At 71.7% G+C, this 42,272-nt stretch carries 36 protein-coding genes, 1 pseudogene and 1 riboswitch; of the genes and pseudogenes, 20 read left to right on the top strand and 17 right to left on the bottom strand.

The window, feature by feature from the left end:
• Nucleotides 1-65 precede the first annotated feature (65 nt).
• The gene (locus tag ACFOYY_RS09640; RefSeq protein ID WP_386189413.1) at nt 66-2,102 is read right to left on the bottom strand and encodes a catalase; all 2,037 of its coding nucleotides are present in this window, start codon (nt 2,100-2,102) and stop codon (nt 66-68) included.
• Nucleotides 2,103-2,484: 382 nt separating this feature from the next.
• Between ACFOYY_RS09640 and ACFOYY_RS09635 the strand changes: the two genes are divergently transcribed.
• Complete coding sequence (locus ACFOYY_RS09635) at nt 2,485-4,734, top strand: PxKF domain-containing protein (RefSeq protein ID WP_386189411.1); 2,250 nt, start codon at nt 2,485-2,487, stop codon at nt 4,732-4,734.
• Nucleotides 4,735-4,905: 171 nt separating this feature from the next.
• Here ACFOYY_RS09635 and ACFOYY_RS09630 read toward each other — a convergent pair whose 3' ends face one another.
• Nucleotides 4,906-5,781 (bottom strand): TetR/AcrR family transcriptional regulator, encoded by an 876-nt coding sequence (locus tag ACFOYY_RS09630; RefSeq protein ID WP_386189410.1) that lies wholly within the window; start codon nt 5,779-5,781, stop codon nt 4,906-4,908.
• Nucleotides 5,782-5,835: 54 nt separating this feature from the next.
• On the opposite strand from ACFOYY_RS09630, the gene ACFOYY_RS09625 reads away from it, so the two are divergent.
• The 3 genes from ACFOYY_RS09625 (at nt 5,836) to ACFOYY_RS09615 (ending at nt 8,746) form a co-directional block, all read left to right on the top strand.
• A complete protein-coding gene (locus ACFOYY_RS09625; protein ID WP_386189408.1) occupies nt 5,836-7,578 on the top strand; it encodes a right-handed parallel beta-helix repeat-containing protein in 1,743 nt (580 codons plus the stop codon).
• Between the two features lie 79 nt (nt 7,579-7,657).
• Complete coding sequence (locus ACFOYY_RS09620; RefSeq protein ID WP_386189406.1) at nt 7,658-8,116, top strand: nuclear transport factor 2 family protein; 459 nt, start codon at nt 7,658-7,660, stop codon at nt 8,114-8,116.
• Nucleotides 8,117-8,167: 51 nt separating this feature from the next.
• The gene (locus ACFOYY_RS09615; protein ID WP_352012466.1) at nt 8,168-8,746 is read left to right on the top strand and encodes a TetR/AcrR family transcriptional regulator; all 579 of its coding nucleotides are present in this window, start codon (nt 8,168-8,170) and stop codon (nt 8,744-8,746) included.
• Nucleotides 8,747-8,756: 10 nt separating this feature from the next.
• On the opposite strand, the gene ACFOYY_RS09610 is transcribed toward ACFOYY_RS09615, so the two are convergent.
• Nucleotides 8,757-10,208 carry an MFS transporter gene (locus ACFOYY_RS09610; RefSeq protein ID WP_386189404.1) on the bottom strand — a complete coding sequence of 484 codons (1,452 nt, stop codon included), beginning with the start codon at nt 10,206-10,208 and terminating at the stop codon, nt 8,757-8,759.
• 24 nt (nt 10,209-10,232) lie between these two features.
• On the opposite strand from ACFOYY_RS09610, the gene ACFOYY_RS09605 reads away from it, so the two are divergent.
• Complete coding sequence (locus ACFOYY_RS09605) at nt 10,233-10,682, top strand: MerR family transcriptional regulator (RefSeq protein ID WP_352012469.1); 450 nt, start codon at nt 10,233-10,235, stop codon at nt 10,680-10,682.
• A gap of 10 nt (nt 10,683-10,692) precedes the next feature.
• On the opposite strand, the gene ACFOYY_RS09600 is transcribed toward ACFOYY_RS09605, so the two are convergent.
• On the bottom strand, nt 10,693-10,911 hold the full coding sequence (locus ACFOYY_RS09600) for a hypothetical protein (protein ID WP_386189402.1): 219 nt from the start codon (nt 10,909-10,911) through the stop codon (nt 10,693-10,695).
• A 33-nt stretch (nt 10,912-10,944) separates the two neighbouring features.
• Entirely contained in the window at nt 10,945-11,175 is a 231-nt protein-coding gene (locus ACFOYY_RS09595; protein ID WP_386189400.1) for an AAA family ATPase, read from the bottom strand.
• A 378-nt stretch (nt 11,176-11,553) separates the two neighbouring features.
• Between ACFOYY_RS09595 and ACFOYY_RS09590 the strand changes: the two genes are divergently transcribed.
• Both ACFOYY_RS09590 and ACFOYY_RS09585 read left to right on the top strand, forming a co-directional pair.
• On the top strand, nt 11,554-12,108 hold the full coding sequence (locus tag ACFOYY_RS09590; protein WP_352012471.1) for an RICIN domain-containing protein: 555 nt from the start codon (nt 11,554-11,556) through the stop codon (nt 12,106-12,108).
• A gap of 68 nt (nt 12,109-12,176) precedes the next feature.
• Nucleotides 12,177-13,007 (top strand): peptidylprolyl isomerase, encoded by an 831-nt coding sequence (locus tag ACFOYY_RS09585; protein ID WP_386189397.1) that lies wholly within the window; start codon nt 12,177-12,179, stop codon nt 13,005-13,007.
• A gap of 71 nt (nt 13,008-13,078) precedes the next feature.
• On the opposite strand, the gene ACFOYY_RS09580 is transcribed toward ACFOYY_RS09585, so the two are convergent.
• On the bottom strand, nt 13,079-13,336 hold the full coding sequence (locus ACFOYY_RS09580) for a hypothetical protein (RefSeq protein WP_386189395.1): 258 nt from the start codon (nt 13,334-13,336) through the stop codon (nt 13,079-13,081).
• 160 nt (nt 13,337-13,496) lie between these two features.
• Here ACFOYY_RS09580 and ACFOYY_RS09575 point away from each other — a divergent pair, with 160 nt between their 5' ends.
• Nucleotides 13,497-14,828 carry a serine hydrolase domain-containing protein gene (locus ACFOYY_RS09575; protein ID WP_386189394.1) on the top strand — a complete coding sequence of 444 codons (1,332 nt, stop codon included), beginning with the start codon at nt 13,497-13,499 and terminating at the stop codon, nt 14,826-14,828.
• A 46-nt stretch (nt 14,829-14,874) separates the two neighbouring features.
• On the opposite strand, the gene metH is transcribed toward ACFOYY_RS09575, so the two are convergent.
• Nucleotides 14,875-18,513, bottom strand: coding sequence for a methionine synthase (gene metH, locus ACFOYY_RS09570; RefSeq protein ID WP_386189392.1), 3,639 nt, complete (start codon nt 18,511-18,513; stop codon nt 14,875-14,877).
• Nucleotides 18,514-18,529: 16 nt separating this feature from the next.
• Nucleotides 18,530-18,606: riboswitch (S-adenosyl-L-homocysteine riboswitch) on the bottom strand.
• A 241-nt stretch (nt 18,607-18,847) separates the two neighbouring features.
• On the opposite strand from metH, the gene ACFOYY_RS09565 reads away from it, so the two are divergent.
• Nucleotides 18,848-19,552: a sigma factor gene (locus tag ACFOYY_RS09565; protein ID WP_386189390.1), complete on the top strand. Its 705-nt coding sequence runs from the start codon at nt 18,848-18,850 to the stop codon at nt 19,550-19,552.
• A gap of 6 nt (nt 19,553-19,558) precedes the next feature.
• Here ACFOYY_RS09565 and ACFOYY_RS09560 read toward each other — a convergent pair whose 3' ends face one another.
• Nucleotides 19,559-20,263 (bottom strand): hypothetical protein, encoded by a 705-nt coding sequence (locus ACFOYY_RS09560; RefSeq protein ID WP_386189388.1) that lies wholly within the window; start codon nt 20,261-20,263, stop codon nt 19,559-19,561.
• Nucleotides 20,264-20,726: 463 nt separating this feature from the next.
• Here ACFOYY_RS09560 and ACFOYY_RS09555 point away from each other — a divergent pair, with 463 nt between their 5' ends.
• The 3 genes from ACFOYY_RS09555 (at nt 20,727) to ACFOYY_RS09545 (ending at nt 22,684) form a co-directional block, all read left to right on the top strand.
• Nucleotides 20,727-21,146 carry an ArsR/SmtB family transcription factor gene (locus tag ACFOYY_RS09555; RefSeq protein WP_386189386.1) on the top strand — a complete coding sequence of 140 codons (420 nt, stop codon included), beginning with the start codon at nt 20,727-20,729 and terminating at the stop codon, nt 21,144-21,146.
• Nucleotides 21,147-21,251: 105 nt separating this feature from the next.
• Nucleotides 21,252-21,899, top strand: a complete 648-nt coding sequence (locus ACFOYY_RS09550) for an amino acid ABC transporter permease (protein ID WP_386189384.1) — start codon at nt 21,252-21,254, stop codon at nt 21,897-21,899.
• On the top strand, nt 21,896-22,684 hold the full coding sequence (locus tag ACFOYY_RS09545) for an amino acid ABC transporter ATP-binding protein (RefSeq protein ID WP_386189382.1): 789 nt from the start codon (nt 21,896-21,898) through the stop codon (nt 22,682-22,684). Before ACFOYY_RS09550 ends, ACFOYY_RS09545 begins: the two co-directional genes overlap by 4 nt.
• A gap of 336 nt (nt 22,685-23,020) precedes the next feature.
• Here ACFOYY_RS09545 and ACFOYY_RS09540 read toward each other — a convergent pair whose 3' ends face one another.
• From ACFOYY_RS09540 to abc-f, 3 genes are all read right to left on the bottom strand, one after another.
• Nucleotides 23,021-23,638, bottom strand: a complete 618-nt coding sequence (locus ACFOYY_RS09540) for a hypothetical protein (protein ID WP_362781430.1) — start codon at nt 23,636-23,638, stop codon at nt 23,021-23,023.
• A gap of 57 nt (nt 23,639-23,695) precedes the next feature.
• Entirely contained in the window at nt 23,696-24,649 is a 954-nt protein-coding gene (locus ACFOYY_RS09535) for an aminoglycoside phosphotransferase family protein (RefSeq protein WP_386189380.1), read from the bottom strand.
• Between the two features lie 64 nt (nt 24,650-24,713).
• On the bottom strand, nt 24,714-26,357 hold the full coding sequence (gene abc-f, locus ACFOYY_RS09530; RefSeq protein WP_386189378.1) for a ribosomal protection-like ABC-F family protein: 1,644 nt from the start codon (nt 26,355-26,357) through the stop codon (nt 24,714-24,716).
• Nucleotides 26,358-26,718: 361 nt separating this feature from the next.
• On the opposite strand from abc-f, the gene ACFOYY_RS09525 reads away from it, so the two are divergent.
• Entirely contained in the window at nt 26,719-28,677 is a 1,959-nt protein-coding gene (locus ACFOYY_RS09525) for a GTP-binding protein (RefSeq protein ID WP_386189376.1), read from the top strand.
• Between the two features lie 11 nt (nt 28,678-28,688).
• On the opposite strand, the gene ACFOYY_RS09520 is transcribed toward ACFOYY_RS09525, so the two are convergent.
• Entirely contained in the window at nt 28,689-29,906 is a 1,218-nt protein-coding gene (locus ACFOYY_RS09520) for an MFS transporter (RefSeq protein ID WP_386189374.1), read from the bottom strand.
• Between the two features lie 65 nt (nt 29,907-29,971).
• On the opposite strand from ACFOYY_RS09520, the gene ACFOYY_RS09515 reads away from it, so the two are divergent.
• The gene (locus ACFOYY_RS09515) at nt 29,972-30,361 is read left to right on the top strand and encodes a MerR family transcriptional regulator (RefSeq protein ID WP_386189372.1); all 390 of its coding nucleotides are present in this window, start codon (nt 29,972-29,974) and stop codon (nt 30,359-30,361) included.
• A gap of 19 nt (nt 30,362-30,380) precedes the next feature.
• On the opposite strand, the gene ACFOYY_RS09510 is transcribed toward ACFOYY_RS09515, so the two are convergent.
• Entirely contained in the window at nt 30,381-31,064 is a 684-nt protein-coding gene (locus ACFOYY_RS09510) for a MerR family transcriptional regulator (RefSeq protein WP_362781422.1), read from the bottom strand.
• A gap of 90 nt (nt 31,065-31,154) precedes the next feature.
• Between ACFOYY_RS09510 and ACFOYY_RS09505 the strand changes: the two genes are divergently transcribed.
• Entirely contained in the window at nt 31,155-32,330 is a 1,176-nt protein-coding gene (locus ACFOYY_RS09505) for an erythromycin esterase family protein (protein ID WP_386189370.1), read from the top strand.
• Nucleotides 32,331-32,342: 12 nt separating this feature from the next.
• On the opposite strand, the gene ACFOYY_RS09500 is transcribed toward ACFOYY_RS09505, so the two are convergent.
• The 3 genes from ACFOYY_RS09500 to ACFOYY_RS09490 all read right to left on the bottom strand — a co-directional run bounded on the left by ACFOYY_RS09500 (nt 32,343) and on the right by ACFOYY_RS09490 (nt 35,137).
• Nucleotides 32,343-33,104: an SRPBCC family protein gene (locus tag ACFOYY_RS09500; protein WP_386189368.1), complete on the bottom strand. Its 762-nt coding sequence runs from the start codon at nt 33,102-33,104 to the stop codon at nt 32,343-32,345.
• Nucleotides 33,104-33,718, bottom strand: coding sequence for an ArsR/SmtB family transcription factor (locus ACFOYY_RS09495; protein ID WP_386189366.1), 615 nt, complete (start codon nt 33,716-33,718; stop codon nt 33,104-33,106). Before ACFOYY_RS09495 ends, ACFOYY_RS09500 begins: the two co-directional genes overlap by 1 nt.
• A 63-nt stretch (nt 33,719-33,781) precedes the next feature.
• Nucleotides 33,782-35,137 (bottom strand): serine hydrolase domain-containing protein, encoded by a 1,356-nt coding sequence (locus ACFOYY_RS09490; RefSeq protein ID WP_362781417.1) that lies wholly within the window; start codon nt 35,135-35,137, stop codon nt 33,782-33,784.
• A gap of 255 nt (nt 35,138-35,392) precedes the next feature.
• On the opposite strand from ACFOYY_RS09490, the gene ACFOYY_RS09485 reads away from it, so the two are divergent.
• From ACFOYY_RS09485 to ACFOYY_RS09465, 5 genes are all read left to right on the top strand, one after another.
• On the top strand, nt 35,393-36,337 hold the full coding sequence (locus ACFOYY_RS09485; protein ID WP_352012492.1) for a DUF5996 family protein: 945 nt from the start codon (nt 35,393-35,395) through the stop codon (nt 36,335-36,337).
• The gene (locus ACFOYY_RS09480) at nt 36,334-37,044 is read left to right on the top strand and encodes a hypothetical protein (protein WP_386189363.1); all 711 of its coding nucleotides are present in this window, start codon (nt 36,334-36,336) and stop codon (nt 37,042-37,044) included. The genes ACFOYY_RS09485 and ACFOYY_RS09480 overlap by 4 nt, the downstream gene beginning before the upstream one ends.
• A gap of 79 nt (nt 37,045-37,123) precedes the next feature.
• The gene (gene recD2, locus ACFOYY_RS09475; protein WP_386189361.1) at nt 37,124-39,343 is read left to right on the top strand and encodes an SF1B family DNA helicase RecD2; all 2,220 of its coding nucleotides are present in this window, start codon (nt 37,124-37,126) and stop codon (nt 39,341-39,343) included.
• 154 nt (nt 39,344-39,497) lie between these two features.
• The gene (locus tag ACFOYY_RS09470) at nt 39,498-40,475 is read left to right on the top strand and encodes an alpha/beta hydrolase (RefSeq protein ID WP_386189359.1); all 978 of its coding nucleotides are present in this window, start codon (nt 39,498-39,500) and stop codon (nt 40,473-40,475) included.
• Nucleotides 40,476-40,670: 195 nt separating this feature from the next.
• Entirely contained in the window at nt 40,671-41,861 is a 1,191-nt protein-coding gene (locus ACFOYY_RS09465; RefSeq protein ID WP_352012708.1) for a L,D-transpeptidase, read from the top strand.
• 45 nt (nt 41,862-41,906) lie between these two features.
• Here the strand turns inward: ACFOYY_RS09465 and ACFOYY_RS09460 are convergent.
• Nucleotides 41,907-42,272: pseudogene (locus ACFOYY_RS09460) on the bottom strand (radical SAM protein); the annotation flags it as partial.

Raw genomic sequence — 42,272 nt, 5'->3', positions numbered from 1 at the left:
CCGTGTTCCCGCGCCGGCGAACGGCTCGGATGTCCTGGCGGCCTCCGGCCCGAAGGCCGGAGCGCTCAGGCGGGGAAGGACGCCACGTCGCGGTCGTAGTGCCGGTGCCGGACGACGGCGTCGACGAACCGCTGGACGAAGTCGTCTCCCGTTGAGGCCTCGACGACCCCCTGGCGGCCGGGCAACGCGGCGGCCCGCAACAGGGCCTCGCCGTCCGGCAGAACACCGATGGCCTTGCCGTGCTTGAAGGCCTCGCGGACGAACTGTACGGCGTAGCCGTCGTCCGCCTGCCCCTCACCGCCGGTGCACAGCACCGCGTCGTACAGTACCGACGAGGCCGCGCTGACCTGCTTGTCGACCGACAGCGGCCCGGCCATGCCCTCGTGCGGGGCGACCACGTCGCAGATCGCCTTCCCGTTCTCCAGTTCCTGGATCACGGGGTAGAGCGCCTCGGCGTCGGTGTGGTCGCTCACCAGGACCGCGATCTTGCGGGTGGCCAGGGACGAGGGCTGGTCGGCCTGGCTGAGCGCGGGGGAGGACCTGCCGTGGTTGACGCCCTTGGCCGTCGGCGCGGGCAGGCCGAGCCCCGCGGCCACGTGCGCGGCCAGCCCGGTGTCGACGTTGGTCAGCCGGTCGACCACCTGCTCCTTGATGTAGCGGCGCTCGACGTGCCCGAGTTCGAACAGGAACGCCTTGACGATGTGGTCCTTCTCCCAGGGGGCCATGCTGTTCCAGAACAGCGTGGCCTGGCTGTAGTGGTCGCCGAAGCTGGGGCTGCGCTTGCGGATCTTCTCGCCCTCGACCCGTTCGGTGTAGTGCCGGAAGACCCCGGTCATGTCACCGCTGAGCACGCCGGTCGCCGGGCAGCCCCCGCTGATGGAGTTCTTGGAGTAGCTCGTCCGGCTGGTGTGGATCATGTGCTGGTGGAAGCCGTCGCGGTTGTCGTTGTGCACCGGCGCGACCGCCCTGTTGATCGGGATCTGCTGGAAGTTCGGGCCGCCGAGGCGGAGCAGCTGGGTGTCGAGGTAGGAGAAGTTGCGGCCCTGCAGCAGCGGGTCGTTGGTGAAGTCGATGCCCGGCACCACGTTGGCGGTGCAGAAGGCGACCTGCTCGGTCTCGGCGAAGAAGTTCTCCGGGTTGCGGTTGAGGGTCAGCTTGCCGACCGTCCGCAACGGCACCTCCTCCTCCGGAATGATCTTCGTGGCGTCGAGGAGGTCGAAGTCGAACTTGTGCTCGTCCTCTTCCGGCACGAGCTGGAGGCCGAGCTCCCACTCGGGGTAGTCGCCGTTCTCGATGGCGTCCCACAGGTCACGGCGGTTGAAGTCGGGGTCGTTGCCCTGGATGCGCAGCACCTCGTCCCACACCAGCGAGTGGGTGCCGAGCTTGGGCCGCCAGTGGAACTTGCAGAAGGTGCCCCGCCCCTCGGCGTTGACCAGCCGGAAGGTGTGCACACCGAAGCCCTGCATCATCCGGTAGCTGCGCGGGATCGCCCGGTCCGACATCAGCCACATGATCGTGTGCATGGTCTCCGGCTGCAGCTGCACGAAGTCCCACAGGGTGTCGTGCGCCGACTGGGCCTGCGGGATCTCGTTGTGCGGTTCGGGCTTGACCGAGTGCACGAAGTCGGAGAACTTGATCGCGTCCTGGACGAAGAACACCGGGAAGTTGTTGCCGACCAGGTCGTAGTTGCCCTGCCGGGTGAAGAACTTGGTGGCGAACCCGCGCACGTCGCGCACCGTGTCAGCCGAACCGCGCGAGCCCGCGACGGTGGAGAAGCGCACGAAGACCGGGGTGACCAGCGAAGGGTCGCACAGGAAGTCGGCGCAGGTGTACTCGGCCAGGGACTCGTACACCTGGAAGACGCCGTGCGCGCCCGAACCGCGGGCGTGCACCACCCGCTCCGGGATGCGCTCATGGTCGAAGCGCATCACCTTCTCCCGGAAGTGGAAGTCCTCCAGGATGGTCGGGCCGCGCTCACCGATCGACAGTGAGTTGTCGGTGTCGTCGACACGGACACCCTGGTCGGTGGTGTACCGGGTGTCCGCCGAGTCCACCCGATACTGGTCGAGCTGCTGCTGTTTCCGGTTGCCGTCGTCTGCCACAGGTCCCCCACGGTCGAGATGAGATCGAAGCCGGGGGGCCAATCGCGCTTATACCCCCATCACCCACCCGGTCACCCCGGTCAGTCGTGAGCACCGTGGGATTCCCGGCGGATCCGGCGCGTCGCCGGACCCCTGGGAAGACTCATCCGCCGTTTCCGCGAGGACGGCCGGCGCTCCGGGCGTCGTCCTCGTCCCAGCCGCGTGGAACGGTCCCGTCCGCGAGGCGCGTCTCCTCCGGAGTGCGAGCGAGGCGACCCTTGACCCTTGGTTTGCCCGCCTGGTACTAATCGCCAACCTTGTCCTCACCCTCCGCACCCCGGAGGGTCCAGAGGGTGGGGACGCCATGCGGACTTTCACGTCCGCCATGACCAGGAGGTTCTCCGTGAGGAGTTCACTCAGACGACCTCGGCGACTTGAGCGACTGACCGTCATCGGTGGCCTGGCGACCGCGTTGTCCCTCGGGACCGTTCCGGCGTCCGCCGGTGGCGTACAGCTTCAGGCGCTGCCAGGCTCCAACCTGACGGCCGCGACGGCGGACGCGCCACTGCCGGACTACGACAAAGAGATCGTCGGCCGGTTCGACTCGGCCAACTCCGTCAACCACATCCGGCACCTCGCCGTGGACATCGGCCCACGCCTGAACGGCACCCCGCAGGAACGGGAGGGCGCGGAGTACATCGGCGGGATCCTGAAGTCCTACGGCTTCAAGGTGACCCTCCAGCAGTGGGGCCCGGTCTCGACCAAACGCGTCGCGAAGGTCACGTCCTCGGACGCCGACCTGCCCGGCGGGCCGAACTGGCAGATGGCCGCCTCGGCCAGCGGGAAGTTCACCGGCGACACCGGCGTGAAGGGCCAGGTGGTCGACGCCGGGACGGGCCAGTCCGCCACCGAGTTCCCGGCCGACACCGAGGGCAAGATCGTGCTGATGGACTACAGCACCAACGCCACGGTCCGCAACACCGCCGTGGCCAACGCGGTGAGCCGCGGCGCGCTCGCGGTCGTCCTGGCCTACCCGACCGGCAACTCCGCACCACCGTCGTTCACCCTCACCACTCCCCAGCCGGGGATTCCGGTGGTCGGCGGAGGCAGCGCGCACAGCGCCTGGCTCAGGGGGCTCCTGGCCAAGGGTCCGCTGACGCTGACGATCGCGACGAACGAGTACGCGAATCCGATGGGCACCAACGTCATCGGCATCCGGCCCGCGGTCGGCGACCCGGACGGCACCACCGCGCCCATCGTCATGGTCGGCGCGCACATCGACTCGGTGCTGGGCGCGCCCGGCGCCCACGACGACGCCTCGGGCAACGGCGTCTCCCTGGAGGTCGCCCGGGTCCTCAGCCAGTACCCGCTGGACAAGGAACTGCGGATCGGCGGCTTCGGCGGTGAGGAGGGCGGTCTCCTCGGTGCCCGCGCGTACGTGAACACGCTGACCGCGGCGGAGAAGGCGCGGTTCGTCGGCGAGTGGCAGATGGACATGGTCGGCACGCCGTACGAGCCTGCCCGGCTGTGGGCGCTGACCCCGAACGGTCAGTCGAACTACGTGGTCCAGGAGGCCTACGAGTCGGCCGCCCGCGTCGGGTTCGACGGGCTGCGCAACTGCAGGCTCGGGCAGAGCGACCACCAGGCGTTCTACGACGTGGGCATCCCGTCCTCGCTGTTCATCTGGCTCGACTACCGGCCGCCGGCCCCGCCGGCCGTCTGCGGTCCCACGGGCGGGACGTACGTCACCGAGCCGCAGTACCACAGGCCGACGGACACGATGGACAACATCAGCCCCGAAAGGCTGCAGACCACCCTGGACGTCGTGGGCGGCGCGGTGGCGCACAACGCGCTGAACGCGGTGACGGTGTCCGCGCTCTCGGACGCCGGTCAGCCGCTGGCCGGGGCGCAGGTACGCGCCGACTGCGGCGACGGCCCGCGTGCCCTGGGCACCACCGGAGCCGACGGCAGGCTCAAGGCTGTCTTCCCGCACATCACGTGCGACTTCTCCGTGACCGCCGAGGGCGCGACGGCCACCGAGCGCGGAGTGGCGATCTCCGGTGACCACGCGGTGAAGGTGACCGTCGACCTCACCAAGCCGACGATCTCCCTCACCAGGCCCGCCGACGGCGCGGTCTACACGCTCGGGACGGCCACGACCGCGTCGTACCGGTGCGAGGACAACCTGTCCGGGATCGCCGGCTGCACCGGCACGGTGCCCGACGGCGGCCCGCTCGACACCTCCTCCGTCGGCTTCCACGACTTCACCGTCAAGGCCGTCGACAACGCGGGCAACACCGCGAGCCGGAAGGTGACCTACCAGGTCGTCTACCCCTGGCAGGCCTACTTCCCGGAGACGATGTCGGGCAAGGCGGGCAGCGCCGTACCGATCAAGTTCAGCCTCGGCGGCGACCGCGGCACCGACGTCTTCGCCCCCGGCTACCCGGCTTCTCAGCAGGTGGCCTGTGACACCGGGAAACCGATCGGCCCGGCCGAACCGACCCGTAACCCGGGCAACTCGAAGATCAGCTACGGGGGCGGCCAGTACAACTACGTCTGGAAGACCGACAAGAGCTGGTCCGACACCTGCCGTCAGCTCCAGCTGAAGCTCGACGACGGCACCGGCCATTTCGCCGTCATCACGTTGAGGTAGCGGCGTAGCCGCGACACGACCGCCCGGCCGGGAGACGGGATCAGCCCCGTTCCCCGGCCGGGTTTTCATCGGCGACGGACCGGCCCGGTCCGTCGCCGGAAACCGGATCCGGGCCGGCGGCGCGGCTCCGCCCGCCGCGACCTCGGTGGGGATGCCGAGCACGGTCCGCCGTCACGTGGCGTCGGACTTGCGTCTGCGGTAGGCCCGCTGGCGGCAGGAGGGGGAGCAGTACGCCCTGGGGCGTCCCGAGGAGGGTTGTTCGACCGGCGTGCCGCACACGACACACACCCCTGTTTCGTCACTTGTTTCGTAACGTTTTTTGACCAGCAGTTCGATGCCGTCCAGCAGCCGGGCGAGGCCGAACTCGAAGGGGTCCTCCGGCCGGTCGTAGCCCCCCTCCTCCCACAGGCGAGCGATCACGGGGTAGCCGTTCAGCTGCTCGAACAGCGTGTCACGGCTTCCCCACCACTCCTCCTCACTGAGGCCGCTGTGCCGTTCGGCCTCGGCCGCCTCGACCAGCAGCAGCGCCTCCGAGTCGACGAACCTGCCGACGAGACCGGCCACCGCGATCACCTCGGAGGGGGGCAGGCCGGTCTCGGCGACCACGCCGAGCATCTGCTCGTAATGCGCGATGACGTTGGGGCCGGGCACGTGGCGCCCGCCCCGTATCTCCGACAGCCAGGGATGACGGCGGCGCAGCTCCCACCCCTGCCTGGCGCACGCCTCAAGCCGCGCCCGCCAGCCGTCCCTCCCCGTCGCGTCCACGTCCGCGTCCACGGTGCCCGGGCTCTCGCCCGTCACCGCGTCGCGCATGAGGTCGATGAGCTGCTCGCGGCCGGACACGTGCCGGTAGAGCGACATAGTGGTGAAGCCGAGCCGCTCGGCGACCTTGCGCATGGACAGCCCGGCCAGCCCCTCGGCGTCGGCCAGCTCGATGCCCGCGCGCACGATCCGGCCCAGGCTCAGCCCCCGCCTCGCCTCCGCGCCGTCCCGCCGCCACAGCAGTTCGACCGTGCGCTCAGGATCGTTCACCTTGTCATCCCTCATGTTTATGGTATACACCATGTGCACACCATAAACATGTTTCGAGGGGACACATCCATGATCGAACTGTTCGTCGCCCCCGACGGGGACGACTCCGCCCCGGGGACGCGGGAACGCCCGTTCGCCACCCTCGGCCGTGCCGGGCTGGCGGCCCGCGCCCTGACCGGCGAGGTCGTCGTGCGGCTCAGGGCGGGCGCGTACGCGCTGACCGAGCCGCTCGAACTCACCGCCGCCCCCGGCCGTGACGGCCGTGACGGCCACGTCACCTACCAGGCCCACGGGTACGGCACCGCCGAACAGGAGGAGGTCGTCGTCAGCGGCGGCCGTACCGTCACCGGCTGGCGGGAACTGGACGGCGTGTGGCTGGCCGACGTCGGCGACCTGGAAACCCGCCAGCTCTACGTGGACGGCCGGCGGGCCGAACGGGCGGGTGTCGAGGCCCTGCCCGGCGAGATCACCCTGACCGAGACCGGCTACACCACCGACAGCACGGCGCCGTCGGCCTGGCGCAATCCGGGCGACGTGGAGTTCGTCCACCGGGGCGTCTACCCGTGGACCGAGGCCCGCATCGGTGTCGCCTCGGTCACGACCGGCGGCGACGGCACGGTGATCACCATGGCGCAGCCCGCGTTCGGACGCGCCCTGGAGCTGTACAACTCCACCTGGCAGGGCCAGACCTCACGGGGACCCGGCCTGCCGACCAGGGTGGAGAACGACGCCTCCTTCCTCACCGAGCCCGGCACGTTCGTCCTGGACCGCTCACGCCCCGGGCGGCACGTCCTGCGTTACCTGCCCCTGCCCGGTGAGCACCCGGAACGCACCCGGGTGGTCGCGCCGGTCCTGGAGACACTGGTGCGTGTCACCGGCGGGCGCGGTGTGACCTTCCTCGGGGTGACGTTCGCCGAGGCCACCTGGCTGCGGCCGAGCGGGCCCGAGGGCTTCCTGCACTACCACGGCAGCGGCTTCCACGTCGGCGGCCCGATCGACACGGTCCCGATCGACGACGCCGGCTCCTCGGTCACGGTGCCCCGGGAGCCCGTCACGATCCCGGCCTGCGTGGTGGTCGAGAACGCCTCCGGCGTGCGGTTCGAAGGGTGCCGCTTCACCCGGCTCGGCGCCACCGGACTCGGTGTCTCCGCGTCGGAGGACGTCACGGTGCGCGGGTGCGACTTCGACACGCTCTCCGCCGGGGGGATCGTGGTCGGCGGCAGTCGTTCGGTCCTCGTCGAGGACAACCGGGTCCACCGCGTCGGCCTGGAGTTCTCCGGCTCGCCCGGCGTCGCGCTGAACGGCACGACCGGATGCACGGTCGCGCACAACCACATCGCCGACGTGCCCCACTGCGGCATCGTCGCCGGGCCCGGCACGGGCACCCGCGTCCTGAACAACCTCACGAGCGGCACGATGCAGGTGCTGGCCGACGGGGGAGGCGTCTATCTCGCCGGTCCGCAGGGCGGCTCCCACGACTCGGGGGCGGTCATCCGGGGCAACGTCATCGAGGACACGCGCACGCCGTACAACTTCGGCCTCTACACCGACTACGGCGCGGCGTGGGTGACGGTCGAGGAGAACCTGGTCGTCAGGGCCGACAGCACGGCTGTCCTGCACGTGTCGCCGCCGCTGGACAACGTCGTCTACCGGGGCAACCTGTGGGACGCCGACCCGGTCGGCGCCGACGCTCCGCCGCCGGGGGTTCTCTACGAGGACAACGTCACCTTCACCGGCGGGCCGGAGCCGGAGGCCGCCGCCGCGATCCGGGCCCGGGCCGGTCTCCTGCGGAAGGCCCCGGCGCCGTCCTGATCCGGGGTCCCGTTGACGCCCTCCCGCCCGCCGTACGGCTCTAATGGAGGGACTGCCGGACAACGCCGAGGAGACCGTCGTGACGACACGACCGCCCCTGCCGCCCTTCACCCTGGAAACCGCGCTGGAGAAGGTCCAGGCCGCCGAGGACGCCTGGAACACCCGTGATCCGGAACGGGTCGCGTCGGCCTACACCGAGGACTCCGTGTGGCGTAACCGCGACCGTTTCGTCACGGGCCGGGCGGAGATCGTGGCGTTCCTGCGGGAGAAGTGGGACCGGGAGCTTGACTACGCGCTCCGCAAGGAGCTGTGGGGGTTCCACGGTGACCGGATCGCGGTGCGCTTCCAGTACGAGTGCCGGGACTCCTCCGGTCAGTGGTGGCGCAGCTACGGAAACGAGCTGTGGGAGTTCTCCCCGGAGGGGCTCATGAGCCGGAGGGAGGCCAGCATCAACGACACGCCGATCTTCGAGGACGACCGGCGCATCCACGGTCCCCGTCCGGCCGACCAGCGTGGCGTCCCGCTTCCGATCCGCTGAACAGATCGTTTCGATCGACGCTCGGATGTCTAGCGATGCTAGACTCGGGGGATGTCGGTACGGGAACGCAAGGAGCGCGAGCGGGCGCACCGCCACCAGCTGATCGTCACGACGGCTCGGGAGCTCGCCGAGGAGCAGGGGTGGGAGGCGGTCACCACACGCCGCCTGGCCGAACGCATCGAGTACAGCCAGCCCGTGCTCTACAGCCACTTCCGCGGCAAGCGTGAGATCGTCGGGGCCGTCGCCCTGGAGGGGTTCGCCGAACTGGCGGCGGCGATGCGTCGCGCGGTCGCGGACTCCTCCGGGGGGCGGGCCGCGGTGTCCGCGCTCGCGGAGACGTACGTCGGCTTCGCCGAACGCAACCCCGCGCTGTACGACGCGATGTTCCTTCTCGACACCGGCCTGCCCTTCGCCGACGCGGCGACCCCCGCGCCGCTGCGCGAGGGGTTCGGCGCGCTGCTCGACACGCTTCGCGACGTGGCGGGGGACGCCGACCCGGGTCTGTTCGTCGAGGTCTTCTGGGCGGCCATGCACGGCCTGGTCGCGCTCACCCGCTCGGGCCGCCTGCCCGCGGAGGGGTCGGCACAGCGGCTCGACCTCCTGGTCGACAGGTTCGCCGGCAGGCCGTGACGGCACGCCGTCACGGCCTGCCGTCCAGGTCCTCGAACAGCGCGGCCGTCCGGTCCGCGCTCTCCAGGGCCCGGCGCCCGGTGGCGAGCAACCCCAAGGCCACGACGCAGACACCGAGCCCTGCCACCAGCCACCACACCCCCCGCTCGGCCGCGGTGAACGCCGTACCGCCGCGGGTGAGGGCTGGCCCCATGATCATTCCGGCGATCGCGACGCCCAGCGTGGTGCCGCTCTGCCGTCCCGCCGAGGCCAGTGAGGCGGCCACCCCGGCCATCGAACGGGGCATCCCGGAGACCGCCGTGTTGGTGATCGGCGGGTTGACGGCCCCCAGGAAGACGCCGAACAGCAGGAACGTCACGAGCACGGCCGGCAACGGGGTCGCGGGGCCGAGCCGGAGCGAGGCCAGAGCGCCCAGGGCCAGGGCGCTCCCGGCGACCACCAGCGGCAGCCGGGGGCCGCGCGCGCCGACCAGCCTTCCGGTGAGGGGGGAGAGCACCACGGTCAGCGCCCCGACCGGCAGCAGGCACAGCCCGGCCGCCAGCGCGGACATGCCGCGCACCTCCTGCAGGTACAGGGTGGTCACGAACAGGAAGGCGCCGAACCCGCACAGCGCGAAGAAGGCCATCAGGATGGCCGACCCGAACGGCACACTCCGGAAGAGCCGCAGTTCGAGCAGCGGATCGGTACGGCGTGGCTCGTGGCGCAGAACGCCCAGCACGCCGAGCGCGGCGACCACGAGCAGCCCCAGGATCACCGGTGAGGTCCAGCCGAGCCGCCGGGACTCGATCACCGCGTAGACGACGCAGCCCAGCACCACGACCACCAGGGCCTGACCGGCCGGGTCGAAGCGGCGCGGGCGAGGGGTACGGGACTCGGGGACGAACAGCGCGGCGCACCCGATCGCGGCGGCCACGACCGGCACGTTGACCCAGAAGACGGCGTGCCAGCCGAAACCGTCGACCAGGAGGCCGCCGAGAACCGGGCCGAGTGCCGGCGCCAGGCCGGTCGTCGCGCCGAACACGCCGATGGCCCTGGCCCGGTCCGCGGGCTCGGGGAAGGCGGTGGCGACGATCGCCATGGCCACCGGGTTGAGCATCGTGCCGCCGACGGCCTGGACGACCCGTGCCGCGACCAGCCAGCCGACACTCGGCGCCAGCCCGCACAGCAGCGAGCCGATCCCGAAGGCCGCCAGGCCGATCTGGAAGACGCGTCTGCGGCCCACCCGGTCGGCGGTCGAGCCCGCCGGCACCAGGAAGGCGGCGAGCACCAGGGTGTAGGCGTCCACCGTCCACTGCAGGCCTGAGACCGAGGCGTGCAGGTCACGGCGGATCGAGGGAAGCGCGACGTTGACGATGGAGATGTCCATGACCACGACGGCCGCGCTGACGCAGCAGATCGCGAGCACCAGGAGCCGGTGACCGGGCTCGTCGGCCGTGGTCCGGAATCGTGTCGGATGAATCACGACCGCGAGGCTAAGATTTAGAGCGTGCTCGAAGTCAATCCGCAGACGGCCCTCCCCGACGCCCAGGAGGGGCTGAGCATCGCCGAGGCCGCCCGCCGTACCGGGGTCAGCGTGCACACGCTGCGCTACTACGAGCGTGCCGGGCTGGTCGTCACCACCGTCGACCGCACCGTGGGCGGATGGCGGAGATACCGGAAGATCGACCTCGACTGGATCGTCGTCTGCACCAAGCTGCGGGCCACCGGCATGCCCATCAGGACCATCCGGCACTACGCCGAGCTCGTGGCGGCCGGGCCGGGCAACGAACGGGAACGGCTCGCCCTCCTGGAGGCGCACCGCGGCGAGGTGACCGCCAGGCTCGCCGAGGTACGGGAAAGTCTCGACCTCATCAGCCACAAGATCGACGTCTACCGGGGGCGGCTCGCCGCGGGAGACGCCGACCGGCTGTGGGCCCCCGACCCCGGCCACGACTGAGGCGGCCCCCTCACGACAGCGGTTCGTCGAAAAGGGCGAGCTCGTCATCGCCGGGAGCCTGGAAGAGCCTCAGACACTCCTCAAGCAGCTCACGGCCGACCGGAGCCGTCCCAGGCGCCCCCTGTCTGTTGCGGACCTCCAGACGGCGGCACAATTCATCGACCGGTGTGGCCAGATAGCGCAGCTCGACAGGAAAACCGAGCGCGCGCCCGCAAACGCTTCTCGTCACGTTCGGAACGCCCCCAGAAGCCGAACTCCAGGATCACGTTCTGCCCAGTGCCGGCAACTCCTGAGCATGCTCCCAGAACCGCCGCTCAAGCCGGTCGCGCACGTCCGCGCCGAACAGGTCGACGCCGAGATCGGCCATCCATTCGTCCGGGCACAGCCGCACCGCCGGAATCTCTCCCGCCAGCCGCTTGGCCGGCGTCGTCTTCCCAGAGCCGGGCGGTCCGCACAGCAGGATCAGCCTCGGCTCGGAGCCCGCGTCGCCCATCGGAATCCTCCATCGCTCCGGTACTCCGGCCGCCGCGCCGTCACGGCCACCCTTCCGGTGGACCGTCCGCGTGACCGTACCGGCCGCCTTCGTGCGACCACGACGGCGGCCGACGTCCTGAGCGAATCCGGCCTCGTGCCCGGCTCGCCCACTGTGGCCGGATGCGTCCACGCGCCGCGACCGGCCGGCCGGTCAAAAGGTGACGCGTCAGCACGTGTGCCGGCCACCAGGAGGACAACCCACGCCGGCCCATGACGAGTCAAACGGTGCCGCCCGTGAGGACTGTGTGACCCGGCGGGACGAAGAAGCCCCTCCCGGGAGAGCGCACGAAAAGTAGTCGAGTGGCTACTTTGTGTGGCATCACGGAGGTGATTTCCCATGCCCAGCGCCAGCCAGATCGTGTGCGTGGCGGCCATGCTCGTCGCGGCCGTGCTGATCTGCGCGCCCGCCGCGCACGCCGACCCCCCGCAGACCAACCGGGAGCTCATCAACCGGATGGACGGCGGCCGTCTCGCCGTCCTCGGCGACAGCCTCGCCGACGGCGCCGAGGCGATCGCCCTGCGTCACCCCCGGTGGAGATACCGGACGGTCAAATGGACCTACACCGTCAAGGACGACGGCTACTACGTGATAAAGAACGAGGCGGCCAACAAGTGCCTGCAACCGGTGACGGGTCTTCCCAGGGAGGCCGACAAGGTGGTCGTGCGAACGTGCAACGGCTCGCCCCTGCAGGACTGGTCGCGCCGCCCCGAGCAGGGTGACTCCGACCAGCGCACCGGCTGGGCCGCCTACCGTCCCCGGCTCAACACCACACTCGCGCTGACCCTGGACTCCTACCAGGGGCCCGGCAGCTGGGACACCCTCCACCTCGCCCGCGACCAGAACTCCACCGACCGGCTGTGGCGGTTCCTGCGTGAGGACGAGACCTGGTGACCGCCCGGCCGGCGAGCGGCGGCACCCTTGACGGCGCCGGTCAGATCGATTAGACCTCAGGGGTTCTGTTGATCACCCCCCAGGAGGGCACCATGTCCGACAGCGCGTTGTTACGATTCGCGGCCCGCGCCGCACTGGCCGCCGCGACGGCCGGTTCCCTGGTCGCGCTCAGCTCCCTGCCCGCCTCCGCGGCCACGGACCCGGCCGCGCCCTCGGCCACCGACTCGGCCACTGACTCGGCCGCGAACCAGGCCGGGGGCAGGCCGCCGAGGCCGACGAACGGGCCGTGCCACTACACCCCGACGCCGGACGACCCCGCCGTACGGCGTGTGCCGCTGCCGCCGGACCCGCGTCGCACCCCCACCAGGACGGTCACCACGACCCTCAGCACCAACCACGGCCGGATCGGCCTGACCCTCAACGCCGCCAAGGCGCCCTGCACGGTGCAGAGCTTCGTGCACCTGGCCAGGCACGGCTTCTACGACTTCACCGGCTGCCACCGGCTGACCGCCTACGACCGCCTCAAGGTTCTGCAGTGCGGCGACCCCGGCTTCACCGGTGAGGGCGGCCCGGGCTACAAGTACAAGGACGAGCTGCCCACCGACCTGCCGCCGTGGCCCGGTGACACCACCGGCACGCGCAAGACCTACGCCCGCGGGGTGCTGGCCATGGCCAACGCCGGGCCTGACACCAACGGCAGCCAGTTCTTCCTGGTCTACGGAGACTCCGGCCTGCCGCCCAACTACACGGTCTTCGGCACGGTCGACGCGGCGGGCCTGGCCGCCCTCGACCGTGTCGCCGCGGGCGGCATCCAGCCGACGCCGGACGGCCCCACCCCGCCGGTCGACGGTAAGCCCGTCCTTCCGGTGAAGATCCGCCACGCCCAGGTCTGGCGCTAGTCTCCGTTGTCCGCGTGGTCCGCGGGTGCCCCCTCCATGCGGGAGTCACCGGCGGACCCCGGCACACGGTCTCAAACCCTGATGACGTCACTCTGAGACTCCGGGAACAGTGACGAGAGGAGACCGCCGTCGTCCACGGAGACAACGACGCGAATATCCTCGCCATCCCAGAATGCCTTTGAGGCGATCGTCCAGGTCTTCCCCTGTTCGTCCACGTACCTTTCGCGGACGCTCCCGTCGAGAAGCCTCTCCCCGACCTCGGACGCGGCCTCACCGACCCAGTATCCGAGCTTTTCCACGGCTATGGCTCTGGCCTTCGATCGATTCACCTGTCTCCTCGCTTCCCAGGCCCGGGAAACCGGCCGAGCGTCTCCGGCGTGCGGACCCCGGAAGATCATGCATCCCGCTCTGGCTGCCGGACGAACCAGGCGCGGGAAATGGTGGAGGCCGACGAAGCCCTCGCGATCCGGTCGTCAGCAGGATGGGTGAATGGCTGACCTCACCCACCTGCGGGACCTGCTCGACAGTCAGGCGAAAGCCCTCCAGGTTCCCGGCGCAGCCGTCGGCGTGATCGTCGACGGCACCGAACACGTCCTCACCACCGGCGTCGCCAGCGTCGACGCCCCGGCCCCCGTGACGGGCGACACGCTGTTCCAGATCGGTTCGACCACCAAGACGGTCACCGCGACGGCGATCATGCACCTCGTCGAGCAAGGCCTGCTCGACCTGGACGGACGGGTACGGCGTTACCTGCCCGACCTGCGGCTCGCCGACGAACAGGCCGCCGAGGAACTGACCGTCAGGCACCTGCTCACCCACACCGGCGGCTTCCTCGGCGACGTCGACGACGGCGACAGCTGGGGCGCCGACGCCCTGGCGGCCTCGATCACCACCTACGACCGGCTGCCCCAGCTCTTCGCGCCGGGGCGGCTCGCCTCCTACAGCAACGCCGGGTTCAGGCTGCTCGGCAGGATCGTCGAGGTCGTGTGCGGCAAGCCGTACGAGACGGCGGTCGGCGAGATCGTGCTCACGCCCCTGGGGATGGACTCCAGTTCCTTCTTCCCCTGGGAGGTCGCGACCCGGCCGCACGCCGTCGGCCACGTCGTCCGGCCGGACGGCCCGCACGTCGCGCACACCTGGGGGCTGTTCCGCGAGGGCATGCCCGAAGGGGGACTGGTCTCCTCGGTGCGCGACCAGCTCCGCTACGCCGCCTTCCACCTGGGCACGGGCGCCGTGGACGGCCAGGGGCCGATCGGAGCCACGACCAGGGAGCTGATGCAGCGGGAGCACGTGCACCTCGGCGCGCCGTGGAGCGGCATCGGCCTGCCGTGGCTGCTTGAGGAACGGGCGGGCCTGCGGCTGGTCACCCACGGCGGCAACATCGGCAACCTGCAGCTGTCGTCGTTCGTGCTGGCCCCCGAGCACGGCTTCGCCGTCACCACGCTCACCAACTCGGCGCCGGGCAGGGTTCTGGGCACGCTGGTGACCGACTGGTGCCTGGAGCACCTGCTCGGCGTGCCGTCGCAGGCCGTACTGCTGCCGCTGGGTGAGCCCGGGCCGGAGTACGCGGGCAGCTACGACGCCGGGCAGTGGATCTTCGAGGTGGACGAGAAACTGACGGCGCGGTTCGTGCTGCGGCCCGAGCTGGTGGCCGCGGGGGTCGAGGGCATGCCCGACATGCCGCTCGCGCTGGTCGAGGGCTCCGACGACCTGACGATCGCCGCCGACCCCAAGCAGGTCATCGGCCGTTTCCTGCGGGACGACGCGGGCGAGATCGCCTTCCTGCACCTGGGCGGCAGAGCGGCCAGGCGCGTCCGCTGATCCGTGCCCCGAACGATCGGGGCACGGACCGCGCGAAGCAGGCGGATCAGGACTCGGGCTCGTAGGCGAGGTTCGGGCGCAGCCAGCGCTCGGTCTCCTCCTGGCTCATCCCCGTACGGCGCGCGTAGTCCTCGATCTGGTCGCGGCCGAGCCGTCCGACGGTGAAGTAGCGGGCGTCGGGGTGGGCGAAGAGCAGCCCGCTGACGCTCGCCGCCGGGGTCGTGGCGTACGACTCGGTCAGGACCATGCCGTGCGACTCCGCGCCGAGCAGGTCGAACAGCGTCCGCTTGCGGGTGTGGTCGGGGCAGGCCGGGTATCCCAGCGCGGGCCGGATGCCCCGGTACCGTTCGGCGTGCAGGTCCTCAAGGACGGGCTGGGAGTCCGGCTCGAACCAGGAACGACGCGCCTGCAGGTGGATCTGCTCGGCGAACGCCTCGGCCAGACGGTCGGCGAGCGCCTTGGCCATGATCGCCTGGTAGTCGTCGTGGCTCTCCTCGTAACGGGCGGCCAGCTCCTCCGCGCCGTGCACGGCCACCGCGAACCCGCCGATGTGGTCCCCGGAGGGCGCCACGTAGTCGGCGAGGCTGCGGTTGGGCCGCCCCTCGGGCTTGAGCGTCTGCTGACGCAGCATCGGGATCCTGATGCCGTTCTCCAGCACCAGGTCGTCGCCCTCGGAGTGCGCCGGCCAGAAGCCGTAGACGCCCTCCGGCCGCAGCGAGCCGTCGGCGATGATCTGGTCGAGCAGCCGCTGCCCGTCGTCGTACAGGTCACGGGCGGCGGGCTGCTCAAGGATCGCCGGGAAGGTGCCCTTGAGCTCCCACGCCAGGAAGAAGAAGCGCCAGTCGATCATCTCGCGCAGCTCGGTCAGGCTCGGCCTGACGACCTTCAGGCCGGTGAACTCGGGGACGGGCAGCTCGTCGAACACCGGGCGTTCGGCGTTCGCGCGGGCCTCCTCCAGGGTGAGCATCGGCTGGCGCCTGCGGTTCTCGTGCGCCTCGCGCAGCGCCTGCTGCTCCTCACGGTTGGCGGCGTCGAGCGCCTCCGCCCGCTCGGCGTCCAGCAGGTCGGAGACCACCCCGACGACCCGGGAGGCGTCCAGGACGTGCACGACCGTGTTGGTGTAGGCGGGGGCGATCCGTACGGCCGTGTGCTGCCTTGAGGTGGTCGCGCCCCCGATGAGCAGCGGCAGCTTCAGGCCACGCCGCTCCATCTCGGCGGCGACCGAGACCATCTCGTCCAGCGAGGGGGTGATCAGCCCGGACAGGCCCACGGCGTCGGCGCCCTCCGCCACGGCCGTGTCGAGGATCTTCGCGGCGGGCACCATGACGCCCAGGTCCACGACCTCGTAGTTGTTGCAGCCCAGGACCACCCCGACGATGTTCTTGCCGATGTCGTGGACGTCGCCCTTGACCGTGGCCAGCACGACCTTGCCCTGGCCCTTGCGGGTCTCCACCTGCCCGGCCAGCCGGGCGCGCTCCTTCTCGGCCTCCATGAACGGTTCGAGGTAGGCCACCGAGCGCTTCATCACCCGGGCGCTCTTGACGACCTGCGGCAGGAACATCTTGCCCGAGCCGAACAGGTCACCGACGATCTTCATGCCGTCCATGAGCGGGCCCTCGATGACCTCAAGGGGACTCGCGGCGATCTTGCGGGCCTCCTCGGTGTCCTCCTCGACGAAGTCGGTGATGCCGTGCACCAGCGCGTGCGCGAGGCGCTCGGCGACGGGCTGCTCCCGCCACGACAGGTCGACCTTGCGCTCGGTGCCGCTCCCGGAGACCGTCCGCGCGAACTCGATGAGCCGGTCGGTGGCGTCCTCCCGGCGGTCGAACAGGACGTCCTCGACGTGTTCGAGCAGGTCGGCGGGGATGTCGGCGTAGACGGCGAGCTGCCCGGCGTTGACGATGCCCATGTCCAGCCCGGCCCGTACGGCGTGCAGCAGGAACGCCGAGTGCATCGCCTCACGCACCACGTCGTTGCCGCGGAAGGAGAACGACAGGTTGGAGATGCCGCCGGAGGTGAGCGCGCCGGGGCAGCGCTCCTTGATGCGCGGCAGCGCCTCGATGAACTCCTTGGCGTAGCCGTTGTGCTCGCTCATGCCGGTGGCGACGGCCAGCACGTTCGGGTCGAAGATGATGTCCTCGGGGGCGAAACCGACCTGCTGCGTCAGCAGGTCGTAGGCGCGCCCGCAGATCTCGACCTTGCGGTCGGCCGTCTCGGCCTGCCCCTGCTCGTCGAAGGCCATGACGACGACGCCCGCGCCGAAGCTCTTGACCCTGCGAGCCTGTTCGAGGAAGGGCTCCTCGCCCTCCTTGAGGCTGATGGAGTTGACCACCCCGTTGCCCTGGACGCACTTGAGCCCGGCCTCCAGCACGCTCCACCGCGAACTGTCGATCATCACCGGGATCTTGGCGATCTCCGGCTCGGTCGCGATGAGGTTGAGGAAGGAGGTCATGACCTGCTCGCTTTCGAGCAGGTCGGCGTCCATGTTGACGTCCAGCAGGTTGGCCCCGCCCCGGACCTGCTCCAGCGCCACGTCGGCGGCGGCGTGGAAGTTCCCGGCCTCGATGAGGCGGCGGAACCGCGCGGAGCCGGTGACGTTGGTGCGCTCACCGATCATGACGAAGCCGGTGTCCGGGCCGATCTCGAAGGTCTCCAGGCCGGAGAAACGGCTGCGCCTGGGCGGGGTGGCGACCTGGCGCGGCGCCCGCCCGGCGACGATGCCCGCGATCTGCTTGATGTGCGCGGGGGAGGTGCCGCAGCAGCCGCCCACGAGGTTGACCAGTCCCTCGGCCGCGAACTCGCCGAGCAGGTGCGCGGTCTCCTCCGGCGTCTGGTCGTAGCCGCCGAACGCGTTGGGCAGGCCGGCGTTGGGGTGCGAGGCGGTGTAGGTGCCGGAGAGCTTGGCCAGCTCCTCCACGTGCGGGCGCATCTCCACGGCGCCCAGCGAGCAGTTCACACCGACGACCAGCGGCTTGGCGTGCTTGACCGAGTTCCAGAACGCCTCGACCGTCTGACCGGACAGGGTGCGCCCCGACAGGTCGACGATCGTCACCGAGATCCACAGCGGCAGGTCGGGCGCGACCTCCTGGGCGGCGGTGATCGCCGCCTTGGCGTTGAGCGTGTCGAAGATCGTCTCAACGAGGAGCAGGTCGACGCCGCCGTCGGCCAGCGCCGCGATCTGCTCGGCGTAGGACGCCTTGACCTGGTCGAACGTGACGGCCCTGTAGGACGGGTCGTCCACCCGGGGCGACAGCGACAGCGTGACGTTCAGCGGCCCGACCGATCCGGCGACGAACTTCCCGCCCGCCTCGTCGGCGGCCTGACGCGCCAGCCGCGCGCCCTGCAGGTTCATCTCCCGCACGTGCTCCTGCAGGCCGTAGTCGGCCTGGGCGATGCTCGTGGCGGTGAAGGTGTTGGTCGTGGTGATGTCGGCCCCGGCCGCGAGGTACTGCCGGTGCACGTCGAGAATGAGGTCGGGCCGGGTGATGTTCAGCAGGTCGGGGTCGCCGGTGACGTCCATCTCGTGGTCGGTGAACCGGTCGCCCCGGTAGTCCTGCGGGGTGAGCTTCGCGCCTTGGAGCATCGTGCCCCACGCGCCGTCGAGCACCGCGATCCGCTGGTCGAGGATGTCCCTCAGCCGCCGCGTACGCTCCGCACGCGTCTCGACCGGCGCTGTCTTCTCCACTTCGAGGCCTCCCTTCAGCTGGGAGGCGCCCTTGTTCGAATGGTGCGGGCCGAGCGTGGCGGGCGTGAGCCCGTTGCAGCGCCTCTCGACCTGAGAGCCAATCTTACTCACGCCCCAAGACGTTCTGTGATCCGATGGGCCGCGGGACGAATCCCCGGAAAGCGACCACCGTACGTCTCACCGCAGGTTGATCGTGGCCGAGGGCCGGTGACGTGGCGGTAAGGGAACAATCTTGAACCCTCCGGCGCCCGAGGGAACGGCTCCCGCCCGGACGGCCGGGTGAAGGGTGACGCGGATCACAGGAACCCGGCGGGGGCGGCGGACAGGTACGGGTGTGGAACGAACAATGCGTACCCGGCTCAGAGCCGGTGACCCGGCGGCTTTCAGCGAGCTGTTCGGCGAACACGCGCAGACGATCTACCGCTACGCCGCCCGGACCACGGGGGACCGGACGGCGGCGGAGGATGTGGTGTCGCTGGCCTTCCTGGAGGCCTGGCGGCTCCGCGGACGGCTGAAGCCCGACGGCGGCGGCGTCGGGCCGTGGCTGTTCGGCATCGCCGCCAACGTCATGCGCAACACCGCCCGCGCCGCCCGCAGGCACCGCGCCGCGATGTCCCGGATGCCGGTCCGCGACCCCGCCGAGGAGGCCGAGCGGATCGCCGCGGCCGTCACCGTCCTGCTCGAACAGCTGTACACCTGGCAGGGCGACGGGGATCCCTTTCGCGCCTTCGACCAGATCCAGGGCCTGATGAGCGAACGGATCGTGCCCCCCGCCACCCGGGCCGCGCTGTACCGGGCGACGGCGCTCATCCCCGGCGTGCGCCTGGTGGCCAGGTCGGCGGACGCGATGAACCGTCAGGGCATCGCGGTGGCGTTCGACGCCGACGGCGAGCGCACCGAGTGGATCTTCGACGCCGACTCCCTGACCTTCCTCGGCACACGCGACTACCTGATCGCCGACTCCAGCCGGGGCAGGGCGGGAACCCTCATGAGCTCCAGCGCCGTCATGTCCCAGACGGTCACCGACCAGGCGGGCTGACCCCGCTCAGGAGGACGCGGCCGGTACGGCGCGCCCTCCCCGGATCAGGGGAAGGCCCGCGCTCAGGCGCTCACGCAGCGCCCCGGAGCGCACGCCGATCTCGGCGAAGTCGTCCGGCCCCGGCTCACCGTCCACCAGGACCTCGGGGACCATGAGAGCCGACAGCGGAACGTCGGGGCCGGAGTCTTCGAGGCCGCCCGCTCCCAGGTCCGTGAGATCCATGTATCGGGGGGCGAGCACCCTGCCCCGCAGGGTGCCGGCGACCAGATCGGGACAGAACTCGTTCCAGAGGATCGTCACCGCCGTGCGCAGGTCGCCGTGGACCTTCACGAGTTTGTCGGTCCAGTTGCCCACGAAGGTCTCGACCTCGACGTCGCCCAGCACGACGAGCTTGACGTCCCCCTCCAGCAGGACGTTGGCGGCGCGCAGGTTTCCCAGGACGACCAGTGCGGCGGCCCCGTCGTCGACGTTGACGATGTTGCCCTCGACGGTCAGGTCGCCGTCGATCACGTAGCCCGTCGCCTGGTCCGGGGTGTCGGCGCACCACGGGGAGCCGTCGTGGTCGTCGAGGGAGAGCTCCCCGGTGACCAGGGCGGCGCCGGGGTGCAGGATGTACTCCTCCTCGTAGAGGTCACGGTAGGTCTCCCGGGCAAGGCCGCGCCGCTCGAACAGCTCGACCGCGGCGGCCCAGGACAGGTAACTGCTCGGCATGGACGGTGACCCTAGCGGGGATCACCGACATCCCACCCGCCGTGCGCCGGGCGGCGGACCGGGTACGGCGCGGCGGAGGCCGCCGTGCGCCGGGCGGCCCGGCACCGGACCGGCCAAGCCGGAAGGGGAGGTCACGCGGCGCCGCGACACCGCCTCCGGCCAGGAAGGCGGCCGCCATCCGACCTCCCGAAGGGATATGCCAGCCTTTTTCATGTGTAAGCCTGAAACAGGGACATCGGCCGGTCGAAGACCGATCAAAAACACAAAAAGGCGTTGGTTTTTGGGATTTTTCGCCACATGAAACCAATGGACATCTCGGCAGTTCAAGCGAGGAGCAAGGCCCGTTCGGCCGGGCCCGTAATCGTCAAAAAAAGCGATTGTTCGCTCACCTGACCATATCGCCAGGAAATTCATCCGGAATGAAATATGGCGGCGGGCGAAAACGATATCTACGCTTCTTCATATGAGCAGAGCTTCATATGTTTCCGCGGGCGAGGGCTGCGCGGTGCGCATGGTCGATCCGGATCGGGTCGGCACGGTCGCCGAGGCGATGCCGGGGGCGGAGTCGATCGAGGAACTCGCCGGGGTCTTCGCGCTGCTGTCCGACCCGGGGCGGTTGCGGGTGATCATCGCGCTGCTCGAGGGCGGGGAGATGTGCGTGTGCGACATCGCCGCGGCGTGCGGCCACAGCGAGTCGGCGGTCTCCCACACGCTGCGCCTGCTGCGCGCCTGTCACGTCGTGCGGGTGCGCCGGTCCGGGCGCATGGCCTACCACCGCCTCGACGACGCCCACGTCCGGATGCTGCTGGGCCTGGGCCTGTCCCATGTCAGCCACGCCCCGGACACGGCCCGCGGATACCGGCCTCCGGAGCAGGCCCCATGACCTCGCGCCACGACGACCGCCGCGCCGATCCGCACGGCCCCCACCCGAACTCCGCGGGACACCGGCCGAACGGACCGGCTGAACGCCCAGAAGGGAACGCGCTCGATGGACCTGCTCTCCCTGCCGATGCCCGGCCTGCTCTCCGGCGTGGCCGTCACGCTGTTACTCGGTGTGGTGTCGTTCGTGTTCGGCCTCGTGCTGGGCGGCCTCGTCATGCTGGCCAGGCTCTCCCGGCGCCGGCCGCTCAGGGTGGCCGCGATCGTCTACGTCTCGGTGTTCCGCGGCACACCGCCGCTCGTCCAGCTCATGCTCGTGTACTTCGGACTTCCCCGGCTCGACGTGCGGCTGCCGCCCGTCCCGTCGGCGATCCTGACCTTCAGTCTCTACGCGGGCGCCCACCTGAGCGAGAACCTGCGCGGCGGCGTCCTGGCCGTCGACGGCGGCCAGTGGGACGCGGCGGGTTCGATGGGGATGTCCCACGGCCTGGCCCTGCGCCGGGTCGTCCTGCCGCAGGCGCTGCGGGTGACCGCCCCCGCCATCGGCGGCCGGTTCATCTCGCTGATGAAGGACACCTCCCTCGCCTCGGTGATCACGGTGGTCGAGCTGACGCGCGTCGCCGAGACCGCGGGCAGCTCCTCCTTCCGCTACGTCGAGGCGTTCACGGTCGCGGGCGCCGTCTACTGGCTGATCAACACCGTTCTCTTCGCCGGGCAGGGGGCGCTGGAACGACGGCTGGGGAGGGCCTACGCATGAGCGGGAACGTCGCCGTCGACGTGCGGGGGCTGCACAAGCGCTTCGGTGACCTGGAGGTGCTCAGGAGCGTGGACCTGACCGTGTACAGCGGTGAGGTCGTGGTGATCATGGGGCCGTCCGGGTCGGGCAAGACGACTCTCATCCGCTGCCTGAACCTGCTCGACGAGCCCGACGCGGGCAGCGTCACCGTGCACGGCACGACGCTGAGCTATCCGGCGCGGGGGCAGGGCCGTTCGAGGAGGCGCCTGGTCCGTGACATCCGCGCCCGGACGGCCATGGTGTTCCAGCATTTCAACCTCTTCCCGCACATGACCGTCCTGCAGAACGTCATCGAGGGCCCGATCTCGGTACGGCGTCTGCCCCGCTCCTACGCCGTCGAGGTGGGCGAGCGTCTGCTGGCCCACGTCGGCCTGGACGACAAGCGTGACGAGTACCCCGCGCGGCTGTCCGGGGGGCAGCGGCAGCGGGTCGCCATCGCCAGGGCGCTGGCCATGGAGCCGGAGGTCATCCTCCTCGACGAGCCGACCTCCGCCCTGGACCCGGAGCTGGGCGCGGAGGTGCTGCAGACCATCCGGAGCCTGGCGGCCTGCGGCACGACCATGGTCGTCATCACCCACGAGATCCCCTTCGCCAGGGAGGTCGCCGACCGGGTGGCGTTCATGGACGCCGGCCACATCCTTGAGGAGCAGCATCCGAACGTCTTCTTCGACGCCCCCGCGACCGCCCGCGCGAGATCGTTCCTGCGTCTCGTGCCCAAGGGCGGCGGGCCCCCGTCCCGGCCTTGAGAAAACAACACGCATCGGAGACGGGCCACGGAGCAGACGCCCGAGGGGCCCCTTCCACGACCACGACCGGTGATCCCCGGGGGCCCCGCGAAACCCTGAAAGCCTCGGTGAGGCACGGCATGAGCGAAGGACGCAGGGAACCCGGGGAACACGAGCATCCGCGCGGCGGGACGCGGCCGAGAACGGGGTGCCCCTGTCGACGGTGGGGATCGCGGTGGCGTTCGGTTTCCCGGTCGCGTCACCTACTTCACCAGGCGGAGGTGCGCCTGCCCGTCGGAGTCCGGCGGCCTGCACGCCCCGGGCCCCGCACCGGTCCTGACGGGCCCGCAGGGAAGGTCAGAAGAACGAGGCGCCGATGCCGGGGCCGTTCCTGCTGTCGTGGACGGCGACGGTCCCGGGCCCGTCCGCCGCGTCGCAGTACGGCCCATGAACGGTGAGGCCGCCCAGGTCGGCTGGGAACGCGGTGCCGGGCGGAAGGCGCCGCGCGTCGAGGGTGAAGGTGACCCGGGTACCGCTTCCAGGGGGCGGCTCGAACCGCCACACCGCGGTACGAGGCCGGAGACCGGCGAGTTCCTGGCCGAAGCCCCGGCCGTCGCACCACATTTCGGCGGTCGTCGTTCCGCAGAGCGCCGCGATGGCCGCCAGGGACCACCACTCGGGACCGATCAGGGAGCCGTGGTATCCGAGGGGCGGTGAGTCCGGCCAGGTGTGCCGCTGGTTGATCGTCACCGCGAAGCGAAGATCGCCAAGGATTTCGATCACAGAGGTCAGCGAATGGTCCTCCGCGACGTGTGCCGCCGGGTGCAGCGCGTGCTGAGCCGCAACGGACAGGAGCGTGACCGGCAGCCCCGGATCGTCCAGTCCGACGCCGAAGTACATACCGGGCCGTTTGAGAACCACTTCGTCGAACTCGAGCACGGTGATTTCGGCCGCGTCGTACTCATGCTGCGCCACGGATCACAGGCTGGCCGCTGGCAGCCGGCGGGTGCGTTTCCAGCGGCCGGGCCGGTGTCAGACGTTCACGCCGCCGGCGAAGGGCGTCGCCCGCCAACGGTCGACGGCGGGTTCGAGGTAGCCCATCAGCTCGGGCAGCTGCGGGACCAGCGTGAGGGCGGCGATGATCCGCAGCATGCCCAGGGCGTTGACGAAGGCGAGGACCTCCTCGTTGAGCGGTCTCATGCCGTTGCGCCGGGCGCCACGGTTGTAGGCGGCCTCGTGCTCGGGCCCGAGAGCGGCCAGGTCCCACTCGACGGGCCCCAGTGTGACCAGTTCGAAGTCGGCGTAGAGATCGCCGTCGACCGCGTTGACGATGTTCGCGGGCGGGCAGTCGCCGTGGACAGGCTGGAGGCCGACGCCGGGGAAGCGGGCCTCGAAGGCGCCGCGTGAGCGTACGAGGGGTTCGAGGAGGCGCCATTCGCGGCGGGCCCGGTCGAGTTCGGCCGCTCCGATCAGGCTGGGATGCCGGTCGAGCAGGGCGAGGCCGTCGGCGATGAACCGTGGGTCGGCCGCGGACAGGAACTCCAGGCGGCGGCCCGGGTAGGCGCGCAGCGCCGCGTGCAGGCCGGCGACGCTCTCGGCGTTCGCCACGTAGTCGGGTTCCCTGTCCCGCGCCTGTTCGACGAACGTCCAGAACGTCATCGAGAACCCGTCGCGTCGCACGGGTTCGCGCGGCACGAGCGGGCTGGGCGCGATCACGGGGACCCCCTGGTCGGCCAGCCACCGCGTGACGTCCAGCTCGTCCCGCTGGCGGCGCGCGAGGGCGGCCAGGTCGCCGGGGCGGGGCAGGACGGTGGGAACCCGGGCCACGACCGGCGAGGGCGCCAGGTGGACGACGACCGAGAAGACGTCGTGGAGCACCGTGGGGCCGGTGACGGTCAGGCCGAGATCACGCCCGGCCGTGACGGCCGCCTCGACGGCGGCGGCGGTGCGGTCGGCGCGCTGCTGTGGTGTCAGGAAAGTGGTCATAATCCCTTGTTTCGGTGCGTTGACGGATGTCAGGCGATTCAGGATGGAAGCAGGCCGGGCCGGGTCAGCGCCTGCGGCCGGCGTGCAGTTCCAGCCGCTCGGCTTCGAAGCGCGCACGGAAGCCCCGGTCGTGCGAGACCGCGACCACCGCCCCCGGGTACGCCGCGAGCGCGGCCTGAAGGTCCTCGACCAGGTCGAGTGCGATGTGGTTGGTCGGTTCGTCGAGGACGAGAAGGTCCGCGGGCCGGGTCACCAGGGTCGCGATCTGCAACCGCCGCCGCTGCCCCGCCGACAGGGCGGCGACCGGGACGTGCAGGTCCTCCTCACGGAACAGGCCCAGGGACAGGAGCCGTTCGGCGTGCTCGTCCGGCGGCCCGGGCCGTCCCGCGGCGAACGCGGCGAGCAGCGTCAGCCGTGTGGTGTGCGCGGGCGGTTCCTGGGCGAGGTAGGCGATCCGGGCGGGCCGGTGTACCGTGCCCGCGTCCGGCGTCAGGTCGCCCGCCAGGACCCGCAGCAGCGTCGTCTTGCCCGCGCCGTTGTCTCCCGTGACCAGCAGCCGCTGTCCGGGCGTGATCGTCAGGAGCCCGTCCAGGCGCAGGCGTTCCCCGACCCGCACGCCGTCGAGCTCGGCGAGGGGGCCCTGCGCCGGGCCGCCGTCCACCGTCGGCGGCGCCGTCGTGAAACGAAGCGGTGCCGGCGGCCTGGCCACCGGGTCGCGCCGCAGCCGGTCCAGGCGCTCCCGCACCGAGCGCACCTGCCCGCCGAGCTTCGCCTCGCTGGAGCGGCGGTACTTGCCGAAGCCCTGCTTCGGGTCGCGCCCGGTGACGGCCAGCCTCCTGCCCGCGGCCCTGAGCAGTTCCTCCGCGCGGGCCACCTCCTGCACCCAGTCGGTGTACCGCTGCTGCGCGCCATGCCGGGCGGCGGCCTTCGCGGCGCGGTAGCCGGCCCAGCCGTCGCCGTAGCGGTGCACGGCGCGCTCGTCCCGGTCGACCTCAAGGATCGTGGTGGCGATGCGCTCCAGGAAGCCACGGTCGTGGGTGACCGCGACGACGGTGCCGCGGTGGGCGCGCAGGTGCTCCTCCAGCCAGTGCACGGCCGCCGCGTCGAGGTGGTTCGTCGGTTCGTCCAGGAGCAGCAGTTCGGGGGCGGCGGCCAGGACGCAGGCGAGCGCGAGCCGGGACCGCTCACCGCCGGACAGCGAGCCGAGCGGGCGCAGCCGGGTGATCCGGGCGAGGCCGAGCCCGTGCATCGCGGCGTCCGCCCGGGCGTCCGCCGCGTATCCGCTGCGTCGCTCGTACGCGACGAGCAGCTCGCCGTACGCGGCGAGTTCCTCCTCCGAGGCGCCGGCGAGCGACTCCTCCGCGGCGCGGAGCCTTCGCTCCATGTCGCGCAGTTCGGCCAGGGCGAGGTCGACGGCGTCCTGCACGGTGCGGGCCGCGTCGAGGCCGAGGGTCTGGGCGAGGTGTCCGACGCCTCCGGGGAAGGCGACGGTGACCTGCCCGGCGTCCGGCGGCTCCGCCGCGGCGAGCAGCCGCAGCAGGGTGGACTTGCCGGAGCCGTTCTCACCGACGACGGCGGCCTTCTCACCCGGCCGGACGGTGAAGGAGACCTGGTCGAGGACGGTCCGGGTGCCGTAGCACTTGGTGACGTTCCTGACGGACAGCTGCGCCACGGCAGCGGGCAGGACGGTATGGGCGCGGTCGCGCATATGACTTTCCCTGATCGTACGAAGGGTCCACGGGCGGCAGAGACGGCGGCGTCGGCCGTGCCCGGACTCAGACGAAGAAGAGGAAAGCCATGTCCTCACCATAACAAGGCGAATCACCTCGCCTCAATTCATATGTGCCGTGACGTGCTCCGCGCCCGGCCGGTGACGCGCGCCAGAGCCCTGCCCGCCGCGGACGCGCGGCACCGGTCTGCTGGAGGCCGGAAATCCGGTTGCGCGTCCCGGACGCCCGGGTGGCATCATGAGGCGGTCCGGCACACCGATCGGGGAGAAGCAATGCGGCGAGTCTTCGGAACATCTCAGCCCCTTTTCCGGACGAGAGTTTTCGAGGACTTCTCCCAGCATGCCCACCGTGAACATCGGTCTTCTCGCCCATGTGGACGCCGGTAAGACCAGCCTGACCGAACGTCTCCTCTTCGACACCGGGGCCATCGGGCGCCTGGGCAGCGTCGATGAGGGAAGCACCCAGACCGACAGCGGCGACATCGAGCGCAGCCGAGGCATCACCATCCGTTCCGCGGTCGCCCCCTTCCGGGTCGGCGACCTGCAGGTCAACCTGATCGACACGCCGGGACACGCGGACTTCGTCGCCGAGGTCGAGCGCGCGCTCGGCGTGCTCGACGGCGCGGTGCTGCTGCTGTCGGCCGTCGAGGGGGTGCAGGCGCACACCCGGGTCCTGATGCGCGTCCTGCGCGGGCTGAAGCTGCCCACCCTGATCTTCGTCAACAAGGTCGACCGCCCCGGCGCCCGCCCGCAGGAGCTGCTCGAGCGGATGCGCCGCACGCTGTGGCCGTACCTGCTGCCCATGGCGTCGGTCGAGGACGCCGGTACGGCGGGCGTGCGGGTGAGGCCTGCGCCGCCGCACGACGCGCGGGCGGCGGAGATCCTCGCCGAGCACGACGAGGAACTGCTCGAAGACCTCGTCGCGGGCCGCACCCCCGGGGCGGCGCGGCTTGAGGCGGCGGTGGCCCGGCAGAGCGCGGCGGCCGTGCTGTACCCGGTGTTCTTCGGGTCGGCGCTGGGCGGCCAGGGCGTCGGCGGCCTCGTCGAGGGAATCCGCCGCTACCTGCCGGTGCCGCCCCCGGCGGGCGGCCAGGCGCGGGGGACGGTCTTCGCGATCGAGCCGGGGCCCCGCGGGGAGCGGGTCGCCTACCTGCGGCTGCGCTCGGGCGAGCTGCGCGTCCGCGAGCGCGTCACCTACCGGCGCCGCGAGCCGGGCGGCGGCACGGCCGAGCGCACCGAGCAGATCACCGCCCTGCGGGTCGTCGCGCCCGGCGCGGCCTCCTCCGGCGGCGACCCGGACAGGGCGGGCGACATCGCCAGGGTGCGCGGACTGTCGGGGGTCCGTGTCGGCGACCTGATCGGCCCGCTGCCGCCCGGCTCCGCCGACGCCTGCTTCCCGCCGCCGAGCCTGGAGACGCTCGTACGGCCGCCGCGACGGAACCAGGCGGCCCGGCTGCGCGCCGCGCTGGTGCGCCTGGCGGATGAGGACCCGCTGATCCAGGCGCGCCTCACACCGGACGGGGCGACCTCGCTGCTGCTGTACGGGGAGGTGCAGAAGGAGGTCATCGCGGCCAGGCTGGAGCGCGAGTTCGGGGCCGGGGCCGTCTTCGAGCCCTCGACGCCGGTGTACACCGAGCGGCCCGCGGGGACCGGGGCGCTCTTGGAGGAGATGAACCACCGGCGCGGGGTGCCCGACTTCTGGGCGACGGTCGGGCTGCGGGTCGAGCCGGGCGCGCCGGGCTCCGGGGTGAGGTTCCGGCGCGAGGTCGAGCTGGGCGCGCTTCCGGCCGCCTTCGACCGGGCGATCGAGGAGAGCGTGCACGAGACCCTGGGGCAGGGCCTGTACGGCTGGCCAGTCACCGACTGCGCCGTCACGCTGACCCACAGCGGCTTCGGCGGGCCGGTCAGCACGGCGGCCGACTTCCGCGGCCTGACCCCGCTGGTCCTCATGGGCGCGCTGCGCCTGGCCGGGACCCGGGTCTACGAGCCGTGTCACTCCTTCGAGCTGGAGATCCCCGCCGAGGCGCTCGGCCCGGTCACCGCCCGGCTGGCCGCGCTGGGGGCGCGGCTGCACAGGTCGGCGGCCCGGGAGGCGGCCTGGTCGGTGGAGGGGGAGATCCCGGCCGGGGCCGTCCACGTGTTCCAGCGTGAACTGCCCGGACTCTCGCACGGTGAGGGGGTGTGGTGGTCGGCCCCCGGCGGGGACCGGCCGGTGAGCGGGCGCCCGCCCGCGCGTCCGCGCGCCGGCGGCGACCCGCTCGACCGGGAGGCCTATCTGCGTCATCTGGCGGGCAGGTGAGCCGGGCGCCCTCAGCGGGGGGCGCCCCGCCTCACGGCGGGGAAGCCGCCGGTGCGGGCGCCGATCACGACGGCCAGCACCGGGACCAGCAGGGCCAGGACGCTCCACGGGAAGGAGCCGGGGCCCAGCAGTCCGAGCAGGACCGCCCCGGCGACCCCGCCCGCCGCCATGGCCGCGTTCCACAGGGTGACGAGCATGGCCTGCGCGGTGTCGGCCGCCTGGCCCGCCGCCACGGCCACGGCGGTCTGCAGCAGAGTCGGGGCGCCGCCGAAGCCGAGCCCCCACAGCGTCACCGCCGGGTAGACCAGCGCGGGATCGGCGCCCCGCACGGCCAGGACGGCCGCCGCCACGGAGAACAGGACGCTGGCCGCGACGATGAGGAGCCGTGGCCTGCGGTCGATGTGGGCGCCGACGATCCAGATGCTCACCATGGAGGCGGCGCCGAAGACCAGCAGCACGAGGTCGACGGAGCCGCCCATGCCGGACCGCCGCAGGAAGGTGGCGATGTAGGTGTAGAGGATGGTGTGGGCCAGCACCATGACCAGCGTCACGAACAGGATCGGCACCACGCCGGCGATCCTGAGGGTCGGCAGGATCGGGTGCCGGTCCCGGTGCCGCCGTCCCGGCCGGTCGGGGACCGCCACGGCGATCCACGCCAGCAGGACGGCGGCGATCACGGTGATCGCGGAGAAGGCGGCCCGCCAGCCGAGGAAGCCGCCCAGGAAGGTTCCCGCGGGCACGCCCAGGGACAGGGCGAGCGGGATGCCGGTCATGACGACCGCGATGGCCTTGCCCCGCAGGCGGGCGGGTGCGAGGTGGCCGGCGTAGCCCGCCAGCAGCGCCCACACCAGGCCCGCGGCCACTCCGGCGACGAACCGGCCCGCCAGGCTCAGCGCGAAGTACGGCGAGGCGGCGGTGACCGTGTTGGCGACGGCGAAGCCCGCGACCCCGGTCAGCAGCAGGCGTTTGCGCCGCCATCCGGCCGTGGCCGCGGTGAGGGGGATCGCCGCGACCGCCGTACCGATCGCGTAGATCGTCACCGCCTGTCCCATCGCGGACTCGCCGACCCCGAGGTCGGCGCCCATCGCGGGCAGCACACCCGCGGGCAGGGCCTCGGTCAGGACGGTGACGAAGGCGGCCGTGGCCAACGCGGCCAGAGCGGGCAGGGGTAGTCTCTGATCGCCGGCTCCCGCGACGGGCCCGGCTGATCGTGTGGTGTGGTTTCGCACGTTGCGTATGTTCAAACCATCACATTGATGTGAAGGTCAACGTGACAGGGTGTGAGGTAGGGCACATGCGGATCGGAGAGCTGGCCGAGCGTACCGGCACGCCCCGCAGGCTGCTGCGTTACTACGAGGAGCAGGGGCTGCTCCTGCCCGAGCGCTGCGCCAACGGCTACCGCGCCTACGACGAGCGCCTGGTGGACCGGGTCATGCAGATCAGGGGCCTGCTGGACGCGGGGCTGCCGACCCGGATCATCAAGCAGATCCTGCCCTGCCTGGACAGGCCCAGGATCATCCACTTCTCCGACGCGACCCCGGAGATGATCGCCACACTGGAGCACGAGCGCGACCGGATGACCGAGCGCATCCAGTCCCTGACCCGTAACCGGGACGCCATCGCCGACTACCTCGACACGGTGCGCCTCACCCAGGACGACCCGGGCGTCGCCACGCGGAGCTGAACCGGGGCGCGAAGACGCCTCAGGGTTCGAGGTCGCGGAGGTAGGCGTCCAGGGCCGCGGCGCCCGCGAGCATGGCGCGGCCCCGGGCCGCCAACCGCGCCCGCCACTCACCCAGGGCCGACTCCAGCGGGACGACACCCCCGGCGGCACGGACCTGGGCGATCAGCGGGGCGATCCGCTCCAGCGGGTAGCCGCCCCTCCTGAGCTGGTGGGCCAGCCGCACATCCCGCACCTCGGCCGCGCCGTACACCCGGTACCCCGTCTTCGGGTCGCGGCGCGGCCGCACCAGCCCGGCCTTCTCCCACTTGCGCAGCGTGGCCGGGCGCACGCCGAGCCTGCCGGCCAGAGGACCGATGAAGACGTCGCCGCGCTCCTGCGGCACGGGCACCAGGTCACCGAGCGCGACCTCGACCGCCTGGAGGGTGCGGCGGTCCTCAAGCGACTGGGCGTGACTGTCGTCGAGCAGCCGCAACGCCTCCTCGAGCGCGCCCCGGTTGACCGCCCGCATCACCGACGTCGCCGTCCGGTGGCCGTGCCCGGGCACCAGGGCCAGGAAGGCACGCAGCGCCCGCGCGTGCAACGGCGTGTAGACGCGGTAGCCGTGAACGGTGCGCCCGGCGGCCGGCAACACCCCGTCCTGCTCGTAGTTCCTGACCGCCTGGGCGGACAGGCCGTGCTCACGCGCCAGGTCGACCGGCCTCATGAACGCACCACCGTTTGAAGGTCCACCAAGACGGACACCGGATTTTCCGCGAAAAGTTTACACCGGATGTTCAACGATACCGTTGAGGGAATGGACATCAAGGAAACCGCCTGGCCGCTCGACGGCGCGGGCGTGTCGGCCCTGCTGCGCTCGCTTCCCGCCCGCCCCCTGCTGCTCGGCCTGGGCGAGGCCAGGCATCTGGTGGAGGACCTGGGCAGCGCACGCAACGAGATCTTCCGGCACCTGGCCGAGCACGAGGGCTACCGCTGCTTCGCCATCGAGAGCGACTGCCTCATGGGCCTGCTGGTCGACGACTACGTCACGAGGGGAGAGGGCACCCTCGACGACGTCATGCGGCGCGGCTTCAGCCACGGCTTCGGCGCCCTGGAGGCCAACCGCGAACTCGTGCGCTGGATGCGCTCCCACAACGACAAGCACGACGACAAGCTTCGCTTCTTCGGCTTCGACGGCCCCCTGGAGTACTGGGCGGCGAGCCCGCGCCAGGCGCTCACCGCCCTGTACGACCTGCTGGAGGACCCGCCCGCCCGTACGGTCGTGACCCGCCAGACCCTTGAGGAACTGCTGGGCCCGGACGAGCGGTGGTCCGACGAGGCCACGGCCACGGACCCCTCCCGGTCGATCGGCCGCTCCGCCGAGGCCCTGCGGCTGCGCGTGATCGCCGACGACCTGGTGGCGCTGCTGGAGACGCAGGTCCCGCGGCTGAACCCCCGCGACAGGTGGCGGGCGGAGCTGTACGGGCGCACCGCCGTCGGCCTGCTGCGCTACCACCACGGGATGGCCGAGGACTCCCCGCACCGCTGGGGCCGCCTGTCGGCGCTGCGGGACGCGATGATGGCCGCCAACCTGAGCGCCGTCGCCGAACACGGCCCGGCCCTGGTCTACGCCAGCAACCTCCACCTGCAGCGCGGCGAAAGCCTGATGCCGTTCGGCGAGCGGACGCTGCGGTGGTGGGGCGCGGGGGCCATCACCGCGGCGCGCCTGGGCGACCGGTACGCCTTCCTGGCCTCGGCCTTCGGCACGGTCGGCGAGGACGTCCCGCCCCCGGACACCGTCGAGGGCGCCCTGTCCGCGCTGCCGTGGGAACGCTGCCTCCTGGACGCCCGCCGCCTGGCCGAAACCGTCACCGCCGCCGGCTCCGGGCCGCGCCGCTCCCGCGACTTCGCCTACTTCCCGCTCGACCCGGCCCGCCTCGGCGGAATCGACGGCGTCGTCTTCCTCAGGCGGGTCACCCCCACTCCCTTCTGACCCTCCCGCGCCTCAGGATGCCGGAAACAGCCGCTCCAGCCAGGCCTGCCAGGCCCGCCCCAGCTCCTGCTCACCTGCGCCGCCGGAGTAGACGTGGTGGGCCAGGAACACCGCGTCGCCCCTGCGTTCCCCCGAGTGGAGGAACCGGTACAGCGCGTCGCCGGTGCGCACCCCCAGGCAGGAGAACGGGTCGGCGTAGTCGAGCACGCCCTCGATCGGCGCGAGCCCCTCGGGGGCGACGCTCACCGGCTCACCCACGGCGGCCGTCGCGGGCAGCCCGAGCGCGCCGGTCAGGGCGGCCCACGCCCGCTCGGGACCCGCGGCCCCCACCTTGAGCGCCGAGACCGGTGTGCCCCTGAGGCCGGGAAAGTGCCTCAGATAGGCGGCCAGGGTGTGCAGGTACATGTCCCAGCCGGACTGCATGGCCTCGTACTCGCTCTCCCAATCGCCCTCCAGGAAGCCCTCGTGCACCAGCCTGAGCACGGTGGAGCCCCTGTCGCGGCCCTCGACGAGCCACTCGAACGCCATGAACGTCCCGTCCTCGCCCCGGCCGGTGCGGTAGGCGAACCGGCCGGGCGGCTCCCAGGAGGTGATGGTCGCCTCCTCGACGGCGCCGCCGACGGTCAGCCGCGTCGAACCGCCCTGCCGGGGTTCGATCTGGCTGCGCCCCATGAACCAGGAGTCGACCCCGGGCCCGGTGGCGATGGCCTGCCAGACCTCCTCGGGGTCGGCCGCCAGCTCGACCTGCCTGCGCACCTCGAACTCGTGGCCCATCACGGCTCCTTACGGCCCGGCGCCCCCGGGGCCCGGGCGTCGGGACTGGGGTGGACGGCGACGATGAGCCGGTGCTCACGCCCGCCGGGGGCGTCCTCGTCGTGGTACTTGCCGACGAGGGCGCCGACGGCGGCGGCGAGCACCTCGGCGAAGGCGGCGCGCTGGGCCGCCGAGGCGAAACGGACGTGGCCGTCGATGGTCAGGGTCGCCAGCCGTTTACGGGCCTGGGCCGCGCCGCCGATGAGCTCGCCGACCTCACGGACCAGCCGGGCGGCGACCGCCAGCAGCCAACGGGCCGACAACGCGTCGGGGGAGCGGTCCGGGTCGGGCTGCACCGCGGCCAGCGCCAGCGGGGAGATGACGTAGGAGGCCGCCGTCGCCCGCATCACCCGCTCGGTCATGTTGCCCTTGCGGCGCTCCTCGACCAGCTCGATCAGCCCGTGCCGCTCCAGGGCCCGCAGGTGGTAGTTGACCTTCTGCCGGGGCAGGCCCAGCCGGGCGGCCAGCATCGTGGCCGACGCCGGCTGCGACAACTCCGCCAGCAACCGCCCCCGCACCGGGTCAAGGGACGCCTCGGCCGCCGCCGGGTCCTCGATCACCGCCACTTCCAGCATGCCCCAACCCTCTCACCGACAATATTTGCCGTCAAAGCGCCGGCGGCCGTACGGCGGGGCCCGTCAGCCCCGCCAGCCTCCCTCGTCGACCCCGCCGGGCACCTCGGCCGCCGGGTCGTAGGGGGTGCGGGTGAACACGAAGGTGTTGAGGTCGAGGTGGCTGACCGACCCGTCGGCGCCGCGCACCACGCTGAGCCGCTCCCCGGCGTAGTAGCCGTCCAGGCCGAGCCAGGTCCCGTCGTCCTGGGCGACGAAGCGCGAGGCCCGCCCCGCGGCGCCGATCGGGGCCAGCGACAGGCCCCGATCGGGCAGCAGCCGCAGCGCGTAGGCGCTCGGCCCCCAGTACCACGGCCCGGTCAGCTCCAGCAGGCCCGCCTCGGCCGCCGAGGGCCGCCACTCGGCGGGCATGCGCGGCTCGTGCTCGTCCAGGACGGCCAGCATCTCGCCCAGGAACGTACGGCTCATCCCCGAGGTGGAGTTGGTCAGGAACAGCACCCCGGTGCGGTCGCCCGGGTCGGCCCACACGGTGGCCAAAAAGCCCGGCATGGAACCGGTGTGCCCGGCCAGGCGCCGCCCGCCCGCGCGGGCCAGCTGCAGGCCCAGCCCGAACCCGCCGGTCCAGGCGTCGCCGTCGTCGACGATCGCGGGCTCGCGCATCTCGGCGACCGTCGCCGGGTCCAGCACACCGCCGGTGTCCCCGGCGACGAACGCCGCCCACCGGGCCAGGTCGGCGGCGGTGGACCAGAACTGCCCCGCCGGGGCCATGGCGAGCGCGTCGTGCTCGGGCTCGGGCAGCAGGACGTCGGCCCACGGGTGGACGGCGTAGCCGTGGGCGTGCGGGGCGCTCGGCCGGGTGGTGGTGCGGTCCATGCCCAGCGGCTGCAGCACCTCCGCGCGCACGGCCCGCGCCCAGTCCGTCCCGCGCTGCCTGGCGACGAGCTCGCCCAGCAGGGCGAAACCGAGGTTGGAGTAGTGGAAACGGCGGCCGGGCCGGTGGCGGGAGGTCTGCGGGCCGAGACGGGCGATGAGCTCCTCGACCGGCACGCCCGGGGTGCGCTCCCACCACTGCCCCGGCGGCTCGGCGGTCAGCCCGCCGGTGTGCGAGAGCAGCTGCGCGACGGTCACCTCCCCGACGGGCGTGCCCGGCACGTGCTTGCCGATCGGGTCGAGCAGGTCGACGCGGCCCTCGTCGCGCAGCCGCATGACCACGACGGCCACCATGCTCTTGGTGATCGAGCCGATCCGGTACTGGGTGTCGCGGGAGGGGGCCTCCTCGCCCACCAGGCCGCGCGAGCCGAACCAGGCCAGGCTCCCGTCGCGCACCACGGCCGCCGCCAGGGACGGCAGCCGCGACTCGGCCTGCTCGACCGCGACCCTGCGCAGCAGCGCCCGAGCCGTACTCTCCAGAAGCGGCGACATCAGACTGATACCTCCCCGACACGACGTGTGTGCTCAGGCTAGTGCCCGGGAGCCCCGGCGGCACCCGCGAGAACGAGCCCGCGGCGCTCGTCCGGGGCCGCCCGTGGGCCGTCCCCCGGATCATCCGCCGGCCGCCGCGGTGCGGCCGGGGACCCCTCCCCACCCTATGATCACTATAAGTCATGATATGACTACTTTTAGTGTGATGGCTGAGAGGGATGCGGGACCGGCCGGCCCCGCGCCGAGGGGGCAGCGATGGACACGACCGAGTGGTTTCCCGCCATGCCACTGCAGGAGTGGGAGAGCACCAAGGAGACCCTGCACCGGTTCACCCAGATCGTCGGCAAGGTACGGCTCGCCGAGAGCACCCGCCACAACCACTGGTGGAACGTGCCCTTCCACCTGACCGGGCGGGGCATCACCACCCGCCCCTCCGGAGGGTTCGGCGGCGCTCCGGTCTTCACGATCGACTTCGACTTCGTCGCCCACACCCTGGCCGTCAACCGCCTGGACGGACGCGGCGTGACGTTCAGCCTCGTCGGCCACTCGGTCGCCTCCTTCTACCGGACCCTGTTCGAGGTGCTGGAGGGCCTGGGCGTCACCACCCGCATCGAGGCCGAACCGTTCGGCCTCACCGACGCCACCCCCTTCGCCCAGGACGCCAAGCACGCCGACTACGACCCGGCGCTGGTCAACCGCTACTGGCGCGTCCTGACCCAGGTCGGCCTGGTGCTGGACCGCTTCGCGGCGGGCTTCTGCGGCAAGGTCAGCCCGGTCCACCACTTCTGGCACACCTTCGACATCGCCGTGACCCGCTTCTCCGGCCGCCCGGCGGGCCCCCAGCCCCAGGCCGACCCCGTCACCCGGGAGGCCTACTCCCGCGAGGTGATCAGCAGCGGCTTCTGGTTCGGCGACGAGGCGATGCCCTGGCCCGCCTTCTACTCCTACACCGCCCCCGAACCCGAGGGCCTGGCCGGGGAACCGCTGCGGCCCGAGCAGGCGGCCTGGCTGCCGCAGCGGGGCAGCCACCTGGCGGTGCTGCGCTACGACGACGCGCGCGCCCACGACGACCCGGTGGCCACCGTGCTCGACTTCCTCGACAGCGCCTACCAGGCGGGCGCCCGCCGCGCCGGCTGGAACGGGGCGCTGCTCATCAGCCCGCCCGGCGTCACCGACGCCCTCCTGGAGGAGGAGCCGTGACCCGGCCGTCCGTCCGGGTGGCCCTCTGGGCCTCCGCCGGGGCCGTGGCCTGCGGCGCGCTCGCCGCGACCCCGGCGCCCCCCACCACCCCGGCCACGGCGACACCCCCGGTGACGCCCACGGCGACATCCACGACGGCGCGGCCCGCCGTACCGCCCGGCACCGCGCCGCAGGGCTTCACACGCATCGGCGGCCCCGCCAACGGGCTCACCGTCGCCGTCCCGCAGGACTGGGTCGCCCTCGACCTGTCCAGGGACGACCTCGACAAGAGCCTCACCTCCATCGGCCTGTCCGGCGAGGCCCTGGAACAGGCCAGGCGAAGCCTGCGCCCGCTGGTGGCCAACAAGGCGGTCTGGGCCTCCGACCGCACCTCCGCCGCGACCTCCCCCAACCGCTTCGCCACCAACCTCAACGCCTTCTGCCAGGAGAGCCCGGACGTGCCCGCCGACCAGATCGTCGCCGACGTCAAACGGCAACTGGGCCAGCTCGGCGCCACGATCTCCCAGGCGGGCGAGGTTCCGATCGACGACGGCACCGCCGTGCGGGTGGTCTACCGGCTGCCCTCCCGCGGCATCGACATCAGAGGCACCCAGTACTACACCCGCTCCTCCTCCTCGGGCAGGACCTGCATCCTGACCCTCAGCACCGACAAGGACGGCCTGCAATCCCTGTTCGACCGGATCGGCAGGACCCTCACCCCCCGGTGAGGCACCACCCGGAACCGAAATTGCCGATCAACCGCGTTCACTCCTACGCTGGGGGCGACATTCGGCAGGGAGGTCACCGGTGGCACGCGAGGACGGTTCCGCACCCCCCGGCACCAGCATCTCCGGAGTCCTCGAACGGATCACCTACGCCAACGAGGAGACCGGCTACACCATCGCCAGGGTCGCCACCGAACGGTCGGGAAACGACCTGCTGACCGTCGTCGGGCCGCTGCTGGGCGCCCAGCCGGGGGAGTCGCTGCGCCTGACCGGCCGCTGGAGCACCCACCCCCGCTACGGCAGGCAGTTCGAGGTGTGGTCCTACGCCACCGTGCTGCCCGCCACCGTGCAGGGCATCCAGCGCTACCTGGGCTCCGGCCTGATCAAGGGCATCGGGCCGAAGATGGCCGAGCGGATCGTCGCCCACTTCGGGACCGACACCCTCGACATCATCGAGACCGTCCCCGAACGACTGGTCGAGGTCCCCGGCCTCGGCCCCAAACGAACCAAGATGATCGCCGCCGCCTGGGAGGAACAGAAGATCATCAAAGAGGTGATGATCTTCCTGCAGGGCGTCGGGGTGACCACCTCCATCGCCGTGCGGATCTTCAAGCAGTACGGCGAGGCCTCCATCACCGTCGTCAGGAGCCAGCCGTACCGGCTGGCCGACGACGTGTGGGGGATCGGCTTCAAGACCGCCGACACCATCGCCCAGGCCGTCGGCATCCCGCACGACAGCCCCGAACGCGTCAAGGCCGGGCTGCGCTACACCCTGTCCCAGGCCGCCGACGACGGCCACTGCTACCTGCCCGCCCCCAACCTCGTCGCCGACGCCGTCAAGATCCTCCAGGTCCCCGCGGAGCTGACCGTCCAGTGCCTGGAGGAGCTCGTCGCCGAGGAGGGCGTGGTCCGCGAGGAGATCCCGGCCGGTGACACCGTCGTCCCCGCCGTCTACCTCGTCCCCTTCCACCGCGCCGAACTGTCCCTGGCCGGCGCGCTGCGCGCCCTGCTGAACTCCGGCCACGACCGGCTGGAGGCCTTCAAGACCGTCGAGTGGGACACCGCCCTGACCTGGCTGCGCAAACAGACCGGCGCCGACCTGGCCGAAGAGCAGGCCCAGGCCGTACGGCTGGCGCTGAGCGAGAAGGTCGCGGTGCTGACCGGCGGCCCCGGCTGCGGCAAGAGCTTCACCGTCCGCTCCATCGTCACCCTGGCCCGCGCCAAGAAGGCCAAGGTCATCCTGGCCGCCCCCACCGGCAGGGCCGCCAAACGCCTGTCGGAGCTGACCGGCCACGAGGCGACCACCGTGCACCGGCTGCTGCAGCTGCGCCCCGGCGGCGAGGCCACCTTCGACCGCGACAACCCCCTGGACGCCGACCTCGTCGTGGTCGACGAGTCCTCCATGCTGGACCTGCTGCTGGCCAACAAACTGGTCAAGGCCGTCGCCCCCGGCACCCACCTGCTGTTCGTCGGCGACGTCGACCAGCTTCCCTCCGTCGGCGCCGGCGAGGTCCTGCGCGACCTGCTGGCCGCCCAGGAGCAGATCCCCCGCGTACGGCTGACGCACATCTTCCGCCAGGCCCAGGAGTCGGGCGTGGTCACCAACGCCCACCGCGTCAACACCGGCCTGCCCCCGGCCCTGGAGGGCATGAAGGACTTCTTCCTGTTCCCCTGCGAGGAACCCGAGAAGATCGCGGCGCTGACGGTCGACGTGGTGGCCAGCCGCATCCCCCGCAGATTCGGCCTCAACCCGCGCCGCGACGTGCAGGTCCTGGCGCCGATGCACCGGGGCGCCGCCGGGGCGGGCAACCTCAACACCGTGCTGCAGGAGGCCCTGACCCCCTCCAGGGAGGGCATGCCGGAACGCCGCTACGGCGGGCGCGTCTTCCGGGTCGGCGACAAGGTCACCCAGCTGCGCAACAACTACGACAAGGGCGCCGCCGGGGTGTTCAACGGCACCGTCGGCACCGTGGTCGACATCAGGCCCGACGACCACAGGCTGACCGTGCTGACCGACGAGGAGGAGAACGTCGAGTACGCCTTCGACGAACTCGACGAACTCGCCCACGCCTACGCGGTCTCCATCCACCGCTCCCAGGGCAGCGAATACCCCGCGGTGGTCATCCCGCTGGCCACCAGCGCCTGGATGATGCTGCAGCGCAACCTGCTCTACACCGCGATCACCCGCGCCAAGAGACTCGTCGTCATCGTCGGCTCCCGCCGCGCACTGGCCCAGGCGGTGCGCACCCGCGGCGCCGGGCGCCGCCACACCAGCCTCACCCACCGCCTGCGCTCACCCTGACCCCGGGCGGCCCTCCCGCGGGGCCCGGCGGGCGGTGACTTGGACGTCACGCATCCGTTCATGCGCGTGCGTGTCCAAGTCACCGCCCGCGCCCGGCCCGGCCGCGCCGGCGCCGGGCATCATGGGGCCGACCCGATCTGAGGAGAGCCCCCTGATGCCCTACGGATTCGACCCCGAGCTCGCTCCGTTCACCGCCGACCTGCTGCCCGAGCACGACCTTCGTGACACGGTGACCTCCCGGCAGGTCCTCAAGGAGTTCTTCAGCTCGATGCCCGGCGGCTTCCCCGACACCGTGACGGTCGAGGACCGCCACATCCCCGGCCCCGGCGGGCCGGTACGGGTGCGCCTGTACGCCCCGCGCGAGCGCTCGGCCGAACCGGCCCCGGCGATGGTCTTCATCCACGGCGGCGGCTTCATCGTGGGCCAGATCGAGATGGGCGACGCGCTGCTGGCCTCCCTGGCCGAGACCATGGGCGTGGTGTCGGTCTCCGTCGACTACCGCCTCGCCCCGCAGGACCCCTACCCCGCCGGCGTCGAGGACTGCTACGCCGCGCTGGTGTGGACCGCGCAGAACGCGGCGGAACTCGGCGTCGACCCGGCGCGGATCGCCGTGGGCGGGGAGAGCGCGGGCGGCGGCCTGTCGGCCGCGGTCGCGCTGCTGGCCAGGGACCGCGGCGGCCCCGCGCTGTGCCTGCAGTACCTCGGCATCCCCGAACTCGACGACCGCCTGGACACCCCCTCCATGCGCGCCTTCGTCGACACCCCCGGCTGGAGCCGCGACAAGGCCGAGATCAGCTGGGACTACTACCTCGGCCGGGCCCACCGGCCCGGCGGCGACGACGTCCCGATCTACGCCGCCCCGGCCAGGGCCGAGGACCTGTCGGGGCTTCCCCCGGCGTACGTGGTGGTGTGCGAGTTCGACCCGCTGCGCGACGAGGGCCTGGCCTACGCCGCCAGACTCGTGCAGGCCGGGGTCCCGGTCGGCCTGCACATGTACCCGGGGACCTTCCACGGCTGCTCCTGGGTCCCCGACGCCCAGGTCTCCCGCCGGATGCAGGACGACCTGATGTACGCCCTGCGCCGCGCCTTCCACCCGGTCAAGGCCCCCGCCGCGCCCGGAACGGCGCTGTGAGCCTTCTCACGAACATCCGGTGAACACCGTGCCTCACCCGCCCGGGTGAGGCACGAACCGGCCGGAACGGCCGCCCCCGTCACCGAAAGTAACCTAAATGTGATTCAACTCTCACGAACCGTGCATAGTGCTCCAGCGTCACCTATTAGAGTTTTTAGACGCACTTTGCGGTTGGGGGAGAGAGCTGTGCTGAACATGGAACGCCGTGACCTGAGGAAACCGCTGGCCGCACTGGGCCTGGCCGCCGCCCTGCTGGCCACCTCCTGCTCCGGCGGCACCCCGGCGGCACCCGGCGCCGCAGGCACCCCCGGCGGCGAGACGGCCACCCCCACACCCGCCGCCCCCACCATCAGGATCAGCCCCGCCCAGGGCGGCGCCGCCGTACGGCCCGACCGCAAGGTCGTCGTCACCGCCGACGGCGGCGCCCTGGAGGAGGTCACCGTGCAAAGCGGCAGCCACAAACTCGAAGGCGACTTCGACGCCCAGCGCACCAAGTGGACCTCCACCGTGCCCATGGAACCCTCCAGCACCTACGACGTCTCCGTCCGCACCGTGGACGGCACCACCGCCACCAGCACCTTCACCACACTCAAACCGAAGGTGGAACTGGCCGTCGCCGACGTCACCCCGGCCATCAAGGGCGAGAAGGTCGGCGTGGGGGCGCCGATCATCGTCACCTTCAACCAGCAGGTCGCCAACAAGGCCGCCGTGGAGAAGGCCCTGGAGGTCAAGGCGGAGAAACCCGTCCCCGGCGCCTGGCGGTGGATCAACGACACCACCGTGATCTACCGCACCGCCAAGTACTGGCCCGCCCACCAGAAGGTCACCTTCACCGCCCGCATCAAGGGCGTCCGCGGCGGCAAGGACATGTACGGCGTCAAGAACCTCACCAAGGTCATCCGCATCGGCGCCGCCCAGATCTCCGTCGTCGACACCCGCAAGCACAAGATGATCGTCAGACGCGACGGCAAGGTCGTGCAGACCATGCTGATCAGCGCGGGCAAGGGCGACACCCGCGAGTACACCACCACCAGCGGCGTCCACCTCACCATGGGCAAGGCCAACCCCGAACGGATGATCTCCCCGGGCCGCAAGAAGGGCGACCCCGGCTACTACGACCTGATGATCAACCACGCGGTGCGCTTCTCCAACAGCGGCGAATACGTCCACGCCCTCAACAACGTCTGGGCCCAGGGCCGCCAGAACGTCAGCCACGGCTGCGTCAACGCCCGCCCCGACCAGGCCAAATGGTTCTACGACCAGGTCCAGCGCGGCGACGTGATCACCATCACCGGCACCACCCGGCAACTGGAGTGGAACAACGGCTGGGGCTTTTGGCAGATGCCGTTCAAGGAGTGGCGCAAGGGCAGCGCCCTCAAGGCCTGACCACCCGCCCCTCCGGCGAGGCCGCGCCGCCACGGCGCGGCCACCTCACAACAGGCTGATCTGCGTCGGCGCCGGAAGCGCCAGCGGCAACGGCTGCTCCGGCCGCGTCGGGCTCAGACCGTAACGGGCGGCCACCTGCAGCACCTGCCCCACCACCGCCCGCACGTACACCGGATCGGCCTCCGCCCCCGCGGCGTACAACTCCCCGTACCGGGCCACCAGCCCCGGATGATGCTCACCCACCCACGCCATGTACCACTCCCGCGCCCCCGGCGGCAGCCGCAGCACCCGCGGCGTCAGGCTGACCGCCTCCGCCGCCGCCACCCGCCGCACCGTCGCGGAGATCTGGTCGGGGGAGTCGGTCAGCAACGGCAGGATCGGCGCCATCTCCACCCCGCTGGGCACCCCCCG

The sequence above is a fragment of the Streptosporangium jomthongense genome (assembly GCF_042650425.1).
In the GTDB taxonomy this organism is placed as follows: Bacteria; Actinomycetota; Actinomycetes; order Streptosporangiales; family Streptosporangiaceae; genus Streptosporangium.
This window is presented reverse-complemented; position numbering and strand designations above follow the sequence as displayed.

Coding starts and splice junctions, on each gene's coding strand:
- ACFOYY_RS09625 (WP_386189408.1), top strand. CDS start 5,836: ATGATCGAACTGTTCGTCGCCCCCGACGGGGACGACTCCGCCCCGGGG.
- ACFOYY_RS09495 (WP_386189366.1), bottom strand. CDS start 33,718: ATGCTGGAAGTGGCGGTGATCGAGGACCCGGCGGCGGCCGAGGCGTCC.
- ACFOYY_RS09575 (WP_386189394.1), top strand. CDS start 13,497: ATGGCTGACCTCACCCACCTGCGGGACCTGCTCGACAGTCAGGCGAAA.
- ACFOYY_RS09545 (WP_386189382.1), top strand. CDS start 21,896: ATGAGCGGGAACGTCGCCGTCGACGTGCGGGGGCTGCACAAGCGCTTC.
- ACFOYY_RS09505 (WP_386189370.1), top strand. CDS start 31,155: ATGGACATCAAGGAAACCGCCTGGCCGCTCGACGGCGCGGGCGTGTCG.
- ACFOYY_RS09490 (WP_362781417.1), bottom strand. CDS start 35,137: ATGTCGCCGCTTCTGGAGAGTACGGCTCGGGCGCTGCTGCGCAGGGTC.
- ACFOYY_RS09550 (WP_386189384.1), top strand. CDS start 21,252: ATGGACCTGCTCTCCCTGCCGATGCCCGGCCTGCTCTCCGGCGTGGCC.
- ACFOYY_RS09615 (WP_352012466.1), top strand. CDS start 8,168: ATGTCGGTACGGGAACGCAAGGAGCGCGAGCGGGCGCACCGCCACCAG.
- ACFOYY_RS09510 (WP_362781422.1), bottom strand. CDS start 31,064: ATGAGGCCGGTCGACCTGGCGCGTGAGCACGGCCTGTCCGCCCAGGCG.
- ACFOYY_RS09500 (WP_386189368.1), bottom strand. CDS start 33,104: ATGGGCCACGAGTTCGAGGTGCGCAGGCAGGTCGAGCTGGCGGCCGAC.
- abc-f (WP_386189378.1), bottom strand. CDS start 26,357: ATGCGCGACCGCGCCCATACCGTCCTGCCCGCTGCCGTGGCGCAGCTG.
- ACFOYY_RS09525 (WP_386189376.1), top strand. CDS start 26,719: ATGCCCACCGTGAACATCGGTCTTCTCGCCCATGTGGACGCCGGTAAG.
- ACFOYY_RS09470 (WP_386189359.1), top strand. CDS start 39,498: ATGCCCTACGGATTCGACCCCGAGCTCGCTCCGTTCACCGCCGACCTG.
- ACFOYY_RS09630 (WP_386189410.1), bottom strand. CDS start 5,781: ATGAGGGATGACAAGGTGAACGATCCTGAGCGCACGGTCGAACTGCTG.
- ACFOYY_RS09560 (WP_386189388.1), bottom strand. CDS start 20,263: ATGCCGAGCAGTTACCTGTCCTGGGCCGCCGCGGTCGAGCTGTTCGAG.
- ACFOYY_RS09515 (WP_386189372.1), top strand. CDS start 29,972: ATGCGGATCGGAGAGCTGGCCGAGCGTACCGGCACGCCCCGCAGGCTG.
- ACFOYY_RS09555 (WP_386189386.1), top strand. CDS start 20,727: ATGAGCAGAGCTTCATATGTTTCCGCGGGCGAGGGCTGCGCGGTGCGC.
- ACFOYY_RS09485 (WP_352012492.1), top strand. CDS start 35,393: ATGGACACGACCGAGTGGTTTCCCGCCATGCCACTGCAGGAGTGGGAG.
- ACFOYY_RS09595 (WP_386189400.1), bottom strand. CDS start 11,175: ATGGGCGACGCGGGCTCCGAGCCGAGGCTGATCCTGCTGTGCGGACCG.
- ACFOYY_RS09465 (WP_352012708.1), top strand. CDS start 40,671: ATGGAACGCCGTGACCTGAGGAAACCGCTGGCCGCACTGGGCCTGGCC.
- ACFOYY_RS09590 (WP_352012471.1), top strand. CDS start 11,554: ATGCCCAGCGCCAGCCAGATCGTGTGCGTGGCGGCCATGCTCGTCGCG.
- ACFOYY_RS09535 (WP_386189380.1), bottom strand. CDS start 24,649: ATGACCACTTTCCTGACACCACAGCAGCGCGCCGACCGCACCGCCGCC.